At 71.6% G+C, this 56563-nt stretch carries 47 protein-coding genes and 1 pseudogene (1 of these 48 cut by a window edge); 26 read left to right on the forward strand and 22 right to left on the reverse strand.

Annotated elements, in window-relative coordinates; all coding sequences use genetic code 11:
* Positions 1-203: 203 nt before the first annotated feature.
* From ACGFW6_RS39905 to ACGFW6_RS39915, 3 genes are all read left to right on the forward strand, one after another.
* Positions 204-1727, forward strand: coding sequence for a tetratricopeptide repeat protein (locus ACGFW6_RS39905; RefSeq protein ID WP_393521353.1), 1524 nt, complete (start codon positions 204-206; stop codon positions 1725-1727).
* Positions 1724-3520, forward strand: a complete 1797-nt coding sequence (locus ACGFW6_RS39910; RefSeq protein ID WP_393521355.1) for a nickel transporter — start codon at positions 1724-1726, stop codon at positions 3518-3520. The genes ACGFW6_RS39905 and ACGFW6_RS39910 overlap by 4 nt, the downstream gene beginning before the upstream one ends.
* Before the next feature lie 63 nt (positions 3521-3583).
* A complete protein-coding gene (locus ACGFW6_RS39915) occupies positions 3584-5200 on the forward strand; it encodes a protein kinase (protein ID WP_393521357.1) in 1617 nt (538 codons plus the stop codon).
* Positions 5201-5222: 22 nt separating this feature from the next.
* Here ACGFW6_RS39915 and ACGFW6_RS39920 read toward each other — a convergent pair whose 3' ends face one another.
* Positions 5223-6032 carry an SGNH/GDSL hydrolase family protein gene (locus tag ACGFW6_RS39920; protein ID WP_393521359.1) on the reverse strand — a complete coding sequence of 270 codons (810 nt, stop codon included), beginning with the start codon at positions 6030-6032 and terminating at the stop codon, positions 5223-5225.
* A gap of 311 nt (positions 6033-6343) precedes the next feature.
* Here ACGFW6_RS39920 and ACGFW6_RS39925 point away from each other — a divergent pair, with 311 nt between their 5' ends.
* The 7 genes from ACGFW6_RS39925 to ACGFW6_RS39955 all read left to right on the forward strand — a co-directional run bounded on the left by ACGFW6_RS39925 (position 6344) and on the right by ACGFW6_RS39955 (position 16128).
* Positions 6344-7552, forward strand: a complete 1209-nt coding sequence (locus tag ACGFW6_RS39925) for a S8 family peptidase (RefSeq protein ID WP_393521361.1) — start codon at positions 6344-6346, stop codon at positions 7550-7552.
* Positions 7553-7727: 175 nt separating this feature from the next.
* Positions 7728-8165 (forward strand): hypothetical protein, encoded by a 438-nt coding sequence (locus ACGFW6_RS39930; protein ID WP_393521363.1) that lies wholly within the window; start codon positions 7728-7730, stop codon positions 8163-8165.
* A 1-nt stretch (position 8166) separates the two neighbouring features.
* Positions 8167-9264, forward strand: coding sequence for a GNAT family N-acetyltransferase (locus ACGFW6_RS39935; protein WP_393521365.1), 1098 nt, complete (start codon positions 8167-8169; stop codon positions 9262-9264).
* A gap of 373 nt (positions 9265-9637) precedes the next feature.
* Entirely contained in the window at positions 9638-10501 is an 864-nt protein-coding gene (locus ACGFW6_RS39940; protein ID WP_393521367.1) for a glycosyltransferase family 2 protein, read from the forward strand.
* On the forward strand, positions 10498-11502 hold the full coding sequence (locus ACGFW6_RS39945) for a glycosyltransferase family 2 protein (protein ID WP_393521368.1): 1005 nt from the start codon (positions 10498-10500) through the stop codon (positions 11500-11502). Before ACGFW6_RS39940 ends, ACGFW6_RS39945 begins: the two co-directional genes overlap by 4 nt.
* Positions 11499-12299 carry a polysaccharide deacetylase family protein gene (locus ACGFW6_RS39950; protein ID WP_393521370.1) on the forward strand — a complete coding sequence of 267 codons (801 nt, stop codon included), beginning with the start codon at positions 11499-11501 and terminating at the stop codon, positions 12297-12299. The genes ACGFW6_RS39945 and ACGFW6_RS39950 overlap by 4 nt, the downstream gene beginning before the upstream one ends.
* Complete coding sequence (locus ACGFW6_RS39955) at positions 12292-16128, forward strand: lipopolysaccharide biosynthesis protein (protein WP_393521372.1); 3837 nt, start codon at positions 12292-12294, stop codon at positions 16126-16128. Before ACGFW6_RS39950 ends, ACGFW6_RS39955 begins: the two co-directional genes overlap by 8 nt.
* A gap of 13 nt (positions 16129-16141) precedes the next feature.
* Here the strand turns inward: ACGFW6_RS39955 and ACGFW6_RS39960 are convergent, their stop codons facing one another.
* Complete coding sequence (locus ACGFW6_RS39960; protein ID WP_393521374.1) at positions 16142-17563, reverse strand: xylan 1,4-beta-xylosidase; 1422 nt, start codon at positions 17561-17563, stop codon at positions 16142-16144.
* Between the two features lie 243 nt (positions 17564-17806).
* Between ACGFW6_RS39960 and ACGFW6_RS39965 the strand changes: the two genes are divergently transcribed.
* Entirely contained in the window at positions 17807-18901 is a 1095-nt protein-coding gene (locus ACGFW6_RS39965; RefSeq protein ID WP_393521376.1) for a DUF5925 domain-containing protein, read from the forward strand.
* 15 nt (positions 18902-18916) lie between these two features.
* The gene (locus ACGFW6_RS39970) at positions 18917-19690 is read left to right on the forward strand and encodes a DUF72 domain-containing protein (RefSeq protein WP_393521378.1); all 774 of its coding nucleotides are present in this window, start codon (positions 18917-18919) and stop codon (positions 19688-19690) included.
* 8 nt (positions 19691-19698) lie between these two features.
* Here ACGFW6_RS39970 and ACGFW6_RS39975 read toward each other — a convergent pair whose 3' ends face one another.
* Positions 19699-20067 (reverse strand): GntR family transcriptional regulator, encoded by a 369-nt coding sequence (locus ACGFW6_RS39975; RefSeq protein WP_393521380.1) that lies wholly within the window; start codon positions 20065-20067, stop codon positions 19699-19701.
* Positions 20068-20138: 71 nt separating this feature from the next.
* Here ACGFW6_RS39975 and ACGFW6_RS39980 point away from each other — a divergent pair, with 71 nt between their 5' ends.
* Together ACGFW6_RS39980 and ACGFW6_RS39985 are read left to right on the forward strand one after the other, a co-directional pair.
* Complete coding sequence (locus tag ACGFW6_RS39980) at positions 20139-21068, forward strand: GNAT family N-acetyltransferase (protein ID WP_393521382.1); 930 nt, start codon at positions 20139-20141, stop codon at positions 21066-21068.
* A complete protein-coding gene (locus ACGFW6_RS39985) occupies positions 21049-21552 on the forward strand; it encodes a DUF402 domain-containing protein (RefSeq protein ID WP_393521384.1) in 504 nt (167 codons plus the stop codon). The genes ACGFW6_RS39980 and ACGFW6_RS39985 overlap by 20 nt, the downstream gene beginning before the upstream one ends.
* Here ACGFW6_RS39985 and ACGFW6_RS39990 read toward each other — a convergent pair.
* Positions 21549-22199: a class I SAM-dependent methyltransferase gene (locus ACGFW6_RS39990; RefSeq protein ID WP_393521386.1), complete on the reverse strand. Its 651-nt coding sequence runs from the start codon at positions 22197-22199 to the stop codon at positions 21549-21551. The genes ACGFW6_RS39985 and ACGFW6_RS39990 overlap by 4 nt on opposite strands.
* Positions 22200-22340: 141 nt before the next feature.
* Between ACGFW6_RS39990 and ACGFW6_RS39995 the strand changes: the two genes are divergently transcribed.
* Positions 22341-22478, forward strand: a complete 138-nt coding sequence (locus ACGFW6_RS39995; protein WP_393521388.1) for a hypothetical protein — start codon at positions 22341-22343, stop codon at positions 22476-22478.
* A gap of 27 nt (positions 22479-22505) precedes the next feature.
* Here the strand turns inward: ACGFW6_RS39995 and ACGFW6_RS40000 are convergent, their stop codons facing one another.
* On the reverse strand, positions 22506-22955 hold the full coding sequence (locus ACGFW6_RS40000; protein WP_393521390.1) for a GNAT family N-acetyltransferase: 450 nt from the start codon (positions 22953-22955) through the stop codon (positions 22506-22508).
* Between the two features lie 311 nt (positions 22956-23266).
* Between ACGFW6_RS40000 and ACGFW6_RS40005 the strand changes: the two genes are divergently transcribed.
* On the forward strand, positions 23267-24100 hold the full coding sequence (locus ACGFW6_RS40005; RefSeq protein ID WP_393521516.1) for a DUF4436 family protein: 834 nt from the start codon (positions 23267-23269) through the stop codon (positions 24098-24100).
* A gap of 191 nt (positions 24101-24291) precedes the next feature.
* Positions 24292-25341, forward strand: coding sequence for a lytic polysaccharide monooxygenase (locus tag ACGFW6_RS40010; protein WP_393521392.1), 1050 nt, complete (start codon positions 24292-24294; stop codon positions 25339-25341).
* Between the two features lie 72 nt (positions 25342-25413).
* On the opposite strand, the gene ACGFW6_RS40015 is transcribed toward ACGFW6_RS40010, so the two are convergent.
* Positions 25414-26283 (reverse strand): esterase/lipase family protein, encoded by an 870-nt coding sequence (locus ACGFW6_RS40015; protein WP_393521394.1) that lies wholly within the window; start codon positions 26281-26283, stop codon positions 25414-25416.
* Positions 26284-26456: 173 nt separating this feature from the next.
* Positions 26457-26903, reverse strand: coding sequence for a MarR family winged helix-turn-helix transcriptional regulator (locus tag ACGFW6_RS40020; protein ID WP_393521396.1), 447 nt, complete (start codon positions 26901-26903; stop codon positions 26457-26459).
* Positions 26904-26996: 93 nt separating this feature from the next.
* On the opposite strand from ACGFW6_RS40020, the gene ACGFW6_RS40025 reads away from it, so the two are divergent.
* A complete protein-coding gene (locus ACGFW6_RS40025; RefSeq protein WP_393521398.1) occupies positions 26997-27371 on the forward strand; it encodes a cupin domain-containing protein in 375 nt (124 codons plus the stop codon).
* A 16-nt stretch (positions 27372-27387) separates the two neighbouring features.
* Here ACGFW6_RS40025 and ACGFW6_RS40030 read toward each other — a convergent pair whose 3' ends face one another.
* Together ACGFW6_RS40030 and ACGFW6_RS40035 are read right to left on the reverse strand one after the other, a co-directional pair.
* Complete coding sequence (locus ACGFW6_RS40030) at positions 27388-28362, reverse strand: hypothetical protein (RefSeq protein WP_393521400.1); 975 nt, start codon at positions 28360-28362, stop codon at positions 27388-27390.
* Positions 28359-31805 carry a DNA polymerase III subunit alpha gene (locus ACGFW6_RS40035; protein WP_393521402.1) on the reverse strand — a complete coding sequence of 1149 codons (3447 nt, stop codon included), beginning with the start codon at positions 31803-31805 and terminating at the stop codon, positions 28359-28361. Before ACGFW6_RS40035 ends, ACGFW6_RS40030 begins: the two co-directional genes overlap by 4 nt.
* A 165-nt stretch (positions 31806-31970) precedes the next feature.
* Between ACGFW6_RS40035 and ACGFW6_RS40040 the strand changes: the two genes are divergently transcribed.
* Positions 31971-33050, forward strand: coding sequence for a DUF3533 domain-containing protein (locus ACGFW6_RS40040; protein ID WP_393521404.1), 1080 nt, complete (start codon positions 31971-31973; stop codon positions 33048-33050).
* 631 nt (positions 33051-33681) lie between these two features.
* Here ACGFW6_RS40040 and ACGFW6_RS40045 read toward each other — a convergent pair.
* From ACGFW6_RS40045 to ACGFW6_RS40060, 4 genes are all read right to left on the reverse strand, one after another.
* A complete protein-coding gene (locus tag ACGFW6_RS40045) occupies positions 33682-34764 on the reverse strand; it encodes a S1 family peptidase (RefSeq protein WP_393521406.1) in 1083 nt (360 codons plus the stop codon).
* A gap of 277 nt (positions 34765-35041) precedes the next feature.
* Complete coding sequence (locus ACGFW6_RS40050; protein ID WP_393521408.1) at positions 35042-35941, reverse strand: slipin family protein; 900 nt, start codon at positions 35939-35941, stop codon at positions 35042-35044.
* 163 nt (positions 35942-36104) lie between these two features.
* A complete protein-coding gene (locus ACGFW6_RS40055; protein WP_393521410.1) occupies positions 36105-37010 on the reverse strand; it encodes a S1 family peptidase in 906 nt (301 codons plus the stop codon).
* Positions 37011-37419: 409 nt separating this feature from the next.
* Positions 37420-38706, reverse strand: a complete 1287-nt coding sequence (locus ACGFW6_RS40060; protein ID WP_393521412.1) for a DUF5685 family protein — start codon at positions 38704-38706, stop codon at positions 37420-37422.
* Positions 38707-39027: 321 nt separating this feature from the next.
* On the opposite strand from ACGFW6_RS40060, the gene ACGFW6_RS40065 reads away from it, so the two are divergent.
* A complete protein-coding gene (locus ACGFW6_RS40065) occupies positions 39028-39465 on the forward strand; it encodes a cell division protein SepF (protein ID WP_346182685.1) in 438 nt (145 codons plus the stop codon).
* 35 nt (positions 39466-39500) lie between these two features.
* On the opposite strand, the gene ACGFW6_RS40070 is transcribed toward ACGFW6_RS40065, so the two are convergent.
* Positions 39501-40691 carry an acyl-CoA dehydrogenase family protein gene (locus ACGFW6_RS40070; RefSeq protein WP_393521415.1) on the reverse strand — a complete coding sequence of 397 codons (1191 nt, stop codon included), beginning with the start codon at positions 40689-40691 and terminating at the stop codon, positions 39501-39503.
* A gap of 188 nt (positions 40692-40879) precedes the next feature.
* Positions 40880-42481 (reverse strand): MFS transporter, encoded by a 1602-nt coding sequence (locus ACGFW6_RS40075; RefSeq protein ID WP_393521417.1) that lies wholly within the window; start codon positions 42479-42481, stop codon positions 40880-40882.
* Between the two features lie 433 nt (positions 42482-42914).
* On the opposite strand from ACGFW6_RS40075, the gene ACGFW6_RS40080 reads away from it, so the two are divergent.
* Positions 42915-43937, forward strand: coding sequence for a phosphatase PAP2 family protein (locus ACGFW6_RS40080; RefSeq protein WP_393521419.1), 1023 nt, complete (start codon positions 42915-42917; stop codon positions 43935-43937).
* Between the two features lie 90 nt (positions 43938-44027).
* Here ACGFW6_RS40080 and ACGFW6_RS40085 read toward each other — a convergent pair whose 3' ends face one another.
* Positions 44028-44243 carry an I78 family peptidase inhibitor gene (locus ACGFW6_RS40085; protein ID WP_107909159.1) on the reverse strand — a complete coding sequence of 72 codons (216 nt, stop codon included), beginning with the start codon at positions 44241-44243 and terminating at the stop codon, positions 44028-44030.
* Between the two features lie 496 nt (positions 44244-44739).
* Between ACGFW6_RS40085 and ctaD the strand changes: the two are divergent.
* Positions 44740-46236: pseudogene (ctaD, locus tag ACGFW6_RS40090) on the forward strand (cytochrome c oxidase subunit I); the annotation flags it as partial.
* Positions 46237-46276: 40 nt separating this feature from the next.
* Here ctaD and ACGFW6_RS40095 read toward each other — a convergent pair.
* From ACGFW6_RS40095 to ACGFW6_RS40110, 4 genes are all read right to left on the reverse strand, one after another.
* Positions 46277-47317, reverse strand: coding sequence for a helix-turn-helix transcriptional regulator (locus tag ACGFW6_RS40095; RefSeq protein WP_393521421.1), 1041 nt, complete (start codon positions 47315-47317; stop codon positions 46277-46279).
* 20 nt (positions 47318-47337) lie between these two features.
* The gene (locus tag ACGFW6_RS40100; protein ID WP_393521423.1) at positions 47338-47796 is read right to left on the reverse strand and encodes a hypothetical protein; all 459 of its coding nucleotides are present in this window, start codon (positions 47794-47796) and stop codon (positions 47338-47340) included.
* Between the two features lie 69 nt (positions 47797-47865).
* Positions 47866-49161, reverse strand: coding sequence for an ABC transporter substrate-binding protein (locus ACGFW6_RS40105; protein ID WP_393521425.1), 1296 nt, complete (start codon positions 49159-49161; stop codon positions 47866-47868).
* Positions 49136-49687 (reverse strand): hypothetical protein, encoded by a 552-nt coding sequence (locus ACGFW6_RS40110; protein WP_393521427.1) that lies wholly within the window; start codon positions 49685-49687, stop codon positions 49136-49138. Before ACGFW6_RS40110 ends, ACGFW6_RS40105 begins: the two co-directional genes overlap by 26 nt.
* A 156-nt stretch (positions 49688-49843) precedes the next feature.
* Between ACGFW6_RS40110 and ACGFW6_RS40115 the strand changes: the two genes are divergently transcribed.
* The 3 genes from ACGFW6_RS40115 to ACGFW6_RS40125 are packed head-to-tail and all read left to right on the forward strand — an operon-like array spanning position 49844 to position 54080.
* Positions 49844-50320, forward strand: coding sequence for a hypothetical protein (locus ACGFW6_RS40115; RefSeq protein WP_393521429.1), 477 nt, complete (start codon positions 49844-49846; stop codon positions 50318-50320).
* On the forward strand, positions 50320-53406 hold the full coding sequence (locus tag ACGFW6_RS40120) for an ATP-binding cassette domain-containing protein (RefSeq protein ID WP_393521431.1): 3087 nt from the start codon (positions 50320-50322) through the stop codon (positions 53404-53406). The genes ACGFW6_RS40115 and ACGFW6_RS40120 overlap by 1 nt, the downstream gene beginning before the upstream one ends.
* A complete protein-coding gene (locus tag ACGFW6_RS40125; protein ID WP_393521433.1) occupies positions 53403-54080 on the forward strand; it encodes an ABC transporter ATP-binding protein in 678 nt (225 codons plus the stop codon). Before ACGFW6_RS40120 ends, ACGFW6_RS40125 begins: the two co-directional genes overlap by 4 nt.
* Here the strand turns inward: ACGFW6_RS40125 and ACGFW6_RS40130 are convergent.
* Together ACGFW6_RS40130 and ACGFW6_RS40135 are read right to left on the reverse strand one after the other, a co-directional pair.
* Positions 54013-54546 carry a transglycosylase family protein gene (locus ACGFW6_RS40130; RefSeq protein WP_393521435.1) on the reverse strand — a complete coding sequence of 178 codons (534 nt, stop codon included), beginning with the start codon at positions 54544-54546 and terminating at the stop codon, positions 54013-54015. The genes ACGFW6_RS40125 and ACGFW6_RS40130 overlap by 68 nt on opposite strands.
* A 103-nt stretch (positions 54547-54649) precedes the next feature.
* Entirely contained in the window at positions 54650-55336 is a 687-nt protein-coding gene (locus tag ACGFW6_RS40135) for a transglycosylase family protein (RefSeq protein WP_393521437.1), read from the reverse strand.
* Between the two features lie 538 nt (positions 55337-55874).
* Here ACGFW6_RS40135 and ACGFW6_RS40140 point away from each other — a divergent pair.
* A protein-coding gene (locus tag ACGFW6_RS40140; RefSeq protein WP_393521439.1) for a hypothetical protein crosses the window boundary here: on the forward strand, positions 55875-56563 show its 5' portion. Its footprint extends 94 nt past the window's final position; only the first 689 of its 783 coding nucleotides appear in the window; it begins with the start codon at positions 55875-55877; its stop codon lies beyond the right edge, outside the window.

Genomic DNA, 56563 nt, shown 5'->3' on the forward strand with positions numbered 1-56563 from the left:
GAGGCTCGGCGGGGGGGCGGGGACCGGCCGGGGGCGGTGTGCGGGCCGGTTGTGGCTGTTCGCGGGGTTCCCCGCGCCCCTCAAGGGGTTGCACTACGCCCCTGTTGCCCGGCGCGGCCCGCTAAGTAATAAGCCCCCCCGGGGGGGGCCGCGCCCCCGCACACGACAGCGAACGTTGCTGGAAAGCCGATTGAGGAGAGGGCATGGCCCCGCGTACGAACGACAGCGCGCCGGAGAACGAGGAGAACGGCAGGATCCAGCCCGTCCGGCGTCTGAGGACGAGGCCCGTTCAGGGCCGAAGCGGGGGTTCGGGGGCGGCAGCCCCCGAGGACGGGAAGGGCAAGGGCGGCGGCGGGGGCGAGACCCGTGTCGCCGCACTGCGGCGTTTCGCCGCGGCCGCACGGCGTCACCGGGCGCTGCACCTCGCCGGCTGCGCGGCGCTGCTGGCCGTGGCGCTCACCGCCGGTTCCATCGCCCTCGGCGCCGCCCGGGACAACACGGGCCAGCACGTCGCCCCGGCCTCCGCCGCCGTCTCCCCCGGTCTGCTCACCACCGGTGACCTGGACACCGGCATCGCCTCCCTGCAGGCCCATCTCCGCGACCAGCCGAAGGACTACGGCAGCTGGTCGACCCTCGGCCTCGCCTATGTGGAACAGGCCCGCACCAAGGGCGACCCCTCCCGCTACCCGCAGGCCGACCAGGCGTTCAAGCGCTCACTCGCCCTGTCCCGCGACAATGACCAGGCCCTGGCCGGCCGGGCCGCCCTCGCCGCCGCCCGGCACGACTTCGAGGACGCCCTGAAGTACGCGGACCAGGCCCTGAAGGTGAACCCGTACAGCGAACGGGCCCTGTGCACCCGCGTCGACGCCCTCGTCGAACTCGGTCGCTACACCGACGCCGCCGAGGCCGCCGACACGGCGGACGACCGCCGACCGGGCATCCCGGTCTTCACGCGGTACGCGTACGTGCACGAACTGCGCGGCGACGTGCGGACGGCCGAGCGCGTCCTGCGTCAGGCGCTCTCCTCCGCCGTCTCCCCCGGCGACCTCGCCTACGTCGCCACCCAGCTCGGCCAACTCGCCTGGAACCAGGGCGACTACGACACCGCGCTCACGCACTACGCCCGGGCGCTCGCCGCCGACGAGAACTACCTCCCCGCCCTGGAGGGCCGCGCCCGCGCACAGGCCGCGAACGGCGACAGGGCCGCGGCACTCGCGAGCCTGGAGGACGTCGTCGCCCGCTACCCCCTCCCGGGCCCGCTCGTGGAACTCGGTGAGCTCTACGAGTCGGCCGGCGACAAGGTGAAGGCGGACGACCAGTACGCCCTCGTCGACGCCTGGACGGCTCTCGCCCGCGCCAACGGCGTCAACGCCGACCTCGACACGGCCCTCGCGGCGGCCGACCACGGCGACAGGAAGTCCGCCCTGCGTGCCGCCCGGGCCGAGTGGGACCGCCGGCGGACCGTGCACACCGCGGACGCCCTCGCCTGGGCGCTGCACGTCAACGGCAAGGACGAGGAAGCCCTGCCGTACGCCCGCGAGGCCACGGCGACCGGCTACCGCAACGCCGCGTTCCTCTACCACCGAGGCGTCATCGAACAGGCCACGGGCCACGCCGAGGACGCCCGCACGCACCTGGCGGCCGCGCTGAAGCTGAACCCCGGGTTCTCCCCGCTGGGTGCCCGGACGGCCCGTACGGCACTCAAGGACCTGGAGGCGGCCAAGTGACTCCCCGTCGTCTGTTCGCCTCCGGCGCCGCCGTCCTGACGGCGGCCTGCGCGCTCGCGATGTCCGCCTCCCCTCCCGCGAGCGCGCACCCCCTCGGCAACTTCACCGTCAACCGCTACGACGGCCTGGTCGTCGCCCCCGGCGAACTGCGCGTCCGGCACGTCGAGGACCTGGCCGAGATCCCGGCGACACAGGCGAAGCCCGACATCGAGAAGGCGGGCATGACGGCGTGGGCCCGGCAGCGCTGCGAGAGCGCCGCGCGGGACAGCGAGGTCACCGTCGACGGCCGTACCGTCGAGCTGACGCTGACGAGCAGCCACGCGCGCGTGCGGCCCGGACGGGCGGGCCTGGACACGCTCCGGGTGGAGTGCCGGCTCTCGGCCCCGCTCTCCGAGAACGCCACCGTCGCCCTCGGTTTCCGCGGCGCGGGCGCCGAATCCGGTCCCGGCTGGCGGGAGATCACGGCACGCGGTGACCGGATGACGCTCACCGCGTCGGACGTGCCGAAGGAGTCGGTCTCCGACGAACTGACCACCTACCCGGCGGAGTTGCTGTCCTCGCCGGCCGACACCGCGACCGCCGCGCTGCGCGTGCGCCCCGGCGGCCCCGCCCTCGCCGAGGCCGAGCAGGACGCCCCCGCCGCCTCGGTCCTGCCCCGCGGCGCCGACCGCTGGACGCGCGCCCTGGACGACCTGGTCTCCCGGCACGACCTCACCTTCGGCTTCGCCGCGCTCGCCTTGGTCATCGCGGTCTTCCTGGGCGCGATGCACGCGCTCGCGCCCGGTCACGGCAAGACCCTCATGGCCGCGGTCGCGACGGCACGCGGCGGCCGGGCACGGCTCAAGGACGTCATGCCGCTGGCCGCCTCGGTGACGGTCACCCACACGCTGGGCGTCGTCGCCCTGGGCCTGCTGATCACGGCCGGTTCGGCCGCCGCGCCCTCGGTGATCACCTGGCTGGGCATGGCGAGCGGCGCCCTGGTGCTCGCGGCCGGCGCGACCCTCGTACGCCGCGCCTGGCACATCCGCAAGCACGGCTACGGGCACGGGCACGCACACGATCACGAGCATCCCCACGACCACGACCACGACCACGACCACTCCCGCGATCACGGTCACGGTCACGATCACGATCACGATCACGATCACTCACACGACGACCACGAGCATCCCCACGAGGCCGACCACACCGCCGACCGCGAACGCGAACCGGTCCTGGTCGCCGCGCACACCCACGCCCCGGCCGATGCCTCCCCCTCCCCACAGGCCCACTCCCACTCCCCTTCACCCTCCCCCGCACCCGTGAAGCACCACAGCCACGAACGCGGCCACGCACACCCCCATCCGCACCCCCACACACCCACCCCCACCCCCACCCCCACCGCAACCCGCAAGCACGGCCTGCTCACCCACACCCACGGCGGCTTCACCCACACCCACTCCACCGCCCCGACCCTCCGCGGCACGATCCTCCTCGGCTTCGCCGGTGGGCTGGTTCCCAGTCCCTCCGCCGTCGTCGTGCTGGTCGGCGCGGCGGCGCTCGGCAAGGCGTGGTTCGGGCTGCTGCTCGTCGTGGCGTACGGCGTCGGGCTCGCCCTGACGCTCACCACGGCCGGGTTCGCCGTCGTCAAGCTGGGTACCGGTGTCACCCGGGTACTGGACAGGCGCCCCCGCTGGACCGCGCATCCGGTCACGACGTTCCTGCGCAGGACGGCCCCGCTGGCGTCCGCGCTCCTGGTCGTGCTGCTCGGGGCCGGATTGGTGTTCAAGGGGGCGGCATCCGTACTCGGCTGAGCTACTTTTGGGAAGAAATCGCACGGAGTGGAGATTTCGCACGGAGGCGAATGGGGGACGCCCGTGTCCGAAGAACACGGCAGTGAACGGGTGATCGCGGGCCGCTACCGCCTCCTGTCCCCGCTCGGCGAGGGCGGCATGGGCACCGTGTGGCGGGCCCGCGACGAGGTGCTGCACCGCGAAGTGGCCGTCAAGGAGGTGCGCGCGCCCGCCGGGCTGGCGACGTCCGAGGTCGAGCGGATGTACGCCCGGCTGGAGCGCGAGGCGTGGGCGGCGGCCCGGGTCGCCAACCGCAATGTCGTCACGGTGTACGACGTGGCCACGCAGGACGGCCGGCCCTGGATCGTGATGGAGCTGGTCCGCGGCATCTCGCTGGCCGAGCTGCTGGACGCCGAGGGCCCGTTGAGTCCGCAGCGCGCCGGGCACATCGGTGCCGAGGTGCTGTCGGCGCTGCGGGCCGCGCACGACGCCGGGGTGCTGCACCGGGATGTGAAACCGGCCAACGTCCTGCTGTCGAACGACGGCCGGGTCGTGCTGACCGACTTCGGTATCGCGATGGTCGAGGGCAGCTCCGCGCTCACCATGACGGGCGAGGTGATCGGCTCCCCCGAGTTCCTCGCCCCGGAGCGGGCGCTGGGCCGCACACCGGGCCCGGAGTCGGACCTGTGGTCCCTCGGGGTGCTGCTGTACGCGGCGGTGGAGGGCAACTCCCCGTTCCGGCAGAACACCCCCCTGAGCACCCTGCGCGCGATCGTCGACGACGACCTGCCCACGCCGCACCGGGCCGGTCCGCTGGCCCCCGTCATCGAGGGACTGCTGCGCAAGGACCCGGCCGAGCGGCTGCCGGCCGAGCAGGCGGAGCAGGATCTGCGGATCGTCGGCGCGGGAGGCACGCCACGCGCGGACACCGTGCGCGCGACCCCGTACTCCCCGACCGTCGCGGCGTTCCCGGCACCGTCGCAGACCGGCCCGACGGCACCGGTCCCCGCGCCCGGGCCGACCCGGCCCGTGACGCCCGGTCCGGCGACGGCCCCGGTCCGGAACCGCGACCGCCGTGCCGCGCTCACCCTGATCGCGGGCATCGCCGTTCTCGCGCTGGCCGTGGCGGGGCTGACGTACGCCCTGCTCAACCGCGGGGGTGGAGGCGGCGGGAACGAGGGGAACGACGGCACCACGAGCCAGGTGGGCGGCGGGACCTCGCAGAAGGAGACCGAGGACGAGGGCGGCTCCGGCGGGGACGACAGCGCGGAGCCGAGTCCGAGCGAGAGCCGTACCAGCGCTCCGGCACCGCAGACCGTGCAGGTGGCGCTGACGGGCTCGAACCTGGAGTACGCGGGGGCGTGTCCGCCGCCCAACGGTGCGGCGCCCGCCTTCACGGCCTCGTTCACGGTGGGCCGGCTGCCCGCGGAGGTCACCTACCGCTGGGTGTCCGAGGACGGCAAGGTGATGGACCAGGGCTGGAAGACCCTGTCGTTCCCGGAGGGCGGCGGCCGCACGAAGCAGGACCGGGCGTTCGTGACGACGTACGACGACAGCGGGACCTTCGAGAACCGGATCAGCGTCGAGGTCCGCGACCCGGTGAAGACGAAGTCCAACTCGGTGCCGTTCTCGGTGACCTGCGCGACGGAGACCCCGACGGGCGGGGTCTCGCAGACGCCTACCGAGTCGCCGGAGTCGTGAGGGAGGCGGCTCGGCGGGGTTCTCAGGCCGCGCTGTTCAGGACCGGCAGGTAGCCACCCGACTGGCCCGCGGCCGTCGGGTGGTACGACTCGGGGATGTTGAGCCAGTTGACGGCGTGCATCCACGGGCTGCCGGAGCAGAGTTCGTGCCCGGTGAAGGTGGTCCGTACGTCACCGAAGGTGAACCCGTGGTCCAGGGCGCGCTTCTCGGTGGCCGCGTCGATGTAGTCGGCGGCCTCGTTGAGCGCCTTGCGCTTGGTCTCGGACAGGCCGATGCACCCGGACGCGCCCAGCTTGTAGAAGCGCGGGTAGCCGAGCACGACCACATGGGCGGACGGGGCCTTGGCCCGGATGGCCGAGTACACGGTGTCGAGCCGGCCGGGCAGCGTGGAGTCGACGAACGCCTTGGCGGTGTTGATGCGTGCGACGCATGCGCTGTCGGACTGGAGCACACAGGTCGTCATGATGTCCGCGAAACCGGCGTCGTTGCCGCCGATGGAGACGGACACCAGTGCGGTGGCGGAGGTGAGGGGGCCGAGCTGACTGGCGGTCACATCACCCGTTTGAGCGCCCGAGCAAGCCGTGAAGTCGAAGGACGAGGGTGAGTTCGCGGCGGCCCACAGGTAGGGGTACGCCTTCGTGCTGCGCTTGCAGTCGCCGCTGGAGCCGATGTAGCTGCCCGAGCCGAGGCCCGAGGAGTAGGAGTCGCCGAGCGCCACGTACCCGCCGATCGCGGCGGTGTCTGCGGCCTGCGCGGTGGCTGCCCCGGTGAGGGCGGTGCCGACGGCGAGGAGGAGTGAGGCGACGTATACGGAAAGTCGGGAACGTCTCATGGAACCTCCCTATAGCAGGATCTCTGCCATAACCGTCGTACCAACTACGCGTGTTGACGGGAAGTGTCCATGCCAAGACTTTTCCGGGCATCGCGCCGCTCTCCCTATGAGTACCCAGTGCGTTTGATTTCGTGCTCATGACAAAACTGTTGACAGGTCGTCAACTCTCTTGTCCGTCACATGGGGACCGCAGATCCTTTACCTCGGCCCGGAACGGGAACGCGACGTTCCGCGCTGTGCGTGCGCCCCGCACGCACCCCCCACATGTGCGCCCACCACATGCGCACCGCCTGGAGGAGGACTCCCTCGCAATGGCACAACTGCGTAGCAAGAACTTCCGGTTCGCCGCGATAACCGGCCTGGCGACCGCCGCCCTCGTCGGCTCGCTCACCGCTCTGCCCGCCCAGGCCGCCCCGGCCGAGGGCAAGGTCCTGGCCGCCGGCTCCCCCACGGCCGTCAAGGACAGCTACATCGTCACGCTGAAGAAGAGCGCGGGCCTCAAGGCCACCTCCGGCGCGGGCAAGAGCCTGATCAAGGAGTACGGCGGCTCGGTGGACAAGACGTTCGGCACCGCGCTGAACGGATACACCGCCACCCTCTCCGCGACCGAGGCCAGACGGCTCGCCGCCGACCCGGCCGTCGCCTCCGTCGAGCAGAACCAGCGCGTCCGGCTGGCCGACACCACACAGACCAGCGCCCCCTGGGGCCTGGACCGCACCGACCAGGCCGCGCTGCCGCTCTCGGGCACCTACACCTACCCGGACAGCGCGGGCAGCGGCGTGACCGTGTACGTCATCGACACCGGTGTGCGCATCACCCACACCCAGATCAGCGGCCGTGCCTCCTACGGATATGACGCGGTCGACGGCGACACCACCGCCTCCGACGGCAACGGCCACGGCACCCATGTGGCCACCACCGTCGCGGGCACCACCTACGGCGTCGCCAAGAAGGCGAACATCGTCGCGGTCCGGGTGCTGGACAACAGCGGTTCCGGCACCACGGCGGGCGTGATCGCCGGCATCGACTGGGTGACCGCGAACCACTCCGGCCCCTCGGTCGCCAACATGTCGCTCGGCGGCTCCGCCTCCACCTCGCTGGACACCGCGGTCGCGAACTCCATCGCGAGCGGGGTGACCTACGCGGTCGCGGCCGGCAACAGCAGCGCCAACGCCTCCTCGTACTCCCCGGCCCGCGTCGCCACCGCGATCACGGTCGGCGCCACCACCAGCTCCGACGCCCGGGCGAGCTACTCCAACTACGGCTCCGTGCTGGACATCTTCGCCCCGGGCTCGTCGATCACCGCGGGGTACAACACCAGCGACACCGCCACCGCCACGCTCTCCGGCACGTCGATGGCCACCCCGCACGTGGCCGGCGCGGCCGCGGTCTACCTGGCCGGCCACACCTCGGCCACCCCGGCCGCGGTGGCCTCCGCCCTCACGGGCGGCGCCACCGCCAACGTGGTCACCAGCCCCGGCAGCGGCTCCCCGAACCGGCTGCTGAAGCTCGTGCCGTGACGCACTCCCGCACCACCTGAACCAGCGGTCCCCGCGGGCCCCACTCCCGCGGGGGCCGTTCACGCGCGGGTGCCACTCGAACACCTGTCAAGAGGTCGTTCGCATCTTGACGACCGATACGGCACTGAGCCACATTGAAGCCCGGCATCCGGCGCTTCGGGGGGCAAAGTCGCCAATGCAGACCTTACGTATCAAGGCACGTATCAAGACAGACTCGGCCGAGGACGCCGAGCGTGCGCGACCAGGTCCGGGGAGGGATCTGACGCCGCTGCTCGCGGGCGCCGCGACGGCCGTGGGGGTGATCGGCGCGATCCTCGCGCTGGTCGACTCGGGCTCGCCGCTGCGCGGACCCTTCACGCTGTTCTTCCTGCTCGCGGCACCGGCCGTGGCCATCGCCGCCGCGCTGCGCGGGCTGGAACCGTTCGGACGGGCCGTGGCCTCGGTTGCGGGCGCGGTCGTCGTCAACATGCTGGTGACCCAGGGCATGCTCGCCGTCCACCGGTGGTCGGTACGCGGCGGCATCGTGGCCGTGACCGCGATCAGCGCCCTGATTCTCCTGCTGGTTCTGCTGCGGCGGCTGCACGGCCGTACGACACGAAGGCGGACTGACTGACGTGGACATCAGCGTGTACCGCCCCGGGGAGCTCAGCTCCGCCGACCGGGCGGCGTGGACATCGATGCAGTCCAAGGCCCATCTCCAAGGCTCGCCCGAACTCGCCAACCCCTTCCTCTCCCCCGAGTTCACACTCGCGGTCGGCCGCTGCCGGCGCGGGGTGCGGATCGCGGTCGTACGGGAGGGCGGTGAGCCGGCCGCGTTCTTCCCGTTCCAGCGGACGGCGTCCGGCGTGGGCCGGGCCATCGGGCTCGGCGTCTCGGACGCCCAGGGCGTGGTGCACCGGCCCGGGTTCACCTGGGAGGCCCGGGAGCTGCTGAGGGCGTGCGGGCTCGCGGTGTGGGAGTTCGACCACCTGGTCCAGGGCCAGGCGGCGTTCGAGGCGGAGGCCTCCGGCACGTTCCCGTCCCCGGTCATGGACGTCGACCAGGGGTACGAGGCGTATCTGACCCAACTCCGGGAGCGGTCACCGAAGTTCACGCGGACGACCCTCGCCAAGGAGCGCAAACTCGGCCGGGACCACGACGGCGTGCGGTACGTGCACGACGAGCGCGACCCGGCCGCGCTGCGCACGCTGATGGGCTGGAAGTCGGCGCAGTACCGCAGGACCGGGCGCAGCGACCGCTTCGCGCACGCGTGGATCACGCTGCTGGTGGAGCAGCTGTTCCACACCCGCTCGGAGCCGTTCGCCGGGATCCTGTCGGTGCTGTACGCCGGCGGCAGGCCGATCGCCGCGCACTTCGGGCTGCGCACCGAACGGGTGCTGGCCTGCTGGTTCCCGGCCTACGACCCGGCGTTCTCGAAGTACTCGCCGGGACTCGTCCTGCATCTGCGGATGGCCGAGGCGGCCGCCGCCGACGGCATCGGGTACCTCGACCTCGGCCGGGGCCAGAAGGAGTACAAGGACTCCCTGAAGACACGCGAGCTGTCGGTGTCCGAGGGGTGGGTGACCCGACGTCACCCGGTCGCGTTCGGACACCGGGCACGCCGTGCTCCGGTCCGGGCGCTGCGCAACACCGTGCAGACACGGCCGGAGCTCTTCGAACCGGCGGACCGGCTCCTGAAGCGAATGGGGAAGATCCGCTCCGGACGTAGTTAACTCCGGTCAAACCAACAAAAACGTGAGGGCTCGTTCCAGCTCTTGCCATACAGGCGCAATCGTCAATACCGTCGTATATCTCACTCGCATCGGACAGTCGTCAGCGGCTCTGGGGGAGGGCTCAAGAACCGCGACGGCCCCGGCGTGGGGCGTGGTAGGGGGGTGCTCGGTGAAGGTGTCCGCACTTGCGACCGGGTCGTGCCGCGCGACCGGCTGCCGTTCTTCAGGTGGCCGGCCAGAAATGCCAGCTCACCACACGCGTACGGAGATCCGTTCCTCCGTGCCGTGAGTGAGAAGAACCCCCCTTTCGAACCGGACACATAGCCGGGCCGCCCAGGGGCGGGCGGTCCACCGGACGAGAGGGACCTGACTCATGAGTTCTGTGCTGCGCCCGGCGGTCGCGGATCAAGATCCGTCACCGGAGGGCAAGTACCGGCCCGTTTCCATGCACCTGGCCATCGCGCCGCCGGTGAGCGTGGTGATCCCGGCCATGAACGAGGCGGAGAATCTTCCGTACGTCTTCAAGACCCTTCCGGACTGGATCCACGAAGTGGTCCTGGTGGACGGCAACTCCACCGACAACACCGTCGAGGTGGCGCGCGAGCTGTGGCCCGAGGTGAAGGTCGTGCGCCAGCGCGGCAAGGGCAAGGGGGATGCCCTGATCACCGGGTTCGAGGCGGCGACCGGCGACATCATCGTGATGGTCGACGCGGACGGCTCGGCCGACGGCAACGAGATCCTGTCGTACGTCTCCGCCCTGGTCTCGGGCGCCGACTTCGCCAAGGGGTCGCGCTTCGCCAACGGCGGCGGCACCGACGACATGACGCCGATCCGCAAGCTCGGCAACTGGGCGCTGTGCACGGCCGTCAACCGCAAGTTCGGCGCCCGCTACACCGATCTCTGCTACGGCTACAACGCGTTCTGGCGGCACTGCCTGGACAAGATCGAACTCGACTGCACCGGCTTCGAGGTGGAGACCCTGATGAACATCCGGGTCGTCAAGGCGGGCCTGAAGGTGCAGGAGATACCCAGCCACGAGTACCTCCGCATCCACGGCACGAGCAATCTGCGGGCCGTGCGGGACGGGCTGAGGGTGCTCAAGGTGATCCTGAAGGAGCGCTCCAACCGGCGTGCCCTGCGCCGCCGCACCGCCGCGGCGCACTCCCCGACGCTCGACTCGGTCCAGTCGGTCCAGCCGGTCCAGCCGGTCCACTCGGTTCGGGGAGAAGCGTCTTGAGCGGTCCCGACATCTCCGTCGTGATCTGCGTGTACACCGAGGACCGCTGGGAGGACATTCTCGCGGCGGTCTCCTCGGTGCGGGCGCAGGCGTATCCGGCCCTGGAGACGCTGCTGGTCGTCGACCACAACGAGGCGCTCCTGGACCGGCTGACCAAGGAGTACAAGGAAGCGACCGACGTACGGGTGCTCGCCAACGCGGGCCCCCGCGGTCTGTCCGCCGGCCGCAACACCGGCATCGCCGCCTCCTACGGCGAGGTCATCGCGTTCCTCGACGACGACGCCGTCGCCGAGCGCGACTGGCTGCGGCATTTCGCGGCGGGGTACGCCGATCCGCGGGTGATGGCCGTCGGCGGGCGCACGGAGCCGATCTGGGCGTCGGGAAGACGGCCGCGATGGTTCCCCGAGGAGTTCGACTGGGTCGTCGGCTGCACCTACCGGGGCCTGCCGCAGGGGCTGGTCGAGGTCCGCAACGTCCTCGGCGGCAACGCGTCCTTCCGGCGCACCGCGTTCGACTTCGCGGGCGGTTTCGCCACCGGCATCGGACGCGACGGCGACCGGCTGCCGCTGGGCTGCGAGGAGACGGAGCTGTGCATCCGGCTCACCCGGTCCAGGCCCGACGCGGTGCTGCTGATCGACGACCGTGCGGTGATCCACCACCGGGTGCCCGGACCGCGCGAGCACTTCCGGTACTTCCGCACCCGCACCTACGCCGAGGGCCTTTCGAAGGCGCTGGTGGCCCGCAGCGTGGGCGCCGACAAGGGACTCGAGTCCGAGCGGCGGTACGCCACCCGGGTCCTGCCGGCCGGAGTGGCGCGCGGGCTGCGGGACGCGGTGCTGGCCCGGCCGGGCGGTGCGGGGCGGGCCGGTGCGATCGTCGCGGGGGTGCTGACGGCGGCCGGTGGGTACGTCGTGGGCAGTGTCCGGGTGCGCCGAGGGGGCGTTACGTACTCGGTGGCGGGCATCGAGGGGGAACCGCGCTCCGAGGGGGGAAGCAGATGACCGACGGGCGCGTGCCCATTCTCATGTACCACGCCGTCTCCACGTCGCCGAACGACGCCACCCGTGAGCTCTCGGTGGCGCCGGAGGCGTTCGCGGAGCAGATGGCGCTGATCGGCGGCCTCGGCCTCAGTCCCGTGCGCACGGCCGACCTCGCGGAACGCTGGCGCGCCGGCAAACCGCTGCCCGAGCGGCCGGTGCTGATCACCTTCGACGACGGCTACGAGGGCGTGCACCGGCACGCGCTGCCCGTACTGGCCGAGCACGGCTTCCCGGCGACGGTGTTCGTGTCCACGGGCTGGCTGAAGGGCCCGCACGACATGGGCGGCGGCCTGGACACCATGCTCGACTGGGACCAGGTCCGCGAACTGGCCGGGGCGGGCGTCGAGATCGGCGGCCACAGCCACACGCATCCGCAGCTCGACCAGCTCCCGGACGACAGGCTGCGCTCCGAGCTGATCCTGTGCAAGGAGATCATCTCGGACGTGCTCGGCACCGTCCCGGCCTCGTTCGCCTATCCGTACGGCTACTCCAGCCGCCGGGTGCGCGAGGCGGTGCGCGAGACCGGGTACGCCCAGGCGCTCGCCGTCAACAACGGGCTCGCGCGGCGCCGTCAGGGGCCGTACGCGCTCACCCGTCTCACCGTGCGCCGCACCACCGGCATCGAGGAGTTCCGGCGGATGGTCGAGGGCCGTGCGATCGCCCGCACCTTCGCCAGGGACCGCGCCCTCACCAAGGGGTACGCAGTTCTCCGCAGAGCCCGACAGGTCCGCCGGAAGGCCATTCGTTCCCGTGTCTGACACGACGACCACGACCGAGCCCGCATCGACCGACGCGACGGCGCCCGAGCAGTCGGGGCGCCGCCTTCGCCTGCCCGGACTGGGCAGGTCCTCCGGCGGCAGCCAGCTGTTCCGCAACGCCTACGCCCTGATGATCAACACCGGCGTCTCCGCCGTGCTGGGGCTCGGTTTCTGGCTGGCCGCCGCCCGCTACTACTCCGAGTCCGCGGTCGGCCAGGGGTCCGCCGCGATCGCCGCGATGAAGTTCCTCGCGGGGCTCACCGCGGTGACCCTGACGGGCGCGCTGGCCCGCTTCATCCCGGTCGCGGGACGGGCGAGCGGCCGCCTGGTCTTCCGTACGTACGCGGGCAGTTGCGTGATCGTGGCGCTGGCCGCGGGCGTCTTCCTGCTGACGCTGGACCTGTGGGGGCCGTCGTACCGGTTCCTGAACGGGCCGCTGAACGGGCTGTTCTTCGTCGTGGCCGTCATCGCGTGGAACCTGCTCACCCTCCAGGACGGGGTGCTGACCGGGCTGCGCAGCGCGGTGTGGGTGCCGGTCGGCAACACCGTGTTCTCGGCGGTGAAGCTGGGTCTGCTGGTGGCCTTCGCGGTGGCGATCCCCACCGCCGGCGTCTTCGTCTCGTGGGTCGCGGCCATCGCGGTGTCGGTGCTGCCGCTGGGCTGGCTGGTGTTCCGGCGGCTGGTGCCGCGCCATGTGGCGGCGACCGAGGAGCACGTCCGCCCACCGGCGCTGAAGGAGATCGGGCGGTTCCTGGCGGGCGACTACACCGGCTCGCTGTTCTCGCTGGCCGTGGTCTACCTCATCCCCGTGATCGTGGCCTCGCAGGTCTCCTCCGAGGACAACGCGTACTTCTACATCACGGCCACCATAGGCGGCACCGTCAATCTGCTCGCCATCAACATGGGCGCCTCCCTCACCGTCGAGGGCTCGCACGACCCGGCCCGGCTCGCCGCCAACACCCGTGCCGCGCTCAGGCGCATGGCGCGGATCATGGTGCCGGTCTCCGCGGTCCTGTTCTTCGGGGCGCCCTGGATCCTGGGCGTGTTCGGCCCGGGATACGCGGATGCCGCGACCCCGTTGCTGCGGTGGTTCGCGGCCGGCGCGCTGCTGCGGGTCGTCATGGAGACGTACTTCGCCGTCCTGCGCGCGCAGAGCCGCACCGCCGGACTGGCGTGGCTCCAGGGCCTGTTGTGCGCCCTGGTGCTGGGGCTGACGCTGCTGCTGCTCCCGCGCATGGGGCTGACCGGCGCCGGTGTCGCCGAGATCGCCTCCCTGTCGGTGATCGTCGCGATCGCGGCGCCCAAGCTGTACCGGACCGTGCGGGCGTCCTCGGCGGAGGTTCCCGAGGACGCCGCTCCCGACGGCGACCTCGCCGACCTGGGGGCGCGCGAGACTCCCGAGGGGGCGCGCAAGCGGGGGCCCGGCTGGGCGCTCGACACCGACACCCTCGCGCTCGGCATCCACGTCGACTTCGACCACCTGGACCGCCGGCCCGACGTCCGGCCGGGACCGGGGACGCCGCCCACCGGCACCCCGCGGATCCGGCCCGAGCACCGCCCGGCCTGGGCCCGCACACCGGAGTTCGGTCCGCCGGTCGGGCAGCGCCGGGCGGAGCCCGCCGAGGTGGACGCCCCGTTCGAGAACGAGTTCGACGCGGGCAAGGGCGCGGCGGCCGTACCGGAGGAGCGTGAGGAGGCTGTCGTACGGGAGGAGGCCGCCGTTCGGCAGGAGGCTGCCGTACGGGAAGAGCCGCCCATGCACGAAGAGCCCGCACCGCTGCCCGAGGCGGCCGTGCCGAGCGGGCGGGAGCGGCTGCTGCCGACCCGGCTCGGGGTGATCCTCGGCTGTCTGCTGATCGCCGCGCTGCTGCTGTACTGGGTGCCCGCGTTGCGGCTCGGCGAGAGCGACCTGGACGGCATGGGCGGGCTCGGGCTGATCTCGGTGCTGCCGCCGCCGACACTGCTCGGGGCGGCGCTGCTGGCGGTGACGTTCGCGTCGCTGCTGTGGCTGGGGCGCGAGCACCGGGCGCTGCTGCTGGTGACGCTGCTCGCGACGGTCGTGTCGCTGCACGCGCTGCCCGCCCTCATCGAGACCGAGCCGCGGTTCGCGACGGCCTGGCAGCACCTGGGCTTCCTCGACTACATCGACCGCACCGGCTCGGCCGTGCCCGACCTGGACGCGCGCTGGAGCTGGCCGGGCTTCTTCGCGGTGGCCGCGTTCACCGCGAAGGCCTGCGGAATCAGCGACCTGACCGAGGTCATCCGCTGGTGGCCGCTGACCATGCAGCTGCTGTACCTGGTCCCGATGTTCCTGCTGGTGCGCCATATGCGGGCGAGCTGGCGGGCCAAGTGGACCGGCATCTGGGTGTTCGTGCTCAGCGGCTGGGTGGGCCAGGACTACTTCTCGCCGCAGGGCTTCACCTATCTGCTGTACCTGGTCTTCGCGGCGGTCCTGCTGGTCTGGTTCCGCGCGCCGCGCGTGATCTGGACGAAGCGGCGGCCCGGCGAGCTGGAGGTCGAACCGACGAACCGGCGGCAGAAGGCCGTGCTGCTGATGGTGGTGACCGGGCTGTTCGCGGCGAGCGTCCCGGCCCACCAGCTCACGCCGTTCGTGATGCTGGGCGTGCTGACGGCGCTCGTCCTGATCGGCAGGTCCGAACTGCGCGGCCTGCCCATCCTGTTCGGTGTGATGGTGACGGTGTGGATCGGCTTCCTGGCCGAGCCGTACTGGTCGGGTCACTTCGACGAGCTCTTCGGCGGGGTCGGCGGCGTCGGCTCGAACGTGTCGTCGTCGGTGTCCGGACGTATCGAGGGCGGCAGTTCGGCCCACAAGCTGGTGCTGTACGTCCGGGTGCTGCTGGCCGGCGGTGTGATGGCGTTCGCCTGCTGGGGCTGGTGGCGCCGGCGCTTCCACCACTACCGGGAGCGTTCGCTGCTCGTCCTCACCTTCGTGCCGTTCCTGGGCTTCGGGATGCAGTCGTACGGCGGTGAGATGGCCCTGCGGGTGTTCATGTTCGCCCTGCCCGGCGCGGCGCTGCTGGCGGGTCTCGCGTTCTTCCCGCGCACCGGCGTCACCGCCAAGGAGCGCGACAAGGACCGGGTGAGCCTCGCCCCGCTGGCCGCGCTGATGGCGGGTCTGGTGCTGATGGGCGGCTTCCTGGTGGCCCGCTGGGGCAACGAGCCGTTCGAGCGGGTCAAGCCCGGCGAGGTCGCCGCGATGGAGTACGTGTACGCCCATGACGATCCGAGCCTGAGGCTGCTGTGGCTGAGCAGCGACCCGGTCAACGACGTGACACCGGCGATGCCGTGGGGCTCGCGGGACATGGAGAAGGTCTCCTATCTGCCGACGCAGGCGCCGGTGGACCCGGTGCTGGTGTCGGGCCTGGTGAAGGCGTTGAAGGACGCGGGTCCGAACTCGTATCTGATGATCAACCGGGGGCAGGTCACCTATCTCCGGATGGACGTGGGCTATTCGGCGAGCTGGGAGACCCGGCTGCTGCGGAACCTGGACCGGCGCCCGGAGCTGAAGCGGGTCTTCGCCAACGACGACGTGACGATGTACGCGTTGCGGAAGCAGCCGGCGGGGGCGGTCCCGAAGGCCGATCCGGGGCCCATCGGGCCGCAGGTGACGTGGACGCCGTGGTCGGTGGTCGGCGGGCTCGCGGCGGTGGCGCTTGTCGTGCTGCTGATGGCCCGCGAGCTCGTCCGGGTGGCGATGGCGCCGAGTGTGCGGCAGCTGCGCCGGCTCCAGAGCAGCTTCTGGTTCTCGCTGCCGCTGCTGGCGGTGCTGCTGGCCTCGTTGGTGCAGCGGTTCCTGACGATCAAGTGAGGGCCGTACGAGGTCAGGTGGTCCGGCGTTCGAGCCACCTGACCTCGTAGGCCTGCAGCTCGGTCTTCCTGCCGTCGATCTTCACGGTGGTCTGCCGGTCGAGGGTGTTCACGGCCAGGATCGTCCGGTCGGTGGCCAGGACCCGGACGTCGGGGCCGTCCACGGACACCTGCCGGTACTCGGTGCCGGGCCGGAACTCCTTGCCGAACCGCGCGACCAGGTCGTACATCGGCAGCTTCGCACCGCCGGCCGCGGTGTCGGTCGGTGTCCACAGGCAGCCGGCGCACTCGGTGCCCTTCCGCTCCTGCGGGTTCCAGTAGAAGGCCGAGGTGGTGCCGCCCTTGGCGAGCGCGATCATCCCGGCGGCCTGGACGGCGCCGCGGCGGGCCTCGGACCAGCCCTTGCGGTCGTCGTTGCCGTCGGCGGGCTCGACGTAGTACTCGGCCCACCACAGCGGGAGATCACCGGTCTGCTCGCGCACCCAGCGGCTTACGGCGGTGAACTTGTCGGTGGCCGTGAACTCGTCGGGCAGCAGCTCGTCGTCCCGGGTGTAGCTGGAGCCGTCCACGACGACGAAGTCGGCGCCCGCCTTGTGCTCGTTCCAGTACCTGAAGGCGTCGACGGTACGCCGGTCAAGGGCGCCCCAGGGGCCGGTCAGGGCCTTCGACGCCTCCTCGGCACGCGGGTCGACGCTGTCCATCACGATGTACGGCCCACCCACCATGATGTCCGGGTTGACCTTCTTGAGCGCCCGGTGGACGAGGTTGTACAGCTTCGTGTAGCCCTCGTAGTCCCAGCGGGCCTCGGCGTCGTTCCAGAAGCCCTTGAACTCGTTCCAGACGATGAAGTGCCGTACGTCCGGATACCGCTTGGCGACGGTCACGGCGAGCGCGGCGAAGTCGTCGAAGTGCTCGGGGTCGGGCGCCGTCTCCAGGGCGGCCTGACTCCAGTCCGTGTTGCCGACGCCGGCCTCACCGCCCTTCATCCAGTCGGGGGCGCAGCACAGGGTGACGACGGGTGTGCTGCCCGAGGCGCGGACGAAGTCGATACGGCGGTCCATCGCCTCGAAGTCGTAACGCCCCGCGACCGGCTCGGGGTTGTCGGCGCCCCAGCCCATGATGTGCTGGATCTGCGGCAGCCCTCCGGCGTCCGCGAGCCGGCGCTCGACGCGCCCGACGGCGGCCGCCGCGCCCTGGTCGGCGCTGTGCTGGGTGTGGGTGAAGCCCCAGCCGACCTCCGGGTTCGTCGCGTCCGGGGTGGCGGTCGGGGTGCCGTGCGGCCTGTCGCCGTCGCGTGAGGTGCCGTCGGTGTTCACGCCGTTGCCCGGAAGCGTGTTGAGGAGGGTCACGACCAGGGCGAGCGCCGCCGCGCCCACACCGAGCAGCGCGGTGAGCCGCCACCGCCGTGCCCCCGAATTCCACCCATGACGTCCCATCAAGGACAACGGTAACGGGGGTGTCGGCCGCTCGGGCAGGTTTCGGCTCCACACGGTCCTGTAACAGAGCGCGGAGGGCCGGGGCGGATCCGCCGGGCGCTTTCCCCCGCGCGCGTGGTGGGCACGGCCGCCCGGCGCGGAGCCGCGCCGGGGAATGCGACGCACGCACCGGACGTGCACCGTTGGCGGGACGTGGCACGGAAACCGGGTGCACGGGGCCGCCGCGTGCCGGATCATGGCCGCATGTCTGCGAACCCACACGACGCTCTGCCGATCCGGCTCAACGTCGACGACAGCGACTCGCCGTCCGACGTCGTCGACGCGCTGTTCCTCGGCCGCTTCGCGACGGGCGAGCAGCCGTACTCGCACGCGGCGAACATCGACCGCGTACGGTCCGGGGCGACCCTCCTGCCGCCGGGCGCCCGTGTGCTGCGCACCGCCCGCGACGACGACCGCAGCGCGACGCTGGCCGAGGGCGACGGCTGGACCCTGCTGATCTCCCGCTGGAACCGCGGCGCCGACGTCACCGTGACCGCGACCAGCGAGGAGCTGGCGGAGCGGGTGCTGGGCGAGGCGACGGACGGCGCGGCCGACGAGCCCGAACCGCAGCCGGAGAACGTGACCATGGGCTTCTGGTACGTCTCCCCCAGGCGCGGTCCGCACCGCACGACCCGGCAGATCTCGGCGGGCACCTGGGACGAGGTGCGGGCCAACTACACCGCGCCGGTGGCGGACGCGATGGACCGCCTGATGAAGACGACCCCGGAGGACATCGCGGGCCGGCTGCTCCTGCTGCACGGCCCGCCGGGCACCGGCAAGACGTCGGCGCTGCGGACGCTGGCCCGTTCCTGGCGGGACTGGTGCCAGGTGGACTGCGTGCTGGACCCGGAGCGGCTCTTCTCCGACGTCGGCTATCTGATGGACATCGCGATCGGCGAGGACGACTCGACGGGCAAGGGCCGCTGGCGGCTCCTCCTGCTGGAGGACTGCGACGAGCTGATCCGGGGCGAGGCGAAGCACACGGCGGGCCAGGCCCTGTCGCGGCTGCTCAACCTGACGGACGGCCTGCTCGGGCAGGGCCGCAACGTCCTGGTCGGCGTGACGACCAACGAGGACCTGGAGCGCCTGCACCCCGCCGTCGTCCGCCCCGGCCGCTGCCTGGCCCGTATCGAGGTGGGCCCGCTGACCCGCGGCGAGGCGGTGGGCTGGCTGGGCACGGACGAGGGCGTCGGCCGGGACGGCGCCACGCTGGCGGAGCTGTACGCGCTGAAGCGGGGGACGTCCCCGACGTCCCTGCCGGATCCCCGGGACGGGGCGGACGCGGGGCTGTATCTGTAGTGCTTTGATGGACGTATGACCCTGTTCGTGGGCACGTCGGGGTGGCAGTACAAGGACTGGCGGGGCGTGCTGTACCCGGCCGGCGTACCGGTACGGCTGTGGCTGGAGGAGTACGCGGCGCACTTCGCGACGGTCGAGATCAACAACGCCTTCTACCGGCTGCCGACGCGGGAGAACTTCGAGGCGTGGCGGGACCGGGTGCCGGACGACTTCGTGGTCGCGGTGAAGGCGAGCCGCTATCTCACCCACATCAAGCGGCTGCGGGATCCCGAGGAGCCGGTGAGCCGGCTGATGTCCCGTGCGCGGGGGTTGGGCGCCCGTCTGGGCCCGGTGCTGCTGCAACTGCCCCCCACGCTCCGGGCGGACGCCGGGCTGCTGGACGCGTGCCTGGCGTGTTTCCCGTCCTCGACGCGGGTCGCGGTGGAGCCGCGGCATGACAGCTGGTGGACGCGTCAGGTGCGCGAGGTGCTCGAGTCCCGGGGTGCGGCCCTGTGCTGGGCCGACGTCGCATCACGCCCGGTGACCCCACTGTGGCGCACCACCGACTGGGGCTACGTCCGTTTCCATGTGGGCCGCGCACATGTGTGGCCGCACTACGGCCGACAGGCCCTGGCGACATGGGTGGAGCGCATCACGGACATGTGGCCGGACGCGGAGGACGTGTACACGTACTTCAACAACGACCCGACAGGGGCGGCGGTGCAGGACGCGATGACGTTCGCGAGGGCGGCGACGGCGGCGGGCCTGGAGCCGACGCGCACCCCACGGCGCCTTCTCTCACCGGCCTAGCGAGGTGCCTACTTCCCGTAGGCCGCGCGCAGCGCATCCCGGACGGCGGCGAGCGCGTCGGCCTCCGTCAGCCCCAGCCGGCGGGCACGATCGACGTACGCCTGGGCAGCCGACGCGAGCTCCCGTTCCGCGGCCGAGCCGGCGGCGGCCACGAACGTGCCGTTGCGGCCCCGCGTCTCGATCACCCCGTCGCTCTCCAGCGCCCGGTACGCCTTGGCGACCGTGTTGGCGGCCAGCCCCAGCGACTCCGCGAGCCCTCGCACGGTGGGCAGCCGGTAGCCCACCGGCAGCGCCCCCGACCGTGCCTGCTCCGAGATCTGCGCCCGCACCTGCTCGTACGGTGCGGCACTGTCGTCGATGTGGATCTTCAAGGTCACAGGGCCGATTGTCCCGTACCCGCCGGAAAATGAGAGGCATCCGCGCACATCCCCCCGTAGCGTGCGCCCACATGACCGTGACCGTGCGCGATCTCCGCCCCGAAGTGCCCGCCGACGTGGAGCGTTTCGCCCACAGCCGCCATCTCGCCCTCCCCTACATCCTGTGGACCCCGGAGGCCGTCAGACACCGCCAGGCCCACACCCATCCCGACGCCCACTACCGCTCCCTCGTCGCGGAGGAGGACGGCGAGACGATCGGCACGGCCCAGGTCGGCATCGCCCACGACAGCCCGGAGCCGGGCCAGGGCTATCTCAACGTCTATGTGCGCCCGGACCGCACGCGGCGCGGCGCCGGCGAGCTCCTGGTCCGCGCCGCCGAGGAACACCTGGGCTCGGTCGGGGCGACCAAGCTGTTCTCGTGGGTCCTCGACGAGCCGGGCAACCGTGCGTTCGCCGAGCGGCACGGCTATCGCGCGAGCCGCTCCGCCCACTTCCTGCGCCTGGACCTGGCGAGCGGCTCCCTGCCACCGCTCCAGGACCCGCCGCCCGGCGTCGAACTGCGGACCTTCGCCGACTTCGCGGACGACCCGCGCCCGCTGTTCGAGCTGGACGCGGAGACGACGTCGGACGAACCGAGCGACGTCGGGACCGACTTCGGCGAGTACGAGACCTGGGTCGAGGAGACCTGGAAGCACCCGCTGCTCGACCGGGACCTGGGCACGGTCGCGGTCGTCGACGGCCGTCCCGCCGCGTTCAGCGCCGCGTTCACGGACCGCGCCACCCGCTACTCCACGGCGATGACCGGCACCGCCCGCGCCTTCCGCGGCCGGGGCCTGGCCAAGCTCGCCAAGAACGCCTCCCTGCACCGGGCCCGCGCCGCCGGCTACCGGGAGGCGTTCACCGGCAACGACACCGACAACAAGCCCATGCTGGCGATCAACTTCTGGTTCGGCTACCAGATCTGCGCGACGGAGGTCCGCCATGTCCGCGAACTCGGCTGAGCGTCCGCCCTTTCTGGAGGTGGTCCTCGTCAAGGGCGGCCGTACGAAGATCCGTTACCCGGCCGAGCTGGTAGCCGACGACGGCACCCGGATCGCCGTGCGCGCCCCGTGGTCCGGTGAGGGCGTCCGCGACTTCGGCTTCGTGCGGTTCGAGCCGGGCGACGTCTTCACCGAGTACTACTGGCGCGACCGCTGGTACGCGGTGAAGGAGGTCCGCGACGCGGCGGGCGCCCTCAAGGGCTGGTACTGCGACATCACCCGCCCGGCGACGCTGTCGGGCGCCGAGCTGGTCGTCGAGGACCTGGACCTGGACCTGTGGCGCTCCGCCGACGGCACGGACGTGCTGCGGCTGGACGAGGACGAGTTCGCCGAGAGCGGCCTGGCGCGGTCGGACCCGGAGGCGGCCGCCGCGGCCGTGGCCGCCCTCGACGAACTGGAAGTGCTCGCCACCGTGGCGGGCGGCCTGGAGTCGCTGCTGGCTTAGGCCCGTCCGGAACTGCCGTTCGTCGAGGCCGTCGCCACCACGGCGTACCGCTCGTCGGCCACCGGTCTGCCCCACAGGGCCTCGTCGTCGGACAGGCGCTCCACGCGCAGCTGCCCGGCGAGCGGGGCGAGGAGGCCGGTGAGCCGGTCCGCCGGCAGGCCGGCCGGCGCGGCCCCGGCGACGGTGTGCCACACGCCCTCGACCAGCACGAACCGCCCTCCTGGGCGCAGCAGCCCGCGCCAGTGCCGCAAGGCCCGGCCCGGGTCGGGCAGCGCCCACAGGACATGCCGTACGAGCACCACGTCGAACCGCTCCTCCCCCACCGGCGGCATCGCCGCGTCACCGGCGAAGAACACCGCGTCACGCCCGGCGAGCTTGGCGCGGGCGAGGCCGACCATCGCCGGGGACCGGTCCACCCCGGTGACCCGGTGTCCCTGCTCGGCCGCGAGGAGCGACAGGCTGCCGGTGCCGCAGCCCAGGTCGAGGACGTCACAGGCGTGCTCGGGCAGCCAGGAGCGCAGCCGGGCGGCCCACGCCTGCCGTACCTCGGGGTCGCGCAGGCCGTGGTCGGGTTCGTCGTCGAAGGTGGCCGCGGCCGAGTCCCAGTCCATGTCCGCCGCTGTGACGGCGTGTTCACCGTTCGTCATGCGGCCAAGAGTGACACCCGCCACTGACAGTCGAATGGTGACAGCCGCCACTGACAGGACCTGCACCGATGAGGAACTCTCCCCGAACGGGTCTACCCCGGTGAGAACACGGAACTCGGTAGGCCCTTGAAGGAGGCAGCCATGCGCCGTGCAACCGTGCAGAAGCCCCTGAAGAGGCAGTCCAGCACCCGCCGGGTCCAGGAGGAGGCCGAAGAGCGCCCCTCGGGACGACCCGAGGTCCGCAAGGACATCGCACGAACCTGGTGGCCGGACGCCTGAGAAGCCCCGCCGGCCGCGTCCGACCCGTCAGCCGAGCCGCTTGCGGTAGTGGATCCGGTCGTACGGGCCGTCCACCCGCCGCTCGACGACCTCATAGCCGTACTTCGGGTAGATCTTCTGGTTCTCCCACATCAGGGCATTGGTGTAGAGCCTGACCTCGGGCAGACCCAGAGCACGCGCGCGTGCGTCCACGAAGTGCAGCAGCCGTCTCCCCACGCCCCTGCCATGGGCGTCGGGGCGGACGGCGATGTTGTCGAGGAACAGATGGTCCTCGTGCGCCTCGATCACCACGAGCCCGATCACGGGATCACCCGTCACGAACACCTTCCCCGCGGCCACGTCCGCCGCGTGGTCCGCCGTCATGGGCACGGGGACCACTCCGATGCGCTCGATGTACGGCGTGTACGCCGCGTCCGTCACGGCCTTCACCGCCGGTACGTCCGCGGCCGTCGCGGGCCGGATCTCCTCGCTCGTCATGACCCGAACGCTACCGAGGCCCGTTCGGACTGCCTGTCCGCGGTCCGGCGCCGGCCCCGTCAGGGCCTTGTCCGCATGCACGTCCTCGGACCGGCCCGTAGCGTGGATCACGTGCGTTCCGCCAACACCGCCTCGGTGGTGCCCGGGAGTCCCCTCGGCCGGTCCGGCGTCGGCCGGCGCAGCGTGGATGAAGGGCCTGACGACTTCCGTGCGGCGGACCAAGTGCCGGGCAGCTGGACCGAGTGATGCGTCCGGGCCGTCCGGTGGCACCTGCCGACTCGCCTCGCCCACGACGCTCCGGGCGGTCCGTCCTGCCCGTGCTCATCTCCATCGCGGTCCTGATCGTGGTGGCGGTGGCCGTCGGCTCGTGGCTGCAGTTCACCGAGCGGCAGACGTCCGACACGGTGCACACCGTCGGGTCCTCGGCCGCCGACCGGGTGGACGTGGAGGCCGCCGTCCAGAGCGTCGACGCGGCGGGCAGAGAGCTGGTACTGCGGGTCTGGGTCATCCCGCGCGGGACCCTCGGCGAGGCGGACGGGGCGGCTCCGGTGGCCGACCTCAGCCTCCAGACCTCGGGGGCGACCCACAGCAACCTGGAGTTCGCGGCGCACGAGCGGCTCGCGACGAGAGACGTGCAGGTCGCGCTCACGGGCGGATCGATCAGTGACTACCCGTTCGACACGTACGAGACGGTCCTCGCGTTCCGGGCGCAGCTGGGCGGCGAGCAGGTGCCGGTACGGCTGCTGTTCTCCAACAGCGACACGCTCTTCTCGGTCTCCGCGGAGCCCGTGCCCTCCCGGCAGGAGGCCGTGGCGGCGCTGCGCCTGGAGCGATCGGGCAGCCTGCTCGTCTTCGCGGTCTTCATGATGGTGGCGATGTGGGCGCTGGCGGCGTCCGTGATCATCGGGGCCTGGTACCTGACGACCGGCAGCGAGGGCCTGGTCTGGCCCGGTCTCGCCTGGATGGCCGCCACCCTGTTCGCCCTCGCCGCGTTCCGCAACACCGCCCCCGGCACACCCCCGATCGGCTGCGTCCTGGACTGGTTCGCCTTCCTGTGGGCCGAGTCGGTCATCGCCCTCTGCCTCATCACGGTGGTCATCACCGGCGTCAAGAAGTCCCTGCGCCAGGAAACGCGACCCACGTAGTGGCTCCGCCGCGGGTGCGGCCGGGCTCTTCGGACACCCATCCTGAGCCCCTGGTTAGCCGTACCTTAAGGCGACCCTAAAGATCGCCATCACCCGCCTCCAGCAGGCGATTTCCCGGTTTTCTCGGGCTAGCTTCTGATCGCCCCCACGGGATTCACCCCATGCATCAGGCCCCCTTGAGGAGATCTTCCATGTCCGCACGCCGCAAGGCCGCCGCCGTCACCGCGCTCGGCCTGACCCCGCTCGCGCTGACCGCCCTCGCCGCCGCGCCCGCCTCGGCGCACGGCTCGATGGGCGACCCGGTCAGCCGGGTCTCGCAGTGCTACGCGGAGGGTCCGGAGAGCCCGAGGTCCGACGCGTGCAAGGCGGCGGTCGCGGCGGGCGGCACACAGGCGCTCTACGACTGGAACGGCATACGCATCGGTGACGCGGCCGGCCGGCACCAGGAGCTGATCCCGGACGGCAAGCTGTGCAGCGCGAACAGCGAGGAGTTCAAGGGCCTCGACCTGGCCCGTGCCGACTGGCCGGCCACGAGCGTGAGCAGCGGGTCGTACACCTTCAAGTACCGCGTGACCGCCCCGCACAAGGGCACCTTCAAGGTGTACATCACCAAGGCGGGCTACGACCCGGCGAAGCCGCTGGCCTGGGGCGACCTGGACCTGGCGAACCCGGTGGCGACGGTCACCGACCCGGCGGCGTCGGGTGGCTTCTACACGTTCTCCGGCACCCTGCCGCAGCGCTCCGGCAAGCAGCTGCTGTACGCGGTCTGGCAGCGTTCGGACAGCCCGGAGGCGTTCTACTCCTGCTCGGACGTCACCTTCGGCGGCGCGAGCGGGGGCGGAACCGGCGACTCCGACAGCTCCGGCGACACCGGCAGCTCCGACAGCTCCGGCAGCTCCGGCAGCGGCAGTGGCGAGGCCGCGCCGGCTCCGAGCGCCTCCGCGCCCTCCGAGGAGCAGATCGAGGCCGGTGCCGACCAGTCGACGATCGAGCACCACGGCCACGGTGACCAGGACGCCAGTACGTCGGCGGAGCCTGCCGCGGCGGCGGACGACCCGTCGACCGCGCCGGCCAATCAGCCGAAGGCGGCGGGTGCCACCGAGAACCTGGCCGAGACCGGTGGGGACAGCAGCACGGCGTATCTCGCGATGGGCGGTGCGGCGACGCTGGCGCTGGGTTCGGCGGTGCTGTTCGCCTCGGTGCGCCGGCGGGCGGCCGGCGGCGGTCGGCACGGCCGCTGACGCATGGACTCCGGGGCCTGAACGGCGGCTCAGGCCGGTCAGGCCCCGGCGGTGTGCCCGGCGCTCACCCGCTCAACTGATCGCGGACGCGCAGGTGGTGGGGCGGGCGTGGGCCGGGTCGAGCGCGTTGGCCACCTCGTGGAAGGCGATCCGGTCGGTCAGGCCCAGGAGCGCGTGCTCGGAGATGTCGATCGCGCACAGGTCCTGGATCAGGACGTTCCTGACGTCGGGTCCGGTCAGGAACTGGGTCCGCCACGGTGTGACCACCTCGTCGTACCTGGTGGCTATGACCGTGTAGCGCACCCCGGGGACGGTGTCGCCGCCCGCGTTGAGCCTGGTCATGAACTCGGATCCGGCGACCTGCTGGGCGAGGGCGGGGGTGGCGCCGGTGAGCAGGTCCTCCGCGCCGGGGAAGTACGGCAGCAGGTTGGTGAGCCCCGACAGCGTGGTGCCGTGGTTGTTGGGCGCGATACCGACGAGGGCGTTCACCTTGCCGGCTCCGCCGAGGAACTTGAGGTAGTAACGGGGCATCATGCCGCCCTGCGAGTGACCGACGAGGTCGGCCTCGGCGGCACCGGTCGCGGCGAGCACCTTGTCGACATAGGCGGACAGCTGTTCCGCCGACTTGTCGATGGGGCCGAGGGCGTGGAAGAACGGCACGCCCGGCAGCTGGCCGTAGTCGAGGGAGAAGACGCAGTAGCCGCGGTCCGTCAGATAGGGCGCGAGCCCCAGCCAGTTGTCGACGGAGTTCGCGAAGGTACCGTGCACGAGGACCACCGGGCGGGGGTGCGCGGCGGACGGCTTGCAGGTGTAGTCGTTCCAGCCGCTGCTGGATGCCGCCGTCGTCTCGGCGGCCTGGGCGGTGGTGGCGGGGACGACGGCGACCGTGGCGGTCAGGAGCAGTGCGGCCAGCGGTCTGAGCACTCGTTTCCAGGGCAGCATCGGGTGATCTCCTTGCGGCTCAAGGGAGGTACGACGGCCTTACGCCCTGTGATCCGGATCACGAGGATGCTGTTCACTCGTCAAGTTACGGGCGAGTAGTAGACGTGTGAAGTTACGCGTCAGTAAAAACTTCCAGTGATAGTCAGAGGTGCACTACATCTACTGATGAACCGTCACCATGTGGGCCTGATGGGGCCATTGGGAGCGATCCGCGCCAACTGCCCGAGCAGCGCCCGCACCTGCGTCTCCCCCAGCACACCGACCCACGCCCGGACCGCTTCGGCGGCCGCCTCCTCGGCAGCCCGGGTGCACGCCCACCCCCGCTCGGTCAGCACGACCAGCCGGGCCCGCGCGTCATCGGGGTGCGGCCGGCGCTCGGCGTACCCCTTGCGCACGATCTCGTCGACGAGCTGACTCGCGGCCTGCTTGGTCACCCCGAGATGGACGGCGAGGTCGGTGGCGGTGGCCCCCGCCGGGGCGAGGCGGGCGAAGGCGAACCCGTGCGCGGGCCTGACCCCCTCGAAGCCCCGGGCGACCACGCCGTCATTGATGCGCTGCGTGAGCTCACCGGCGACGGCGAGCAGGGTGGCGGACAGGGCCATGGCTTCGGAGTTCTGCACGCAGGCATTGAAACACCCTTGACGAATCGGTCAAGCAGCTTGACCATAGCCCTATATAGTCAAGCTGCTTGACCATTTTTCGAGGAGGCACCCATGCCCGTGATCCGAGCGTCCGAAGCCGTCACCCACGAGATCCACGGCGCCCGTTTCGTCTCGTACGCCACCCCCCTGACCGGCAGCAAGGAGCTGTGCGCCTGGCGCGGCGAGATCCCGGCGGGGACCAAGGCGCCCGCGCACACCGTCAACCGGGAGGAGATCCTGCACCTCCTCGACGGCGAACTGCTGGTCACGCTCGACGACCGCACCGACCGGATCACCGCGGGCGACACCCTGATCATCAATCCGGGCGCGACCCTGACCGTCGAGAACCCGACCGGGCGGACCGCCCTCACCTGGGTCACCACGTCCATCGGCCTGACCGCCGAGCTGGCCGACGGCACGCTCATCACGCCACCGTGGGCCAACTGACCCGCACACGGGGGAGCTACGCGGCGAGCGCCCCCGGCATCACCGCGTGCGGCCCGAACTTCGCCCGCGCGCGGTCCGCGACCTCCTCGATACGGCGGGCCTTCTCGTCGAGCGGGTCGAAGGTGAGCTGGTAGGAGGCCTGCTCCGCGGGGTCGAGGCCCTCGGCGCGCAGGGCGAGAGCCCGGACCCGGGCGCGCTGGAGGCCGAGGACCTCGTACATGCCGTACGCCGCCCTGGTCAGCGCGGCCGAGTGGGCCGTGGGCTCCTTCAGCGTGCGGCTGCGGGTCGTCGAGGAGCGGTCGGCGTAGCGGACGGTGAGCGTCAGGGTGCGGCAGACCTTGTCCAGGGCGCGCAGCCGGGCTCCGAGCTCCTCGGCGGCCGACAGCAGGGCGCGGCGGTGCCGGTCGGGGTCCAGCTCGTCGCGGGTGAAGGGACGTTCGGTGGCCAGCGCCCGCGACACGCCGTCCGGGACGACCCGGCCCCGGTCGACACCGCCGGCCTTCTCGCGCAGCTCACGGCCGGCCCTCGCGCCGATCAGCCGCTGGAGCGTGGACAGCGGCGCGGCGGCGACCAGGCCGAGGGTGTCGAGGCCGTACTCGCCCAGGGTGCGGGCGGTCGCGGCACCGACGCCGGGCAGCGCGGCGACGGGCTTGCCGGCGAGGAACTCCGCGACGGCGTCCGGTTCCTCGGGCACGGCACACGTCACCCCGGGCCGTGCGTCACCCAGCGCCACGCGGGCCAGCATCGGCCCCGGCCCCGCGCCGATCAGGCAGTCGACCCCGTGATGGGCGAGGGCGCGCACCCGGATCACCGACGCGAGCTCGACCGCGTCGCGCCCGAAGTACCGCTCGGCGCCCCGCAGGTCGACCAGCGCCGCGTCCGGCGGCAACGCCTGGACGACCGGCGTGAAGTCCTCCAGCACGCCGAGCAGCCCGGGCAGGGCCGCCTCGTGCGCCGGCGGCAGCTGGAAACGTACGCAGAGGATGGTCATCCCGCACTCCCCGGACTCTGGTGCCACAACTTCCGTACCTGTGAAGGCTCTTGACCCGCCGGTCGCAGATCGGCCCACGGATTCAGTTCGTATCCGGTGGGCATGTGGATTCGCCGGCCGCGCGCCGGATCCCCCTCGTCCCCCTCCGGCGCCGCCACCGGCTCCGCCAGCCGCGCCGCCACCACGTCCAGGCCGCCCTCGGCGCGCAGCTCGATCAGCTCGGCGAGGTTCCAGGCGGCGGATCCCACCACGCTCAGACTGCGCGGGCCGCGGCGCTGCACCACTCCCCGCACCAGCAGCAGCCAGGAGTGGAAGACGGTGTGGGCACAGGCGTCGTGCGAGTCGTCGAAGAACGCGAGATCCACCAGGCCCGTCCCGTCGTCCAGGGTGCTGAAGATGACCCGCTTGCCGGACCGGATCGGTGGCGTCTGGGTGGCCGCCTTGGCCCCCGCGACCAGCACGGTCTCGCCGTGCCGGGCCTCGCGCAACCGCCGCGCCGACACCACGCCCAACTCGTCGAGGAACGCCCGGTGGTCGTCCATCAGATTGCGCGAGGCGTCCATGGACAGCACTCCCAGCTCGGCGCTGAGCCGCTCCGCCGAGGTGAGGTCGGGCAGCCCGGCCGCGGCGGTCTTCCGCCCGCCGGCCAGCGGAAGCTGCCCGCCGCCACCGCTGCGGGCGCCCCGGTGCAGTTCGGTCAGATGCAGTTGCAGATCACGCCGGTTGGCCCCGAAGGCGTCCAGCGCGCCGACCTGCGCGAGCCGCTGGGCCAGCGGACGGCTGGGCCGGGCCCGCTCCCAGAAGTCGAGCAGCGAGGCGTACGGCTGTCCGTCCGCGACCCGTGCCGCCTCGGCCTCGCTGATGCCGTGCACGTCGGAGAGGGCGAGTCGCAGTCCCCACACCTTGCGCGAGCTCTTCGACTCCCCCGATTCAGACACCAGTTCGATACGGTGGGCGACTCCCGACGCGTTCACGTCCAGCGGCAGGATCGGCACCCCCCGCCGCCGCGCGTCCGCCAGCAGCAGCCGCTTCGGGTACATCCCGGGGTCGTGCGTGAGCAGCCCCGCGTAGAAGGCGGCCGGATGATGGGCCTTCAGCCAGGCCGACTGATAGGTCGGCACGGCGAAGGCGACCGCGTGCGCCTTGCAGAAGCCGTACGACCCGAAGGCCTCGACGATCTCCCAGGTCCGCCCGATGGTCTCCGCGTCATACCCCTTGGCCGCCGCGTGCTGCGCGAACCACACCCGGATCCGCCCCTGCGACTCGGGATCGGACAGCCCGCGCCGCACCCGGTCGGCCTCGTCCCGCCCGCAGCCGGTCATGATGTGCACGATGTCGATGATCTGCTCGTGGAAGACGACGACCCCGTACGTCTCCCGCAGCGGCCCCTCCAGATCCTTGTGCGGATAGCGCACGGGCGCCCGCCCGTGCCGGGCCTCGATGAACGGCCGCACCATGTCGGCGGCGACCGGCCCGGGCCGGAAGAGCGAGATGTCGACGACGAGATCGTGGAAGGTGGCCGGCTGGAGCCGCCCGACCAGATCCCGCTGTCCCGGCGACTCGATCTGGAAGCAGCCCAGCGTCTCGGCGGACCGCACCAGCCGGTACGTGGCCGGATCCCCGTCCGCCACCCCGTCCAGGTCGACCCGCTCCCCCGTGGCCCGCTCCACCTCCGCGACCGCGTGCGCCATCGCCGACTGCATCCGCACGCCCAGCACGTCGAGCTTGAGCAGCCCGAGGTCCTCGACGTCGTCCTTGTCGAACTGCGACATGGGGAAGCCCTCGCCGCTGGTCGGCATGACCGGCGTACGGGAGAGCAGCGAGGCGTCCGACAGCAGCACCCCGCACGGATGCATGGCGATACCGCGCGGCAGGGCGTCGAGCGCCTCGACCAGCTCCCACAGCTTGCCGTACCGCTCCCGCTCGCCGGCCAGTTGCCGCAGCTCGGGCAGCTCCTCCAGCGCCGCGCGGGCGTCGCGGGCCCGGATGTGCGGGAAGGACTTGGCGATCCGGTCGATGTCGGCGGGGTCCATGGACAGCGCCGCGCCCACGTCCCGTACCGCATGCCGCACCCGGTAGGTCTCCGGCATCGAGACGGTCGCGACCCTCTCCCTCCCGAACCGGTCGATGATCGCCCGATAGACCTCCAGCCGCCGGGCGGACTCCACATCGATGTCGATGTCGGGCAGCACCATCCGGCGCTTGGACAGGAAGCGCTCCATCAGCAGCCCGTGCTCCACGGGATCGGCGTGCGCGATGCCGAGCAGATGGTTGACGAGCGACCCGGCACCGGACCCACGGGCGGCCACCCGAATCCCCATCCTCCGCACGTCGTCGACAACTTGAGCGACCGTCAGGAAGTAGGAGGCGAACCCGTGGTGGGCGATGATGTCCAGCTCCTGGTGCACCCGCTCCCAGTACGCCCGCCGCCCGTCGTAGCCGCGCAGCACCATGCCCGCCGCCGCCCGCGAGGCGAGCGCCTGCTGCGCGCCGCGCCGCCCGGCGCCGACGAGATGCGGTTCGGGGAAGTGCACGGTGCCGATGCCGAGGTCGTCCTCGGGATCGACGAGGCACTCGGCAGCCGTCGCCCCGGTCTGCTCCAGCAGCCGGTACGCGGTGTCACGCCGGAACCCCGCGGCCTCGACGACCCGCTCGGCGACGCGCGCCATGTCCTCGGCGCCCTTGAGCCAGGCCTCACCGGAGTCCAGTTCCTTGGTGGAGTCGATGGGCACGAGCCGCCGCGCGGCGTCCAGCACATCGGCGACCGGCCCGAGGCCCGGGTCGGCATAGCGGACGGCATTGCTCAGCACGGGCCGCAGCTGCTGCTCGGCGGCGAAGCCGACGGTACGGGCGGCCAGCCGCAGCGACCCCGGGCCGGTGCCCTTGCGTCCGTGCCACACGGCCTCAAGCCGCAGGGAGTCGCCGTAGATCTCCCGCCACGGCACGAGCAGCCTGGCCGCCCGGTCGGGACGGCCGGCGGCGAGCGCACGTCCGACGTCGGAGTCGGGCCCGAGCAGGACGATCAGGCCGTCCCCCCGGTTGTCCTCCCGCGGCAGCATCGGCGGGCCCTCCCCGCCATGTGCGGCCGAAACGATTCGGCACAGATCGCCCCACCCCCGGGCCGCATCGCGCCCGAGAAAGGTGACCCGAGGGGTCGACTCATCGACAAAGGCCCCACCCCGTACCGGAGCCCGCCGGCGCCCCGCACTCTCCCCCGAGTGCCCGAACCCCTCCACGGCCAGCTCCACACCGAACAGCGGCCGCACCCCCGCCGCCGCGCACGCCTTGGCGAACCGCACCGCACCCCCGAGCGAGTCACGATCGGTGAGCGCCAGCGCGTCCATGCCCCGCTCGGAGGCGCGCTCGGCCAGTCGCTCCGGGTGCGAGGCGCCGTACCTCAGGGAGAACCCGGAGACGGTGTGCAGATGCGCGAAGCCCGACACACGCACCTCCCGCGCCAGCGATTCCGAGCCACCGCTCGAACATCAGTTCCCAACTCTCCCACCCCCACCATAGACCATTCCCGGACCGTTTATCGAACACTCGTACGACATCCGTTCGGCCGCCTCCCACCTGCGCAAACACCCGCGGCCCCGGACCGTGGGGGCATGACGCAGCCCCCCGGTGCCGACACTCCCCACCCCTCCTTCCTGACCGAGGTGAAGGACGCCGTCACCCCACGGGCCACGATCCTGGTGACCGGCACGGTGGTCCTCGCCCTGCTCTTCATCGCCTCCTATGTGGGCGCCCTCCATGACCCGACACCCAAGAACGTGCCCTTGGGAGTGGTGGCCCCCCAGGTGGCCGCCCAGCAGACGGTGGACCGACTGCAGAACCTGCCCGGCGACCCGCTGGACCCACGTGCCCTGCCCGACGTGGAGACGGCCCGCGACCAGATCCTGAACCGCGAGATCGACGGCGCCCTGGTGATCGACCCGGCCGGCACCACGGACACGCTCCTGGTCGCCACCGGAGGCGGCAGGGCGCTGGCCGCCACCCTGGAGGCCCTGGTCGCCACCCTGGAAAGATCCGAGGCCCGCGCGCTCCGCACCGTCGACGTGGCCCCGGCCGACCGCCACGACTCCAACGGACTCACGTCCTTCTACGTGACCGTGGGCTGGTGCGTGGGCGGCTACCTCTGCGCGTCGATCATCACGATCAGCTCGGGCGCCCTCCGCCCCACCCTGAGACGCTCGGTGATCCGCCTCGTCGTCATGGCCCTGGTGGCCGTCGTCGCCGGCCTGGGCGGCGCCCTCATCGTCGGCCCCATCCTGGGCGCACTGCCCGGCAGCATCGCCGCCCTCTGGGGCGTGGGCGCCCTGATCGTCTTCGCGGTGGGCGCGGCCACCCTCGCCTTTCAGGCCGTCCTCGGCATGGCCGGAATCGGCTTGGCGATCCTGATCGTGGTGATCCTGGGCAACCCGAGCGCGGGCGGCGCCCTGCCGCCCCCGCTGCTCCCCCCGTTCTGGCACGACATCGGCCCCGCCCTGCCCCCGGGGGCAGGCACGTGGGCGACCCGCTCGGTCGCCTACTTCAAGGGCAACGACACGACCGCCTCCCTACTGGTCCTCTCGGCCTGGGCAGCCGCGGGAACAGCGATCACCCTCCTGGCGGCGGCGCTGCGCGGCAAGGACCGAACACCGACCGCACGTGCCGCACCGGGGCCGACGGCGCCTGCGGGCCCGTAGCGACGGAGTTCCCCGCGCGCCCCTGCGGGGGGCTGGGCCGGATTTTCGACCGCGGGTCCGTCGTGGCCGGTCGCGCAGTTCCCCGCGCCCCCGAGAAACGGCGTTGCAGCCACCCTGCCCCGAGACGTGACCGCCACCGTCACCACCGTCCGCGCAGTTCCCCGCGCCCCTGAAAGAAGGGCGTTGCAGTGGGCCTGCGCCACGACGTGACCGCCACCGTCACCACCGTCCGCGCAGTTCCCCGCGCCCCTGAAAGAAGGGCGTTGCAGTGGGCCTGCGCCACGACGTGACCGCCGCCGCCACAACCGTCCGCGCAGTTCCCCGCGCCCCTGGAAAGAAGGGCGTTGCAGGCGCCGACGGCGAGAAGGGGACGTGCCGGGGGGTGTCCGCCCGCAGCGGCGGGCGTCAAGAAACAGCACCTCTGGAGGCACAGCAACCGCCCGACCGAGGACGGACACCCCCCGGCGCGGCCCCGACCCACCCACCGACACAAGGCGCTACGCGCACCCCACTCCACCCGCACAGGCCGCCGCAGGCATACACCGCGCACCCCCACCGCCCCCGCCGCAGGCACAAACGCGGAAGTCCCGCCCCACACCCGGGGACGGGACTCCGCAAAAGCTACGTACCGTCAGCCGATCTCAGTACCCGTGGCAGACAGCGCCTCGGTCACCGGCTGGAAGAACGTCTCCCCACCGGCGGTGCAGTCACCACTGCCACCGGAGGTGAGCCCGATCGCCTTGTCACCGGAGAACAGCGAACCACCACTGTCCCCGGGCTCGGCGCACACGTCGGTCTGGATCAGCCCGTTGACGATGTCACCGTTGCCGTAGTTCACGGTGGCGTCGAGCCCGGTCACCTTGCCGTCGTGCACCTGCGTCGTCGACCCGCTACGGGTGACCGCCATACCGACGGTGGCCTCCGCGGCCCCGCTGATGGCCTGCGCCGACCCGTTGTAGAGGTTCACCTCACTCGGGTGGTCGACCTCCGCGGTGTACTTGACCAGCCCGTAGTCGTTGTCCGGGAAGCTGGACGACTCGTTCGAACCGATCTGCGTCCCGTTGGAGTCCGACCACTCCGTGATGCCCTCGGTGCAGTGCCCGGCGGTCAGGAAGAACGGCTCGCCGCCCTTGACCACGTTGAAGCCGAGCGAGCAGCGCCCGCTGCCACCGGTGATCGCGTCACCACCCGCGATGAAGGGCTTGAACTCCCCCTTCGACCGCTTCAGTTCCGCCTTGGCACCCAGCCCGTCGACGACCTTGCCGAGCTTGGCCCACTCGGTGTCGGACACCGTACGGTCGGCGGTGACGACGACCTTGTTCGTCGCCGGGTCCGTCACCCAGGCGGTGCCGGGAATGGTGGCGTCCTGCTTCAGCGTCGTACGCGCGCTCTTCAGCTCGGCGAGCGAGTTCTCGACGATTCTGGCCTTGGCGCCGGCAGCCTCGACGGCGTCCGCGGCGGCCTCGTCGAGGACGTTCACGACCAGGCTCTTGGCCTGTGCGTCGTAGTACGAACCCGCGGCATCGCCACCCAGGTCCTTGACCAGCGACGAGGCGAGCTTTCCGGCCGCGGAGACCGACAGGGTCTTCGGCGCGGAAGTCTCAGGCGTCTCGCTGGCGTTCGCAGTCTGCAAGGTCACGCCCGCAGCAACCAGTGCGGCGATACCCGCACCTGCCACGGCTGCACGCCGCTTGGGTATGCGTCGGTGCTTCAACTCACGTCCTCCTGTGGGGGGTCGGCCCGAGAGGTTGTGGGGACCTCGGCGGACCGGAAGGCGTACGGCCACGGGGACGGCTCACAACAAAAGCCGCGTCCGTGCCGGTTGAACAAGGTTCACTATTCCTAGGTTCGAAGGGAGCACACAAGGTCGACTTCAGGACGCGCGTAGAACACGTTTGCACACCCCTCCCGTCTTGACCGTGCACAGTCACGCACGCTCTCTTCGCTCAGCAAATACCGCAAGCGAGCGAACCATAAGCAGCGCGTGAGGTCTACTCCTGTCTCAAAATCGACTCTTCAGTGCCCGGATCCAAGCGAGGTTCACCAGAGGGAAGTTCGTCCTGTCCGGTCCGGGATTCAACAGATTCCGGCTGCCGCACGCCGTCACCCGGCTCCTGCCCGGAAGCCGCAACCGCCGTCCCTTTCTCCAGAAATCGCAGCAATTCCACCGGAATCGGCAGCACCAGCGTGGAGTTCTTCTCAGCCGCCACCGCCATCACCGTCTGAAGCAGCCGCAGCTGAAGCGCCGCCGGCGCATCGGACATCTGATGGGCCGCCTCAGCCAGCTTCTTCGAGGCCTGGAGCTCCGCGTCGGCGTTGATGACCCGCGCCCGCCGCTCCCGGTCCGCCTCGGCCTGCCGCGCCATGGACCGCTTCATGGTCTCGGGCAGGGAGACGTCCTTGATCTCCACCCGGTCGATCGTCACGCCCCACTCGACGGCCGGGCTGTCGATCATCAACTCCAGCCCCTGGTTGAGCTTTTCGCGGCTGGACAGCAGATCGTCCAGCTCGCTCTTGCCGATGATGGACCGCAGCGACGTCTGCGCCATCTGCGAGACCGCGAACCGGTAGTCCTCGACCCGCACGACCGCCTCGGCCGGCGCGGTCACCTTGAAGTAGACGACGGCGTCGACCCGCACGGTCACATTGTCCCGGGTGATGCCCTCCTGGGCGGGAATGGGCATCGTCACGATCTGCATGTTCACTTTGCGCAGCTTGTCGACGCCCGGCACGATCATCGTGAACCCGGGCCCGCGCACTTCGGGCCGGAGCCTGCCGAGGCGGAAGACCACGCCCCGTTCGTACTGCTTGACGACCCGCGCGGCCGCCGCCACATAGACCAGTCCGGCGGACGCGAGTGTCACTCCCGCCGCCACCAGCTCCTCGACCATCACCGACCCCCAGGGTCCGACGTGGGCGCATTACAGCGGAGTGCTGCCTGTCCGTCGACGGTAACCCCGCCGCCGGAGCAAGGGCGAGCCCCCGCACGCCAGTTGCGTGCGGGGGCTCACCTGCTGCCGGCTGCCGTTCGGGCCGAAGAGATCGGACCGAGGGTCAGTAGACGCTGACGCCGTACGCGCTCAGGGCCTCGGTGACCGGCTGGAAGAACGTCGTACCGCCGGAGGTGCAGTTGCCGCTGCCGCCGGAGGTCAGACCGTACGCGGTGCCGTTGCTGCCGTAGAGCGAACCGCCGGAGTCGCCGGGCTCGGCGCAGACCGTGGTCTGGATCAGGCCGGAGACGATGTCGCCGCCACCGTAGTTGACCGTGGCGTTCAGGGCGGTGACCCGGCCGCTGTGGGTGCCGGTGGTGGAACCGTCACGGATGACGGTGGTGCCCACGCTGGGCGTGGCCGCGCGGGTGATGTCCACGCCGTTGGCGGTGCCGGGCCGGCTGACGGAACCGGAGTAGCGCACGATGCCGTAGTCGTTGCCCGGGAAGCTGGAGCCGGCGGTCGAGCCGATGACGGTGGTGTGGCTCGAGTTGGACCACCAGGTGCCCGCGCCGTCGGTGCAGTGGCCGGCTGTCAGGAAGTACTGGTTGCCGCTGCTGTCCTGGACGTTGAAGCCGAGCGAGCAGCGCCAGCTACTCGCATAGATGGCGTCGCCGCCCTGGATGAACTTGCTGAACTTGCCGGGGACGCTCTTGATGGTGAGCGCGTCGGCGTTCGCCCCGGCCTGTTCCTTGATCTTCGCTATCTCCGCCTGGGAGACCGTGCTGTCGACGGTCACCGTGACGCGGTTGGTCTTGCTGTCGACGGCCCAGGCGGTGCCGGGGACGTCGGCCTTCAGCACGGAGCCGCTGACGCTCTTGAGCTGGGCGGCGCTGAAGGTGTCGGGGGTCTCCGCGGCGGTCGCGTTGGGGATCGCGATCGCGGCCGCGGCAACGAGGCCGGTGGAAACGGCGATCAGCCGGGTCCGTCTCGTGATGCCGCTGCGGGGGGTGGTGCGCTTGATCCTCACGTTTCGTTCCCTCCAAGGGAAGTCGGGGGCCCGCGTGGGGTCGGGGCCCGGTGAGGCGCAGTCAGTCGGGCCGTTGTCCGGATTTCGAACAAGTCGTGCCCCTGACAAGCGCTGAGGGGAGTATTCGGCCGAACGACCGGTCGGCACAAGGGCGCCTTTCGGCCGTCAACTTTTGAACCATCTGTGCGAGTTGGCCGCTCCTGCCCCGGTCAGAGCCGGTCAGCACCACTCGGCGCAGCTTGCGCTCACCCGGCCGGACAACGAGGTCGGACGTGTTGCCAGGTGGCGCAAACGAACGCACGGATTGGTCGGCGGAGGCAGGGAGCGGCAACATGACGCGGTTGAGCCCGTACGGCACGGTCCCCGTATCAGGGATGTCCGGAAGTAGCCGCCATCTACGCGCGTGCGTTCAGCAACCGTCGCAGGGGCAGCAGCAGTCGCACCCGTCGCAGTCGCAGTCACGGCAGCAGCCCTCGCGCTTCTTGCGGGACCAGGGACCCTCGTACTCCTTGGCGCAGCACAGCTTGCAGGTGCAGCACAGCAGCCAGAACATTCCGCAGCCGGCCCAGAATCCACGCCGCTTCGGCGGCTGAGGGGCCGGCCCACCGCCGAACCCGCCGAAACCTCCGAAGTCACCGCCACCGCCACCGCTTCCACCGGCACCACCGCCGGGCGCGCCTCCGCCCCCGGCGTACGGGTTCCCGCCGGCGTACGGATTCCCGCCCCCGGCGTACGGATTCTGCGGCGCGCCGTACGGTCCCGGCTGCTGGGGCTGCTGCCCATAAGGCCCGGGCTGACCGTGCTGCCCCGGCTGATGCGAGGCATGGGCCCCACAGGTCGGCACCGTGCCGAACGCCCGGTCCACCGAGCGCCGCAGCTCGTGCACGAGCAGAAGGTGGGCGAGCCCCGGGTCCGTGAACTCCACCTCGCGCAGCGCCAGCCGCACTCCGTGCACGGCGTCGTCGGCGAGCCGGCGCGCCTCGGCGAGCGAGGTCCCGGTCGCGGTGAGGGGGTTCCACGCACCGGCCTCGGCGTCGGCCGCCCGGTCCTCGACGGCGTCCAGGAGGTGGGCCAGCCGCCCGAACAGGCGTCCGGCCTCGGCGAGCGCGGCGGCGTTGTGCGGCCGGCCGGCCAGGATCGCGGTGTGCGCGAAGGCGGCGGCGGTCGCCGTCTCGGTCGGTTCGGTCACGGCGAGGACCGGTGTCCCGATGCCGGCGAGCGCCTCGATGCCGGTCTGCCGGTCCACGGCGTCGACGAGTACGGCGGTGTCGAAGCCGACGGCCGAGCCGCTGCGGGCACCCGCCGCGCCCCACCCCGCGGCCACCCGGCGCGCGGCGAGCGCCAGCGGCCTGCGGGCCAGCAGCCCGTCGCGGTCGGCCACATGGTCACGGACCTTGGCCGAGGCGAGCACCAGCGAGACGGCGGCGGCGAGCCGGGCGCCCTCACCCTGTGCGACGGACGCGGTTCGCATCCCGCGCAGCGGGCAGGGTCCAGCTGTACGCCGTAGTCCGCTGTCCTTCTCCGCCTGAGCTTCCGTCAGGACGGAGATGAGGAGTCCGTCGTAGTTCGTGACGATCCGCGCGAACTGACCATGGTCCCCGCGCAACGAGAGGCACAACCCGCACAAATGCGCCATCCACTGCCCCGTGAGGTTCTCTCCGAGCCGATGACGACAGGGCCTGACGATTCCGAACACGACACTCCCCCGAGGTTCTTACGACGTAGCCAGGACGCTGAGCTGCCGCATCGTACCGGCCGCCGGGTCGAGCGCCACGGCCGCTCGTTCACCCGTACGCACCCCGCCTCACCCATACGCCGCGAAGAATCATATTTCACTCCCAGTCAGCAGCCGTACGTGGCATGCCCCTTGGGGGACACGGGCTCTCGACGTATGCGCTGTGCACCAGTACCGTCACAAACCCCCCGCGCGGCGTCTATCCACTTGGCGCGACGTCCGCATCATGGATGACCATAGGGATGCGGAAGGCAACAGAGACCGCTGTGAGAGGAGGCGTCCATGGGATCGGTACGCAAGGCGAGCGCCTGGCTGGGCCTCGTCGACGACAACGATGACGAGCGTTACTACGACGACGACTACTCCGAAGGGACCGAGCCCGGGGAGGCCTGGGTCACCGACCCGCGGGTCAAGGTGGCCACGGACGTGGCGGAGGAGAAGGGCCGCCGGATCGGCACGGTCACTCCGGACAGCTTCCGGGACGCCCGCGCCATCGGCGAGCTGTTCCGGGACGGGGTCCCGGTCATCATGAACCTCACGGCCATGGAGCCGTCCGACGCCAAGCGCGTCGTCGACTTCGCGGCGGGGCTCATCTTCGGTCTGCGCGGCTCGATCGACCGGGTGTCCAACCGGGTGTTCCTGCTGACGCCGGCCGACACGGAGATCATCAGCGGCGAGCGCGCGGCGCACCGCGAGGACGGCTTCTACAACCAGAGCTGAGGCAGGGCCGTTCACCGGCCCTGCCCCCTGGCGGGTCAGCGGAAGGCGTCGAGCCCGGTGAGCGCCTTGCCCAGCACGAGCTGGTGCATCTCGACGGTGCCCTCGTAGGTGAGCACCGATTCCAGGTTGGTCGCGTGCCGCATCACGGGATATTCGAGCGAGATCCCGTTGGCACCGAGAATCGTCCGTGACGTACGGCAGATGTCGATGGCCTCGCGGACGTTGTTCAGCTTTCCGAAGCTGACCTGTTCCGGACGCAGACGACCGGCGTCCATGCGCCGCCCCAGATGGTGGGCGAGCAGGATCCCCTTGTGCAGTTCGAGCGCCATGTCGGCGAGTTTGGCCTGGGTGAGCTGGAAGCCCCCGATCGGCCGGCCGAACTGCTCGCGCGTCTTCGCGTAGTCCACGGCGGCCTCGAAACAGGACCGCGCCGCGCCCATGGCGCCCCACACGATCCCGTACCGGGCGTGCGAGAGACAGCTGAGCGGCCCCTTGAGTCCGACGACCTCCGGCAGCACGGCCTCGGCGGGCAGCCGTACGTCGTCCATCACGAGCTCACTGGTGACCGAGGCCCGCAGCGACAGCTTGTGCTTGATCTCCGGCGCGGAGAAACCGGCGCTGTCGGCCGGCACGACGAACCCGCAGATCCCCTCGTCGGTCTGCGCCCACACGACGGCGACGCCCGAGACGGAGCCGTTGGTGATCCACATCTTCCGCCCGTTGAGGACCCAGTCCGAGCCGTCCCGCTTCGCGTACGTCCGCATGGAGCCGGGGTCGGACCCGTGGTCGGGCTCGGTCAGTCCGAAGCAGCCGATGACCTCGCCGGAGGCCATCCGGGGCAGCCACGTCTGCTTCTGGTCCTCGCTGCCGAAGCGGTGAATGGCGTACATGGCGAGGGAGCCCTGCACGGAGACCAGGGACCGGATGCCGGAGTCGGCGGCCTCCAGTTCGAGACAGGCGAGCCCGTACTGCACGGCGGAGGCCCCGGCGCACCCGTATCCCTCCAGCGACATCCCGAGGGCGCCGATCTCCCCGAGCTCCCGCGCGAGCTCCCGGATCCCGGGCAGCTCGCCCTTCTCGTACCACTCGGCGACGTACGGCACGACCCGGTCCGCCGCCCACGCCCGCACGGTGCTTCGGACGGCCAGGTCCTCGGGCTCCAGGAGGTCGTCGATGCCGAGGGGGTCGGCGGGATCGAACGGGGGCAACTTCGAGGACGCGGACATGGAGGACCCTCCGGCAACGAATTAAACTAGCGCCGCTAGTCACGACTGTGCGCCAGACGCTACGACGCAGTGTCCCGCACGTCCAGTGCGCACAGACGTACCGGAAGCCGCCGACGGGGAATCCCTGGGGAGAGGTTCACCCGTCAAGGGACTGAAAACGGGTGGTGCGCGGGTGGCCGAAGGCTTGGTCAGGCGGAGACGCGGCTCTCCGCGACTTCCCTCGGCTTCGGCAGCTCCACACTCTCCGCCTCGCACTGCATGGTCCGCGGCAACCGCAACGCCATCGCGGCCCCGAGCAGCAACAACCCCGCACTGACGAGCAACGTCACATGCAGCCCGTGCACGAACGCGTTCCGCGCCGCGTGCTGGAGGGCCGCCCCCGCCGACCCGCCGAGCTGCCCGGCGACCTCGTACGCCTCCCCCAGCGAGTGCGAGGCAGCCGTGGAGGCCGACGCCGGCACACCCGACACGTTCGACAGCCCGGGGGCGTACGCCGCGTTCATCACGCTGCCCAGCAGCGCGATACCGATACCGGCCCCGAGCTGGTACGACGTCTCCCCGATCGCCGCCGCCCCGCCGGCCTGCTCCTGCGGAGCCTCGCTCAGCATCGACTCGTACGCCCCGAAGAGCGTCGTCTCCAGGCCGAAGCCCAGCAGCACGAACCCGAACAGCAGCAGCCCGGGGTTGTCCTCGCCGCCCATGGCGGTCAGCACGATGACCGCGAGCGCCGTCAGACAGAACCCGGCGCACACCATGCGCCGCGGCCCGAACCGCCGCAGCATCCGCGCGCCCGCGAGCCCGGACGCCATCGCCGCGAAAGTCAGCGGCAGCAGCCGCAGACCGGTCTCCAGCGGTGACAGACCGAGGACGAGCTGCAGATACTGCGCCGCGATCAGCTCGAGGCCGACCAGCGCGAGCATCGCCAGCACGATGCACCCGACGGACGTACTGAACGCGGGGCGCGCGAACATCCTGAGATCCACCAGCGGATACGTCCGCCGCTTCTGCCGCCGCACGAAGAGGACCAGCATCACCGCGCCGGCCACCAGCGGCACCAGGGTGAACAGGCTGGCCACCGGTTCCCCGCCGCCGAGCCGCTTCACGCCGAGGACGACGCCGAACAGACCGGCCGCCGCGAGGAGTGCGCCGACCACGTCCCAGGGGCCCCGGCGGTCGCCCTTCGACTCGGGCAGCAGCAGCCGGCCCACCGGAAGGCTGATGAGCATCAGCGGGATGTTGACGAGAAAGACCGAGCCCCACCAGAAGTGTTCGAGGAGGAAGCCGCCGAGCAGCGGCCCGACCGCCGCGCCGACCGCGGCGACCGCGCTCCAGATGCCGATGGCGAGGGCCCGCTCACGCCGGTCGGGGAAGACCTGGCGCAGGATCGACAGGGTCGCGGGCATGATCATCGCGCCGCCGACCCCGAGCAGGGCGCGGGCCAGGATCAGCACCTGTGGGTCGTGCGCGAGGGCCGCGAGGCCGGAGGCGAGGCCGAAGAGGCCGTAGCCGAGCAGCAGGACGCGTCTGCGGCCCACCCGGTCACCGAGCGTGCCGAAGAGGATCAGCAGCGAGGCGCAGACCAGCGGATAGATGTCGACGATCCAGAGCAGCTCTATCGCGCCGGGACGAAGGTCCTCGGTGACGGCCGGCACGGCCACGTGCAGCACGGTCGCGTCGACGGCGACGAGCAGCAGGCTGACGCAGAGGACGACGAGGACGACCCAGCGGTTGGCACCGGCCCCGGCCGCCCGACGGCGCAGCGCAGCGGCAGCCGTGGTCGTCCCGGACATGTACGTACCTCCCAGATGTTCCCTCGCCCTCGGCGGGCACACGGGGTGGGGACTCCCCGCGACTCGGCCGGAGAGGAGCGGTGGTCTCCGGCCCGCGCAACCAGGGCGAGTGACTCGTCAGGGTACGCGAGTCCGGGTCCGCGCCGAGTGGCGGACCTCTCAGACCGCACCCGATCGCGTGTGGCGTACACCACACTCACCGGCTCCGACCGGTGAGCCCCAGGAAAATTCCACCCAAGGATTCGGTGAACGAATTCATAAGCGGCGAAAAACGAACCAACAGAATGATCAAAGGAATTGAAGGATGTAGCCGCCGATGATTACGGATTCCTTGGAAATAAACCTCCCCCTGAGAGGAATCCCACATCACATCGTCATCACAAAGCCGTGGAATCGACCTTGTCCTGCGCTCACTCGCTGTAACGTCGATTGGGTGCGTACCGAACGAAAGCTGACCCGTCTGGACCGGGTCTTCGCCAGGCTGGACCGGGAACCGGAACGTCCGGCCCACATCGATGTGCCGAGGATGACCCGGCACAGGATCGTGCTCTTCTCCGCGACCCTGGCCTTCTACGGGGCCATCGTGTGGGCCGTAGTCATCACTTCGTGGCTCGTCCGGCTCGACTGGCAGGTCATGTTCTTCCGCCCCTACCAACAGTGGGCGGAGATCCACGCGTTCGTCGACTACTACGTGGTGCTGGGCCAGCGCGGCCCGACCGCGGTCATGGTCGCGGCCTGGCTGGGCTGGCGTTCCTGGCGGCAGCACACGCTGCGGCCGCTGCTCGCGCTCGGCGTCTCGCTGCTGCTGCTGAACATCACCGTCGGTGCCGCCAAGCTCGGCATGGGCCGCCTCGGACCGCACTACGCGACCACCATCGGCGCGAACGAGATGGGCCTGGGCGGCGATATATTTCCCAGCGGCCACACCGCCAACGCCGTGGTGACCTGGGGAATCCTGGCCTATCTGGCCTCGACCCCGAGAGCGCGCCGCTGGCTGTCGGCCCTGTCGGCGGTGACCTCGCTGGGCGTGGGCCTGTCCACCGTCTACCTCGGTACGCACTGGTTGAGCGACGTCCTGCTCGGCTGGGCCGCCGGTCTGCTGATCCTGCTCGCCCTGCCGTGGTTCGAGCCGCTGATCGCCCGCTCCGAGACCTGGCTCTTCGACCTGCGCGACCGCTGGCGCGCCCGGCGGACCGGCGTCCTGTCCGCGCCCGCCCCCGTCGAGGCCCCCGTCCTGCTCAAGCCGCGTCCCACGGCCGTCGACGACGAGGCCGCGGCCCGCGAGGCGTCGTCGCCGGCCAGGTCCCCGCGGGCGCCGGTCCACCTGGCTCCCGGCCCGCACACGGCCCGTGGCGAGCGCACGCCGGGCACTCCGGCCGGCAGCCGCCGCCCGCCGCACACGGACCGCATCGGCAGAGGCGGGGCCCCGACGGCCCGCCCTCTCACGGGCGGCTGACCCGCCCCCTGCAGCGCGGGTTCGGTACGCACGACCAGCCCGTACGGCGACGGCCCCGGTTCCGTTCGGAACCGGGGCCGTCGCCGTGTGTCAGCCCTTCCAGGCCCGCGCCACCTGGCCGTCCTTCACCTCGAAGTTCAGCCGTCCCACGCGGTACTCCATGGTGATGATCGCCCCCGGCGGCAGCGAACGCACCGTGCTCCACCCGCGTTCGCGGGCGAGCCGCTCGGCCCCGTCGGCGTCGAGTCCGACATACGCGTCGGGGTTGTCCTGGGGATCTGCGGGGGGTTTAGGAATGGGTGCCATGCCGTCAACGCTAGGGCCTCGTCACTGGATCGGGCCAGTGCGGACGGTGAACCTTTGCAGCGGCCGTCCGGGGTCACACGTCCCTCCGGGGTCACGCTTTTGTCACAGAATCACGACACGCGTTTCGGTCACTTCGACATCGACGGACCGTCACACGGACGAGGGATTTTCTGGGCCTTCCGCAGGCATTCGATCGTAATTCCCGCGTGTCGCGCCGACCGGTTCGATAGCGCGGCGGAAAAGTGCCCGGAGAACTGCCCGCGGACCCCTTTTCCCCTCGATTCCGCGCGGGCCACGGGAGCCGGCGCCGCACAGAAAGTACATGGTTCCACCACAGAACCTCCGTACGCCCTCTGTCGGAGCACCGTCGACGCGAGCATCATGGCGTGAGCTCGCGTCGGCGCGTGCGACGCGGGCTTCAGCGGGCCCGGGACGCGACGAGCGAAGGGGCGAGCGAGCGATGGGGACGCAGACCGTACAGGCGACGGCACGGCCCATGCGAAGCAGGCCACCGGGCGGCCGGGTGGTCGTCGACTGGCTGACCACCACCGACCACAAGAAGATCGGCCACCTCTACCTGATCACGTCGTTCCTGTTCTTCCTGGCCGGTGGTGTCATGGCCCTGGTGATGCGGGCCGAACTGGCCCGGCCAGGTATGCAGATCGTGAGCAACGAGCAGTTCAACCAGCTGTTCACCATGCACGGCACGATCATGCTGCTGCTCTTCGCGACGCCGACCTTCGCGGGCTTCGCCAATGAGCTGATGCCGCTCCAGATCGGCTCCCCGGACGTCGCCTTCCCGCGGCTCAACATGTTCTCGTACTGGCTGTTCCTGTTCGGCGGCCTGATCGTGATGGGGTCGCTGATCGTGCCGGACGGGCCGGCCTCCTACGGCTGGTTCGCCTACGCGCCCCTGAACAGCCTGGAACGCTCCCCCGGCATCGGCCCCGACCTGTGGATCATGGGTCTGGCGCTGGCCGGCTTCGGCACGATCCTCGGCGCGGTCAACTTCATCACCACCATCATCGGGATGCGCGCCCCCGGCATGACGATGTTCCGGATGCCGATCTTCGTGTGGAACACCCTGTTCACGTCGATCCTGATCCTGATGGCGTTCCCGGTCCTGGCGGCGGCCCTGCTCGTGCTGGAGGCCGACCGCAGGTTCGGCTCGGTGGTGTTCGAGGCGGCGAACGGGGGTGCGCTGCTGTGGCAGCACCTGTTCTGGTTCTTCGGGCATCCCGAGGTGTACATCATCGCGCTGCCGTTCTTCGGCATCATCACGGAGATCATCCCGGTCTTCAGCCGCAAGCCGATCTTCGGCTATCTGACGCTGGTCGGGGCGACGATGGCGATCACCGGTCTGTCGATCGTGGTGTGGGCGCACCACATGTTCGTCACCGGTGCGGTGCTGCTGCCGTTCTTCTCGTTCATGAGCTTCCTGATCGCCGTGCCCACGGGCGTGAAGTTCTTCAACTGGTCCGGGACCATGATCAAGGGCTCGCTGTCCTTCGAGACCCCGATGCTGTGGGCGACGGGCTTCCTGGTGACGTTCCTCTTCGGCGGTCTGACCGGGGTGATCCTGGCGTCGCCCCCGATGGACTTCCACGTCTCCGACTCGTACTTCGTGGTCGCCCACTTCCACTACGTCGTCTTCGGCACGGTCGTCTTCGCGATCTTCGCCGGGTTCCACTTCTGGTGGCCCAAGTTCACCGGCAAGATGCTCGACGAACGGCTCGGCAAGATGCACTTCTGGACGCTGTTCGTCGGCTTCCACACCACGTTCCTGGTGCAGCACTGGCTGGGCGCGGAGGGCATGCCGCGCCGGTACGCCGACTATCTCGCGGCCGACGGCTTCACCACGCTGAACACGGTCTCCACGATCGGCGCGTTCCTGCTGGGCCTGTCGACGCTGCCGTTCCTCTACAACGTCTGGCGGACCGCCAAGTACGGCAAGAAGGTCGAGGTCGACGACCCCTGGGGCTACGGACGCTCCCTGGAGTGGGCGACCTCCTGCCCGCCCCCGCGGCACAACTTCACGACGCTGCCGAAGGTCCGCTCGGAGTCCCCGGCGTTCGATCTGCACCATCCGGACCACGCGCTGGAGGCTCCGCAGCCCGAGCCAAAGAGCGAGCAAGCCGGCCATGAGCCGTCCTGATCGCCTCGACGAGCTCGGCCGGCTCCAGGACCTCGAACTCGAAGCCCATCAGCATCACATGGATCACCATGACGTCCAGGCTCCCGGCGCCGGTGCGCAGCAGGCAGCTGCCCGGCCCCTCCGCCTCCAGCTGCCCTGTCGTGGGCGAGACGGCCTCGGCCGCCTCCTCCAGGGGCACCAGCAGCCGGATGACGGCCTGCGCGGCGTACGCGCGCGTGGACACGCCCCGGGAGACGTACGCGGCGAGGTCCTCGGCGGGCGGCGTGCGCGGGGCGAAGCGCGGGCCGTGCGGCGGCCTGGGCGTGACGCGGTCGACGCGGAACGTACGCCAGTCCTCGCGGTCGAGGTCCCAGGCGACCAGGTACCAGCGGCGCTCGCTGCACACCAGGCGGTGCGGTTCGACGGTGCGGCGGGTGGACGCGCCCTCGTGGTCGCGGTACTCGAACCTGAGGCACTCGGAGTCCCGGCAGAGGTGGGCCAGTTCGGTGAGCACGGCGGGGTCGACGGCGGAGGGCTGCGGGCCGCGCAGCATCGGCACGGTGAAGGCGTTCAGGGCGCCGACGCGGCGGCGCAGCCGGTTCGGCAGGACCTGCTCCAGCTTGGCGAGGGCGCGTACGGACGTCTCGCCGATGCCCTCGATGCCCTGGCCGGCGGCGGTGCGCAGGCCGACGGCGACGGCGACCGCCTCGTCGTCGTCCAGCAGCAGAGGCGGCAGCTCGGCGCCGGCGCCGAGCTGGTAGCCGCCTCCGGTGCCGGGGCTTGCGTTGACGGGGTAGCCGAGCTCGCGGAGGCGGTCGACGTCACGGCGGACGGTGCGCGGGGTGACACCGAGCCGGTCGGCGAGTTCGGCGCCGGACCAGTCGCGGTGGGCCTGGAGGAGGGAGAGCAGGCGCAGCAGCCTCGCGGAGGTGTCCAGCATGATCCGAGTCTGCCAGTCGCCTAGTGGACCGGGTGGGCGGGCAGTACGGGCGGGTGCGGGTCCGTCGGGGTCGGTCGCGCAGTTCCCCGCGCCCCTAACGGCGTGGCCGTGAAGGGCGTCTCCTCGTACCGGCATTCGACGCTGAGGTTGCCCCCGCGTGTCTCGTACGGGACCCGGGAAGCGGCCGGATGGACGTCCATGGCGCCCGGCACGAGGCGGTCAGGGTGCTCGTCCCGGATGCTGGCGTAGGCGTCCCAGTGGCCCTCCGGCAGGGGAACGCTGCTGGGCAGAGCGGCGCGCAGGCGGCCGGTCGTGGCCGGGCTCAGGGGCAGGGTCACCTCCTCGTCGCCCTCGCGGTGGCGCAGCACGAGATGAGCCTCCATGGCCGGCCCGACGGCGGTGACGTCGAAGGTCAGTCCGCCGGCCGAGTCCGCGATGCAGTCGGCGCGCAGTGGTGCGGCCTGCGGCAGGGGCGTCATACGCTGCGGTTCCTCCCTCGGCTGTCGGCTCTGTCGGTTGGACCGGCGACGCGGCCTTTTGGTTGCCCGTCACGGCCGGTACGGCAGCTGCGGGACCTCGAAGCACGTGTCGTTCATGTCTCCCTGGGACACCCATCCCCGGCCGTCCGTCCAGCGGGCCACCGACAGGCAGGTCCGGCGGCTCTCGGGCGGCTCGGGCAGCCGCTCGAACGTGACCGGGAGCAGCAGGCCGCCGGCGGTGTACTCCTGGCTGCGGTTCATGTGGTCGTCGACGCACGCGCGCGTGACGCCCCGCGGGGCGCACGCCTTCGCGGCGTCCGTGAACCACTTCGCCGCCGCCCAGCCCTCCAGCTGCCACTGGGAGTGGCTCTCCAGGCCCTTGGTGGCGTCCCGGAACTCGCGTACGGCCGCCTGGCCGGTGTCCTCGAAGTTGCGGGACGACCCGGTCGCCCACAGGGCGTTGCGGCAGCGCGGGGCGTCCTCGTAGTCCTCGGCGACGGTGGACGTCCAGTTCTGTACGTTCGTCACCTTGGCGGTGACGTCGGCGCCGACGTCGTCCATCGCCTCGCACAGCCGGGCGTTGCCGTGGGTGTCGATGGCGTCGAAGACGAGGTCGGCGCCCTGCTCCTTGAGGTCGGCCGCCACCGCGCGGAAGTTCGGCAGGGCGAAGTCGACCTGCTCGGTGACGACCTTGTAGCCCTCGGCTTCCAGGCCCCGTTCGACGAGCCGGGCGTAGGCGGCCGACGCGGGCTGGTTGTAGGAGACGACGGCGGCCGTACGGGCTCCGTGCTCGCGTTTGAAGTAGCGGTAGACCTCCGTTCCGCCGTACTGCGCGCCGTCCCAGCCGGTCGTGCCGTCACGGGGCGCGAGGCTGCCGTAGATGCCGTACAGGTGCGGCCAGGTGTCGTAGGCGGCCCCGATGGGCTGGCCGCCGATGTCAGGCACGCCCGCGCGTGAGACGCGTGCGGCGCCCGCGTAGTCCAGGGCGGTGGTGGCGACCAGGGCGACGACCTTGTCCTCGTCGACGAGTTCGTGCACGCACTCGTTGTTGCCGACGCCGCTGCCGCCGTCGTCGCACAGGCGTACCTCGACGCGGCGGCCGTCGATGCCGCCGCGCGCGTCGAGGCGGTCGAAGTACGCCTTGGCACCGTCGCGCGGGCCGGTGAAGGCGTTGCCGCCGACCGGGCTGGTGGCGCTGGTGATGATGCCGACGCGGATCGGGGCGCGGTCCGCGGCCGGCTCCGAGGGTGCGCCCCGGTCCCGGTGCTCGAAGTCGCTCTCCGGCAGCCGGCTGCCGCACGCCGTACTCAGTGTCAGCAGCAGCACGGCGATCGCCGCCTCAGCACCCCGGGATCGGTGACCCATTGCCGCTCAACTGGACCAGCGCGCACAGGGTCTTGGCGGACACCTTCCAGGTGCCGTCCTGTTCGACGGCGGTTCCGGAGGCGTCCGGCAGGGCGGTGGCGCCCTTGAGGGTCAGGTCGTAGGTCACGTTCGCCTCGGTGGGCGAGGTGAACTCGATCTCGGAGACCTGCGCCTGGACCTGCCCGCCGCGCTCGTCACCGCTGAACGCCTGCAGGACCGGCGCCATCCGGTCGCCGTTCTCCAGAACGGTCTGCTTGTCCTTCAGCGAGGTCTCGGGGTCGAAGAACTTCTGCCAGTTCTGCTCGATCTCGGTCTCGGCCGCCTGCGTGTCGGCGGGCGCCGACGCGGGCGCCGACGTCCGGGACTGCTCGACGGTCGGTGTCGGCGGCGTCTCGCTGCCGCCGCCTCCCTCGTCGTCGCTGCACGCCGCGAGGGCCGGGGCGAGGAAGAGGAGCAGGGCGGCCGTCAGCGCCGTCCCCCGTCCCCTGTGCGTTGTGTGCCGCCTGACGTCGCTCCCGAGAACCATCTGGCTCACCGCCGGGTGTCGATCCGGGCCGTGCGCGCCCGGTGCTTTCAGGGTCAGCTTGCAGGAGGCATAGTGCAAGCCATTGGCTGACATGGACAGGCACATGCGCAGAAAGCCCGTGTGCACACACCCGAACCCGACGTGTGGGAGCCAGCGATGCGGACAGCCCGACTGCGGACCGTGCACCCCGTCCTGTGGGCCGGCTGGGCGGCGCTCGCGGCGGGCGCGGTGCTGTGCGTCATCGGCTGGTACGGCGTCTCCGGCGAGCGGTTCGCCGAGCGTCAGCTGCCGTATCTGGCGTCCTGCACGGTGCCCGGCGGCGCGCTGATCATCGCGGGGGCGGTGCTGCTGACCCACGGCCGGAACGCCCTCGCCGCCGCCCGCGTGGAGGAGCTGTACGGCCTTCTGGTGGCCGCGGAGCCCGAGGACGCCGGAGAGTCCGGTCCGGGCGCCGCGGCCCCGCTCGCGGTCAGCGGGGAGCTGCTGATGGTGCCCGGCGGCACGCTCTGGCACCGGGCGGACTGCCCGCTGGTCGCCGGGAAGGCCGAGGCGGTCCCGGTCGACGCGAAGCTGGTGCGCGGCGGCGAGCTGGGCCCGTGCCCGATCTGTGAGCCGGCCGAAGCGGATGACTGATGTCCTCGCTGACGTACGACCTCACGCTGGCCGGTCTCTCGGTCGGCAGCGCCGCCGCGCTCACCGGGATCGGCCTGGTGGTGACGTACCGCTCGACCGGGGTGCTCAACTTCGCGCACGGGGCGATCGCGATGGTGTGCGCGTATGTGCTGCGCCAGTGCGTCGTGGAGTGGGGCTGGCCGCTGTGGGCGGGGGCGGTGGTGACGCTGCTGGTCCTGGCGCCCGGCATCGGGATGCTGCTGGAACGGTTCGTCTTCCGGCCGCTGTCCGTCCTGGGCAGTGACCCGGCGCAGACCCTGGTCGCGTCCATCGGGGTGTTCGTGCTGCTCGTGGGCGGTGCGGCGCTGCTGTGGGGGCAGGGCGCGCGGGACGACGCGCCGGTACTGGTGTCGGCGGACCCCTGGGGTCAGCTCGCGGTGGCGCTGCTGCTGGCGGCCGGGGTGAGCGCGGTGATCCGCCGCACGCGCTTCGGACGGGAGCTGCGGGCCGTGGTGGACGACCGGCAGCTGGCCGTCCTCGGAGGGATCGACGCCGACCGGGTCGCGGCGGCGGGCTGGGCGTTCGGCTCGTTCACGGCGGGCCTGACCGGCGTCCTGCTCGCGCCGTACGTACGCCTCGACCCGTACGGCATGCCGCTGCTGGTGATGGAGGTCGTCGCGGTCGCGGTGGCCGCGCGCATGCGCAGTCTGCCGGTCGCGGTGGTGACGGCGCTGGCGATCGGCGTGGCGCAGAGCCAGCTCACCCGGCTGCATCCGGCGGGCTGGGGCGCGCCGCTGCTCCAGGCGGTCAGTACGAACCTGTTCGTGGTGGCCCTGCTGATCGCGGCGCTGGCCCTGCCGAGCGTGGGCACGCGCGACGCGCTCCCGCGCACCTCCACCGCGCGCGTGCCCACCCCTCCGGGCGCCTGGATCGTGGCGATGGTGCTCTTCCTGCTCCCCCTCGGCTTCGCGGGTTCGGACCTGCACACGTCGGTGCAGGTGCCGGCGCTGGGCGTGGTGCTGCTGTCCCTGGTCGTCGTCACGGGCCGCGGCGGCCAGATCTCCCTCGGGCAGGCGGCCTACGCGGGCCTGGGTGCCCTGTTCACGGCCCTGCTGGCGGCCGGCCGCTTCCCGGGACTGCCCCGGCTGCCGGAGCTGGCCGCGCTGGCCCTGGCGGTCGTCCTGGTGGCCCCGCTGGGCCTCCTGACCGGCTGGCCGGCGATCAGCCGCCGCGGCCTGGCGCTGGCCCTGGCGACGTTCGCGGTCGGCGTCGGCGTGAGCCGCTTCGTCTTCGCCCAGCCGTACGCGATCGCGGGTCTGTCGCTCGGCCGCCCGGCGGGCTTCGAGGGCGACCGCGCGTACTACGTCCTGGAACTCGCCCTCCTGGCGGCGGCCCTGCTGGCGACCTGGCTGCTGCGCCGGGGCCGCACGGGCCGCGCCCTGGCGGCGATGCGCGACCACGAGTCCGGGGCGTCGGCGGCGGGCGTGCGGGTGCCCTCCCTCAAGCTCCTGGCCTTCGTCTCGGGCGCCGCCCTGGCCGCCCTCGGCGGCGGCATGCTCGGCATGGGCCTGCGCGCCTTCGACCCCGCCGCCTACGACCCCGTCCGCGGCCTCCTCTGGTTCGCCGCGGTGGTGGTCCTGGGCGCCGACAGCACCCTGGGCGCCCTGGCCGCCGCGGCCCTCCTGGTCGGCCTGGACGCGGGCGCCCGCGGCGGGGTGGCCGCCGCGCTCATCGGCGTGCTGGCGGTCCTGGTCGGCCGCTTCCCCGGCGGCCCGTACGAGGCTCTCCGCACGGCGACGACCCACCTGCGCCGGATCCCACGACTCACCCCCCAGGGAACCCGCGCACGACACCTACTGCACCCACCACCCCCGGGACCACCCCCGCCCCCGACCTTGACGGGCCTGACGGCATCGGGCGCCGGGACCACGCCGGCCCGGCAGAAGCAGGCAGCAGCCGGGGAGCCACACCGGCCGCCAACGGGGGCGCGGACGACCACCACAGCCGACGGGACACGGGCGGCCACGACAGCCGACGGGGCTCGGACGGCCACCACAGCCGACGGAACGCGGGAGCACACCACAGCCGACGGAACGCCGGAGCGCACCACAGCGGACCAGGCACGACAGCCGACGCCAGGAGCGCGGGAGCCGACAGCAGCAGCGCAGGAGCCGACAGCAGGAGCGCGGGAGCCGACGGCAACCGAGCACGCGCGACGGTCCGGGGCCCCGGCGCGTCCCGCCGCGGCCGCCGGCGGTGCTCGGCCCCCACAGGGGCCACCCGCACCCGGCGACGAGACCAGCACGGGCGGTGCGGGTGGGAAACCGAACGCGGCCGAAGGCCGCGAGCCCGCCCCCGTCCCCGGCCCGGCACTCGCACCCGCACCCGCACCCGCCCAGAACCCCCCACTCACCGCCCACCACCTCCAGGCCCGCTACGACGGATTCACCGCCCTGCAGGACGTCACCCTCACCGTCCCGCCCGCCCACATCACCGCCGTCGTCGGCCCCAACGGCGCCGGCAAGACCACCCTGTTCCACTGCCTGGCCGGCACCCACCGCCCCGCCCACGGCCAAGTACGCCTCGGCACCCGCGACATCACCCACCTGGCCGCCCACGCCCGCACCCGCCTCGGCGTCGCCCGCACCTTCCAGCAACTGGCCGTCTTCCCCTCACTGACCGTCGCCGAGAACGTCCGCGTCGGCGCCGAACAGGGCAGGCTCCAGGACCCGTCGTCCGTGGAGAGGTCCCTCCGGCTCCTCGGCCTGGACGGCCCCGTACGTTCCCTGCCCGCCGCCGGCCTCCCCACCGGCACCCTCCGGCGGGTCGAGCTGGCCCGTGCCCTCGCGGGCGGCCCGCGCGTCCTGCTGCTCGACGAACCCGCCGCCGGCCTGGACACGGCGGAAGTCACCGCGCTCGCCCGCATCCTGAAGGCCCTCGCGGCGGACGGCATGGCCCTGCTCGTCGTCGAACACGACCTCGACCTGGTCGCCGACCTCGCCGACACGGTGCACGTCATGGCGGCGGGCCGCATCGTCGCCTCCGGCCCACCCGCCCGCGTACTCGACGTACTGGATGCGGCAGACACCCGGGAGGCCCCCGCATGACGACCGTCTCGCTGCGCCACGCACGCGTGCGCTACGGCCCCTTGGAGGCCCTGCACGGCGTCACGCTCGCCGCCGCCGGCCCCGGCCTCACCGTCCTGCTGGGCCGCAACGGATCCGGCCGTACGACGGCCCTGCGCGCGCTGGCCGGAACGGTACGGCTGTCCGGCGGCGCGGTGGTGTGGGACGGCGTCGACGTGACCCGGACACCCGCCCACGAGCGCGCCCGCCGCGGCCTGTGCCTGGTCCCCGAGCGGCAGGCGGTCTTCGGCTCCCTCACCGTGCGCGAGAACCTGGAACTGGCGGCCCGTTCCCATGACGCCGCCCTGGACGCCTTCCCGCCGCTGGAAGCCCTCCTCGCGCGCCGCGCCGGCACGCTGTCCGGCGGCGAGCAGCGCATGCTGGCGCTCTCCCGCGCCCTGCTGGCACGCGCGCGTGTCGTCCTCGTGGACGAGCCGGCGCAGGGCATGTCACCCGCGGTCGCCGCCCGTACGTACGAGTTGCTGAGCGGCCTCGACGCGTGCGTGGTCGTCGCGGAGCAACGACTGCCGCCCGTCCTGCGGGGCCGGGCGGCACTCGTTCACGAACTGCGGCGGGGCGCCGTCGTGTTCAGCGGAGAGGCGGGCGAGTACGAGCGCCGGGCAACGCGGCGTCCAGCCTCGCCCCCCTCGGCATGAGCAGCAGACGGGGGTTGAGCCGCTGCTTGGCGATGTCGGCCTGCGGCTTCTCCAGCTTCATACGGCCCTTGAGTCCGTACCGCCGGGAGCAGTGCGGCCAGGCCCCCCAGCCCTGTACCGCCACGACCTTGCGGGCGATGTCGATCTGCTCCTTGCGGCTGGCGAGGTCCGCGCGCGGGGCGTACTTCCGCCCGCCGAAGCCCTCCCAGGTCGGCTGCGAGAACTGAAGCCCGCCGTAGTGGCCGTTGCCGGTGTTGATGTGCCAATCCCCGCCGCTCTCGCACTTGGCGACACAGCCCCAGGGCCAATGACTCTTGGCACAGGCCAGGGACGCGGGTTTGGGAGGGGGGCCGGAGGCCGGTAGCGGAGACGCCACCTGGGGGGCGTGCGTGGCGTGCGACGTGCCCGGGGCGACGGCGGTCAACAGAGCGGTGGCCAGGGCGATCGTGAGCGGTGCGTATTTCATATCAGCACGCTAGGCAGCTTATTGTCCACGATCTGCGCGGCACGTCGGACGGTCGCGGGTGCCCCACCCGGTCGGCGGACCGGGCGGGGCTCCGGGACGGCACTCAGAGTTCGAGTCGCTGCCCCGGGATGATCAAGTGGGGATCGGCGCCGATGACGGACTCGTTGGCGGCGTGGAGCGCCCGCCAGGTGGTCCCGTGCCGGGCGGCGATGCCGCTCAGCGTGTCGCCCTCACGGACGGTGTAGTCACCGCGGGACGAGTCGCGGGTCTGGTGCCCCGAGGAACGCTCCGGCGCCTGTGACGGAGCGGCGGGGGCCGACTTGGCGGTCGAGGGGGCCGCCTTGCTGGCGGAGGACTCCGAACCGCCCGCGGAGGCCGCGGGGGCGCTGCCGTACGCTCCGGCCCGGGCCGAACAGGTCGGCCACGCGCCCCACCCCTGCGCGCGCTGGACCTTGGTGGCCACAGCGATCTGCTGGGCCCTGTCGGCCCGGTCCGCCGTCGGCGCGTAGGCGGTACCGCCGTACGCGCGCCAGGTGGAGGCGGAGAACTGCAGTCCGCCGTAGTAGCCGTTGCCGGTGTTGATGTGCCAGTTGCCGCCGCTCTCGCACTGGGCGATGCGGTCCCAGACTCCACTGTCCGCCGCTGTGGCGTTGCCTGTCGCGGCCAGCAGTCCGAGCGGGGCGAGCAGTGCCGCCCCGGCGAGGACCGCCGTCGTACGCGTCCGGCTCGTGTTCGAAGCCTTCGGCGCCTTGCGAGCGTTGTCGTGAGTGGTATCGGCACATTCGGACATGTAGGTCCCTCTCGAAGGACCCGGGCTCCCCCAGGACGGCACGCGACCCTGCACGCCATGGGACGTGCGGGTCACGCTCGCCCCGTCCGCCGGAAGGTCGTTCGGTGAAGCATGCTGGTGCGGTCGGCGGACGTACCCGAGCGGTGCTCGCTGCACACGGCGGAGGAATGTAGGGACACCGACCGGCCGGGATCAACCAACTCCTCGTCGGTCCAGGCCAGTTAGCCGTTACCTCCGGTATCGGCGATTTTCAGCCACCCACTTCATTCCCTGATTTCCGGATTTGTCGACCTGCGACCCCGACGATCTGTGATGCACCCCACGCAACCAACTTCCTTGCATTTCCCGGCACTTGACGGTGAGTGGGCGATTCCGCACACAAGGTGACCCTCCGCGTCGGATGGTTCGATTCCGTTCGCTGTCGTGCGTGACTCCCGCCACAGATCGCCCGTTGTCTTTTCATGAGCCCGGGATCCGCCCGGTTCACGGGCCGGGAGCCACCCGACCCCGCCACGCACCACATCCCGAGGAGCCACCCGTGCCGCGCATGCTCGATGTCAGCGACGAGGTACGTGCCGAGATCGGCGACGAGGAAGCCGACCGGCTGCTCGCCGGGGAGAACGCCCCCGGCAGTTACGACTGCACGTCCTGCCGCACCCCGGGCGACTCCGAACAGGAGCGCACCAGCACCGTCCTGTTCATCGGGGACGAGACCGCCGTCCTCGCCTTCGCCCACGCCACCTGCCTGCCCTCGCAGGTCGTGCAGGTCACCGAGGAGCAGCTGCAGGGCGCCGTGAAGTCCATCACCGGTGACCGGGTCGACCTGGAGCCGGAGGCGATCGTGCCGGAGCAGGCCGTACTCGGCGTGACCAGCGGACTGGTGCTCATCGCCGGGGAGCTGCACCCCGCGCTCGTCGTCGAGCCCACCGGGCCCATCGTGCGCCCCGGGGCGGTCGGCGCCGGGGACGACTTCCTTCCGCTGCTCATCGAACAGGGGTTCATGCCGGCGACCGAGCTGGCCGATGTGCCGCCGGTGCTGCACGGCTGGTCGGTGCTGCTGGCCATGGGGCAGCTGCACGCGGTGCTGCAGCCCGGCACGAACGGCGGGCAGCCGGTCGCGTGGTGGCAGGCGCACCAGCCGCTGCTGGTGACGGACGGCTGGCGGGCCGCCGCGAACAAGCACCAGCAGGTGCTGATGTTCGCCGCGCCGGTGGGATCCATCGGGCG

Source organism: Streptomyces sp. Y7 (assembly GCF_043195415.1).
In the GTDB taxonomy this organism is placed as follows: Bacteria; Actinomycetota; Actinomycetes; order Streptomycetales; family Streptomycetaceae; genus Streptomyces.

What these genes read in the sequence shown, in the direction of transcription:
- ACGFW6_RS39950 (WP_393521370.1), top strand. Translation starts at nt 11,499, where the DNA reads ATGACCGACGGGCGCGTGCCCATTCTCATGTACCACGCCGTCTCCACG.
- ACGFW6_RS40010 (WP_393521392.1), top strand. Translation starts at nt 24,292, where the DNA reads ATGTCCGCACGCCGCAAGGCCGCCGCCGTCACCGCGCTCGGCCTGACC.
- ACGFW6_RS39985 (WP_393521384.1), top strand. Translation starts at nt 21,049, where the DNA reads ATGTCCGCGAACTCGGCTGAGCGTCCGCCCTTTCTGGAGGTGGTCCTC.
- ACGFW6_RS40040 (WP_393521404.1), top strand. Translation starts at nt 31,971, where the DNA reads ATGACGCAGCCCCCCGGTGCCGACACTCCCCACCCCTCCTTCCTGACC.
- ACGFW6_RS40125 (WP_393521433.1), top strand. Translation starts at nt 53,403, where the DNA reads ATGACGACCGTCTCGCTGCGCCACGCACGCGTGCGCTACGGCCCCTTG.
- ACGFW6_RS39920 (WP_393521359.1), bottom strand. Translation starts at nt 6,032, where the DNA reads ATGAGACGTTCCCGACTTTCCGTATACGTCGCCTCACTCCTCCTCGCC.
- ACGFW6_RS40130 (WP_393521435.1), bottom strand. Translation starts at nt 54,546, where the DNA reads ATGAAATACGCACCGCTCACGATCGCCCTGGCCACCGCTCTGTTGACC.
- ACGFW6_RS39965 (WP_393521376.1), top strand. Translation starts at nt 17,807, where the DNA reads ATGTCTGCGAACCCACACGACGCTCTGCCGATCCGGCTCAACGTCGAC.
- ACGFW6_RS40110 (WP_393521427.1), bottom strand. Translation starts at nt 49,687, where the DNA reads ATGGTTCTCGGGAGCGACGTCAGGCGGCACACAACGCACAGGGGACGG.
- ACGFW6_RS39995 (WP_393521388.1), top strand. Translation starts at nt 22,341, where the DNA reads ATGCGCCGTGCAACCGTGCAGAAGCCCCTGAAGAGGCAGTCCAGCACC.
- ACGFW6_RS40065 (WP_346182685.1), top strand. Translation starts at nt 39,028, where the DNA reads ATGGGATCGGTACGCAAGGCGAGCGCCTGGCTGGGCCTCGTCGACGAC.
- ACGFW6_RS40095 (WP_393521421.1), bottom strand. Translation starts at nt 47,317, where the DNA reads ATGCTGGACACCTCCGCGAGGCTGCTGCGCCTGCTCTCCCTCCTCCAG.
- ACGFW6_RS40085 (WP_107909159.1), bottom strand. Translation starts at nt 44,243, where the DNA reads ATGGCACCCATTCCTAAACCCCCCGCAGATCCCCAGGACAACCCCGAC.
- ACGFW6_RS40100 (WP_393521423.1), bottom strand. Translation starts at nt 47,796, where the DNA reads ATGACGCCCCTGCCGCAGGCCGCACCACTGCGCGCCGACTGCATCGCG.
- ACGFW6_RS39970 (WP_393521378.1), top strand. Translation starts at nt 18,917, where the DNA reads ATGACCCTGTTCGTGGGCACGTCGGGGTGGCAGTACAAGGACTGGCGG.
- ACGFW6_RS39980 (WP_393521382.1), top strand. Translation starts at nt 20,139, where the DNA reads ATGACCGTGACCGTGCGCGATCTCCGCCCCGAAGTGCCCGCCGACGTG.
- ACGFW6_RS40120 (WP_393521431.1), top strand. Translation starts at nt 50,320, where the DNA reads ATGTCCTCGCTGACGTACGACCTCACGCTGGCCGGTCTCTCGGTCGGC.
- ACGFW6_RS39930 (WP_393521363.1), top strand. Translation starts at nt 7,728, where the DNA reads ATGCAGACCTTACGTATCAAGGCACGTATCAAGACAGACTCGGCCGAG.
- ACGFW6_RS39990 (WP_393521386.1), bottom strand. Translation starts at nt 22,199, where the DNA reads ATGACGAACGGTGAACACGCCGTCACAGCGGCGGACATGGACTGGGAC.
- ACGFW6_RS40030 (WP_393521400.1), bottom strand. Translation starts at nt 28,362, where the DNA reads ATGACCATCCTCTGCGTACGTTTCCAGCTGCCGCCGGCGCACGAGGCG.
- ACGFW6_RS39905 (WP_393521353.1), top strand. Translation starts at nt 204, where the DNA reads ATGGCCCCGCGTACGAACGACAGCGCGCCGGAGAACGAGGAGAACGGC.
- ACGFW6_RS40050 (WP_393521408.1), bottom strand. Translation starts at nt 35,941, where the DNA reads ATGGTCGAGGAGCTGGTGGCGGCGGGAGTGACACTCGCGTCCGCCGGA.
- ACGFW6_RS39960 (WP_393521374.1), bottom strand. Translation starts at nt 17,563, where the DNA reads ATGGGACGTCATGGGTGGAATTCGGGGGCACGGCGGTGGCGGCTCACC.
- ACGFW6_RS40115 (WP_393521429.1), top strand. Translation starts at nt 49,844, where the DNA reads ATGCGGACAGCCCGACTGCGGACCGTGCACCCCGTCCTGTGGGCCGGC.
- ACGFW6_RS39925 (WP_393521361.1), top strand. Translation starts at nt 6,344, where the DNA reads ATGGCACAACTGCGTAGCAAGAACTTCCGGTTCGCCGCGATAACCGGC.
- ACGFW6_RS40000 (WP_393521390.1), bottom strand. Translation starts at nt 22,955, where the DNA reads ATGACGAGCGAGGAGATCCGGCCCGCGACGGCCGCGGACGTACCGGCG.
- ACGFW6_RS40015 (WP_393521394.1), bottom strand. Translation starts at nt 26,283, where the DNA reads ATGCTGCCCTGGAAACGAGTGCTCAGACCGCTGGCCGCACTGCTCCTG.
- ACGFW6_RS40070 (WP_393521415.1), bottom strand. Translation starts at nt 40,691, where the DNA reads ATGTCCGCGTCCTCGAAGTTGCCCCCGTTCGATCCCGCCGACCCCCTC.
- ACGFW6_RS40075 (WP_393521417.1), bottom strand. Translation starts at nt 42,481, where the DNA reads ATGTCCGGGACGACCACGGCTGCCGCTGCGCTGCGCCGTCGGGCGGCC.
- ACGFW6_RS39940 (WP_393521367.1), top strand. Translation starts at nt 9,638, where the DNA reads ATGAGTTCTGTGCTGCGCCCGGCGGTCGCGGATCAAGATCCGTCACCG.
- ACGFW6_RS40105 (WP_393521425.1), bottom strand. Translation starts at nt 49,161, where the DNA reads ATGGGTCACCGATCCCGGGGTGCTGAGGCGGCGATCGCCGTGCTGCTG.
- ACGFW6_RS40135 (WP_393521437.1), bottom strand. Translation starts at nt 55,336, where the DNA reads ATGTCCGAATGTGCCGATACCACTCACGACAACGCTCGCAAGGCGCCG.
- ACGFW6_RS40025 (WP_393521398.1), top strand. Translation starts at nt 26,997, where the DNA reads ATGCCCGTGATCCGAGCGTCCGAAGCCGTCACCCACGAGATCCACGGC.